At 64.3% G+C, this 55,198-nt stretch carries 58 protein-coding genes (2 of these 58 cut by a window edge); 30 read left to right on the top strand and 28 right to left on the bottom strand.

Annotated elements, in window-relative coordinates:
• On the top strand, window positions 1-542 hold the end of the coding sequence (locus tag I6F24_RS09635) for an autotransporter outer membrane beta-barrel domain-containing protein (protein ID WP_225149511.1). The gene continues 625 nt to the left of window position 1, outside the view; only the last 542 of its 1,167 coding nucleotides appear in the window; the start codon falls outside the window, past its left edge; it ends in the stop codon at window positions 540-542.
• 17 nt (window positions 543-559) lie between these two features.
• Here I6F24_RS09635 and I6F24_RS09630 read toward each other — a convergent pair whose 3' ends face one another.
• Window positions 560-1,600: a LysR family transcriptional regulator gene (locus I6F24_RS09630; RefSeq protein WP_036000552.1), complete on the bottom strand. Its 1,041-nt coding sequence runs from the start codon at window positions 1,598-1,600 to the stop codon at window positions 560-562.
• A 68-nt stretch (window positions 1,601-1,668) separates the two neighbouring features.
• Here I6F24_RS09630 and I6F24_RS09625 point away from each other — a divergent pair, with 68 nt between their 5' ends.
• The 5 genes from I6F24_RS09625 to I6F24_RS09605 all read left to right on the top strand — a co-directional run bounded on the left by I6F24_RS09625 (window position 1,669) and on the right by I6F24_RS09605 (window position 5,262).
• On the top strand, window positions 1,669-2,286 hold the full coding sequence (locus I6F24_RS09625; protein ID WP_036022739.1) for a hypothetical protein: 618 nt from the start codon (window positions 1,669-1,671) through the stop codon (window positions 2,284-2,286).
• Window positions 2,273-2,893 (top strand): GNAT family N-acetyltransferase, encoded by a 621-nt coding sequence (locus I6F24_RS09620; RefSeq protein WP_036000546.1) that lies wholly within the window; start codon window positions 2,273-2,275, stop codon window positions 2,891-2,893. The genes I6F24_RS09625 and I6F24_RS09620 overlap by 14 nt, the downstream gene beginning before the upstream one ends.
• A gap of 25 nt (window positions 2,894-2,918) precedes the next feature.
• The gene (locus tag I6F24_RS09615) at window positions 2,919-3,482 is read left to right on the top strand and encodes an isochorismatase family protein (RefSeq protein ID WP_109143983.1); all 564 of its coding nucleotides are present in this window, start codon (window positions 2,919-2,921) and stop codon (window positions 3,480-3,482) included.
• Window positions 3,483-3,512: 30 nt separating this feature from the next.
• Complete coding sequence (locus tag I6F24_RS09610; protein WP_167361657.1) at window positions 3,513-3,683, top strand: hypothetical protein; 171 nt, start codon at window positions 3,513-3,515, stop codon at window positions 3,681-3,683.
• 196 nt (window positions 3,684-3,879) lie between these two features.
• On the top strand, window positions 3,880-5,262 hold the full coding sequence (locus tag I6F24_RS09605; RefSeq protein WP_036022740.1) for an aspartate aminotransferase family protein: 1,383 nt from the start codon (window positions 3,880-3,882) through the stop codon (window positions 5,260-5,262).
• 168 nt (window positions 5,263-5,430) lie between these two features.
• On the opposite strand, the gene rnd is transcribed toward I6F24_RS09605, so the two are convergent.
• Entirely contained in the window at window positions 5,431-6,579 is a 1,149-nt protein-coding gene (rnd, locus tag I6F24_RS09600) for a ribonuclease D (RefSeq protein WP_036000537.1), read from the bottom strand.
• 351 nt (window positions 6,580-6,930) lie between these two features.
• Window positions 6,931-7,830, bottom strand: coding sequence for a LysR family transcriptional regulator (locus tag I6F24_RS09595; protein WP_225149512.1), 900 nt, complete (start codon window positions 7,828-7,830; stop codon window positions 6,931-6,933).
• Window positions 7,831-7,933: 103 nt separating this feature from the next.
• Here I6F24_RS09595 and I6F24_RS09590 point away from each other — a divergent pair, with 103 nt between their 5' ends.
• Entirely contained in the window at window positions 7,934-8,923 is a 990-nt protein-coding gene (locus tag I6F24_RS09590) for a zinc-dependent alcohol dehydrogenase family protein (protein WP_036022743.1), read from the top strand.
• A gap of 76 nt (window positions 8,924-8,999) precedes the next feature.
• Here the strand turns inward: I6F24_RS09590 and I6F24_RS09585 are convergent, their stop codons facing one another.
• Genes I6F24_RS09585 through I6F24_RS09570 form a run of 4 tightly spaced genes read right to left on the bottom strand, consistent with a single transcriptional unit; the run spans window position 9,000 to window position 13,012 of the window.
• Entirely contained in the window at window positions 9,000-10,331 is a 1,332-nt protein-coding gene (locus tag I6F24_RS09585; RefSeq protein WP_225149513.1) for an ABC transporter substrate-binding protein, read from the bottom strand.
• Window positions 10,332-10,342: 11 nt separating this feature from the next.
• Window positions 10,343-11,212, bottom strand: coding sequence for a carbohydrate ABC transporter permease (locus tag I6F24_RS09580; protein WP_036022745.1), 870 nt, complete (start codon window positions 11,210-11,212; stop codon window positions 10,343-10,345).
• Window positions 11,209-12,159 (bottom strand): sugar ABC transporter permease, encoded by a 951-nt coding sequence (locus I6F24_RS09575; RefSeq protein ID WP_074447895.1) that lies wholly within the window; start codon window positions 12,157-12,159, stop codon window positions 11,209-11,211. The genes I6F24_RS09580 and I6F24_RS09575 overlap by 4 nt, the downstream gene beginning before the upstream one ends.
• A gap of 1 nt (window position 12,160) precedes the next feature.
• Window positions 12,161-13,012 (bottom strand): phosphodiesterase, encoded by an 852-nt coding sequence (locus I6F24_RS09570; protein WP_036022751.1) that lies wholly within the window; start codon window positions 13,010-13,012, stop codon window positions 12,161-12,163.
• Between the two features lie 251 nt (window positions 13,013-13,263).
• On the opposite strand from I6F24_RS09570, the gene I6F24_RS09565 reads away from it, so the two are divergent.
• Window positions 13,264-14,274, top strand: a complete 1,011-nt coding sequence (locus tag I6F24_RS09565; protein WP_225149514.1) for a M23 family metallopeptidase — start codon at window positions 13,264-13,266, stop codon at window positions 14,272-14,274.
• Window positions 14,275-14,278: 4 nt separating this feature from the next.
• Here the strand turns inward: I6F24_RS09565 and I6F24_RS09560 are convergent, their stop codons facing one another.
• The 4 genes from I6F24_RS09560 to I6F24_RS09545 form a co-directional block, all read right to left on the bottom strand.
• On the bottom strand, window positions 14,279-14,530 hold the full coding sequence (locus I6F24_RS09560) for a hypothetical protein (RefSeq protein ID WP_225114145.1): 252 nt from the start codon (window positions 14,528-14,530) through the stop codon (window positions 14,279-14,281).
• Complete coding sequence (locus I6F24_RS09555) at window positions 14,527-14,961, bottom strand: hypothetical protein (RefSeq protein WP_225114144.1); 435 nt, start codon at window positions 14,959-14,961, stop codon at window positions 14,527-14,529. Before I6F24_RS09555 ends, I6F24_RS09560 begins: the two co-directional genes overlap by 4 nt.
• A complete protein-coding gene (locus tag I6F24_RS09550; protein ID WP_225149515.1) occupies window positions 14,958-15,404 on the bottom strand; it encodes a hypothetical protein in 447 nt (148 codons plus the stop codon). The genes I6F24_RS09555 and I6F24_RS09550 overlap by 4 nt, the downstream gene beginning before the upstream one ends.
• 137 nt (window positions 15,405-15,541) lie before the next feature.
• Window positions 15,542-17,014: a protein adenylyltransferase SelO gene (locus I6F24_RS09545; protein ID WP_225149516.1), complete on the bottom strand. Its 1,473-nt coding sequence runs from the start codon at window positions 17,012-17,014 to the stop codon at window positions 15,542-15,544.
• 197 nt (window positions 17,015-17,211) lie between these two features.
• Here I6F24_RS09545 and aspS point away from each other — a divergent pair, with 197 nt between their 5' ends.
• Window positions 17,212-18,984: an aspartate--tRNA ligase gene (gene aspS / locus I6F24_RS09540; RefSeq protein ID WP_225149517.1), complete on the top strand. Its 1,773-nt coding sequence runs from the start codon at window positions 17,212-17,214 to the stop codon at window positions 18,982-18,984.
• A gap of 169 nt (window positions 18,985-19,153) precedes the next feature.
• Window positions 19,154-19,309, top strand: coding sequence for a hypothetical protein (locus I6F24_RS09535; RefSeq protein ID WP_158284410.1), 156 nt, complete (start codon window positions 19,154-19,156; stop codon window positions 19,307-19,309).
• Window positions 19,310-19,353: 44 nt separating this feature from the next.
• On the opposite strand, the gene I6F24_RS09530 is transcribed toward I6F24_RS09535, so the two are convergent.
• Window positions 19,354-21,318: a hypothetical protein gene (locus tag I6F24_RS09530; protein ID WP_225149518.1), complete on the bottom strand. Its 1,965-nt coding sequence runs from the start codon at window positions 21,316-21,318 to the stop codon at window positions 19,354-19,356.
• 241 nt (window positions 21,319-21,559) lie between these two features.
• On the opposite strand from I6F24_RS09530, the gene I6F24_RS09525 reads away from it, so the two are divergent.
• Complete coding sequence (locus tag I6F24_RS09525) at window positions 21,560-23,869, top strand: NADP-dependent malic enzyme (protein WP_036022760.1); 2,310 nt, start codon at window positions 21,560-21,562, stop codon at window positions 23,867-23,869.
• Window positions 23,870-24,229: 360 nt separating this feature from the next.
• Window positions 24,230-24,682, top strand: a complete 453-nt coding sequence (locus tag I6F24_RS09520; RefSeq protein WP_036000486.1) for a DoxX family membrane protein — start codon at window positions 24,230-24,232, stop codon at window positions 24,680-24,682.
• Window positions 24,683-24,685: 3 nt separating this feature from the next.
• Here I6F24_RS09520 and I6F24_RS09515 read toward each other — a convergent pair whose 3' ends face one another.
• The 5 genes from I6F24_RS09515 to I6F24_RS09495 form a co-directional block, all read right to left on the bottom strand.
• Window positions 24,686-25,801, bottom strand: coding sequence for a helix-turn-helix domain-containing protein (locus I6F24_RS09515; RefSeq protein WP_050995865.1), 1,116 nt, complete (start codon window positions 25,799-25,801; stop codon window positions 24,686-24,688).
• A 298-nt stretch (window positions 25,802-26,099) separates the two neighbouring features.
• Complete coding sequence (locus tag I6F24_RS09510) at window positions 26,100-26,651, bottom strand: dihydrofolate reductase (RefSeq protein ID WP_036000481.1); 552 nt, start codon at window positions 26,649-26,651, stop codon at window positions 26,100-26,102.
• A gap of 9 nt (window positions 26,652-26,660) precedes the next feature.
• Window positions 26,661-27,683, bottom strand: a complete 1,023-nt coding sequence (locus I6F24_RS09505; RefSeq protein ID WP_036000479.1) for a polysaccharide deacetylase family protein — start codon at window positions 27,681-27,683, stop codon at window positions 26,661-26,663.
• Window positions 27,684-27,862: 179 nt separating this feature from the next.
• Window positions 27,863-28,432, bottom strand: a complete 570-nt coding sequence (locus I6F24_RS09500; RefSeq protein WP_036022762.1) for a glutathione peroxidase — start codon at window positions 28,430-28,432, stop codon at window positions 27,863-27,865.
• An 89-nt stretch (window positions 28,433-28,521) separates the two neighbouring features.
• The gene (locus tag I6F24_RS09495) at window positions 28,522-30,045 is read right to left on the bottom strand and encodes a L,D-transpeptidase (protein WP_074447896.1); all 1,524 of its coding nucleotides are present in this window, start codon (window positions 30,043-30,045) and stop codon (window positions 28,522-28,524) included.
• A gap of 208 nt (window positions 30,046-30,253) precedes the next feature.
• Between I6F24_RS09495 and I6F24_RS09490 the strand changes: the two genes are divergently transcribed.
• Complete coding sequence (locus tag I6F24_RS09490; RefSeq protein ID WP_036000425.1) at window positions 30,254-30,802, top strand: CreA family protein; 549 nt, start codon at window positions 30,254-30,256, stop codon at window positions 30,800-30,802.
• 12 nt (window positions 30,803-30,814) lie between these two features.
• Here I6F24_RS09490 and I6F24_RS09485 read toward each other — a convergent pair whose 3' ends face one another.
• On the bottom strand, window positions 30,815-31,027 hold the full coding sequence (locus tag I6F24_RS09485; protein WP_036000463.1) for a hypothetical protein: 213 nt from the start codon (window positions 31,025-31,027) through the stop codon (window positions 30,815-30,817).
• A 412-nt stretch (window positions 31,028-31,439) separates the two neighbouring features.
• On the opposite strand from I6F24_RS09485, the gene I6F24_RS09480 reads away from it, so the two are divergent.
• Window positions 31,440-31,604, top strand: a complete 165-nt coding sequence (locus tag I6F24_RS09480; RefSeq protein ID WP_167361658.1) for a hypothetical protein — start codon at window positions 31,440-31,442, stop codon at window positions 31,602-31,604.
• 32 nt (window positions 31,605-31,636) lie between these two features.
• Window positions 31,637-31,999, top strand: coding sequence for a hypothetical protein (locus I6F24_RS09475; protein WP_036022768.1), 363 nt, complete (start codon window positions 31,637-31,639; stop codon window positions 31,997-31,999).
• 10 nt (window positions 32,000-32,009) lie between these two features.
• Here the strand turns inward: I6F24_RS09475 and I6F24_RS09470 are convergent, their stop codons facing one another.
• Both I6F24_RS09470 and I6F24_RS09465 read right to left on the bottom strand, forming a co-directional pair.
• The gene (locus I6F24_RS09470) at window positions 32,010-32,255 is read right to left on the bottom strand and encodes a DUF6719 family protein (RefSeq protein ID WP_036022769.1); all 246 of its coding nucleotides are present in this window, start codon (window positions 32,253-32,255) and stop codon (window positions 32,010-32,012) included.
• A gap of 67 nt (window positions 32,256-32,322) precedes the next feature.
• Window positions 32,323-33,792 (bottom strand): PLP-dependent aminotransferase family protein, encoded by a 1,470-nt coding sequence (locus tag I6F24_RS09465; protein ID WP_036022770.1) that lies wholly within the window; start codon window positions 33,790-33,792, stop codon window positions 32,323-32,325.
• A 74-nt stretch (window positions 33,793-33,866) separates the two neighbouring features.
• Here I6F24_RS09465 and I6F24_RS09460 point away from each other — a divergent pair, with 74 nt between their 5' ends.
• The 7 genes from I6F24_RS09460 to I6F24_RS09430 all read left to right on the top strand — a co-directional run bounded on the left by I6F24_RS09460 (window position 33,867) and on the right by I6F24_RS09430 (window position 40,359).
• A complete protein-coding gene (locus tag I6F24_RS09460; protein WP_225141668.1) occupies window positions 33,867-34,592 on the top strand; it encodes a pyridoxamine 5'-phosphate oxidase family protein in 726 nt (241 codons plus the stop codon).
• Between the two features lie 54 nt (window positions 34,593-34,646).
• The gene (locus I6F24_RS09455) at window positions 34,647-35,924 is read left to right on the top strand and encodes an ArgE/DapE family deacylase (RefSeq protein ID WP_036000410.1); all 1,278 of its coding nucleotides are present in this window, start codon (window positions 34,647-34,649) and stop codon (window positions 35,922-35,924) included.
• Between the two features lie 243 nt (window positions 35,925-36,167).
• Complete coding sequence (locus I6F24_RS09450; protein ID WP_225149519.1) at window positions 36,168-36,980, top strand: alpha/beta hydrolase; 813 nt, start codon at window positions 36,168-36,170, stop codon at window positions 36,978-36,980.
• A 31-nt stretch (window positions 36,981-37,011) separates the two neighbouring features.
• On the top strand, window positions 37,012-37,851 hold the full coding sequence (kynA, locus tag I6F24_RS09445; RefSeq protein WP_036022774.1) for a tryptophan 2,3-dioxygenase: 840 nt from the start codon (window positions 37,012-37,014) through the stop codon (window positions 37,849-37,851).
• Between the two features lie 8 nt (window positions 37,852-37,859).
• Window positions 37,860-39,062: a kynureninase gene (gene kynU, locus I6F24_RS09440; protein ID WP_225114131.1), complete on the top strand. Its 1,203-nt coding sequence runs from the start codon at window positions 37,860-37,862 to the stop codon at window positions 39,060-39,062.
• Between the two features lie 140 nt (window positions 39,063-39,202).
• Window positions 39,203-39,601 carry a PaaI family thioesterase gene (locus I6F24_RS09435; protein WP_036000401.1) on the top strand — a complete coding sequence of 133 codons (399 nt, stop codon included), beginning with the start codon at window positions 39,203-39,205 and terminating at the stop codon, window positions 39,599-39,601.
• A 152-nt stretch (window positions 39,602-39,753) separates the two neighbouring features.
• Complete coding sequence (locus I6F24_RS09430) at window positions 39,754-40,359, top strand: GNAT family N-acetyltransferase (protein WP_109143965.1); 606 nt, start codon at window positions 39,754-39,756, stop codon at window positions 40,357-40,359.
• A gap of 80 nt (window positions 40,360-40,439) precedes the next feature.
• Here the strand turns inward: I6F24_RS09430 and I6F24_RS09425 are convergent, their stop codons facing one another.
• From I6F24_RS09425 to I6F24_RS09410, 4 genes are all read right to left on the bottom strand, one after another.
• Window positions 40,440-40,739, bottom strand: a complete 300-nt coding sequence (locus I6F24_RS09425) for a hypothetical protein (RefSeq protein WP_036000395.1) — start codon at window positions 40,737-40,739, stop codon at window positions 40,440-40,442.
• Window positions 40,740-40,834: 95 nt separating this feature from the next.
• Window positions 40,835-41,521: a DUF2161 family putative PD-(D/E)XK-type phosphodiesterase gene (locus tag I6F24_RS09420; protein WP_057029000.1), complete on the bottom strand. Its 687-nt coding sequence runs from the start codon at window positions 41,519-41,521 to the stop codon at window positions 40,835-40,837.
• Window positions 41,522-41,619: 98 nt separating this feature from the next.
• Window positions 41,620-42,300, bottom strand: coding sequence for an SDR family oxidoreductase (locus I6F24_RS09415; RefSeq protein ID WP_225149520.1), 681 nt, complete (start codon window positions 42,298-42,300; stop codon window positions 41,620-41,622).
• A gap of 24 nt (window positions 42,301-42,324) precedes the next feature.
• Window positions 42,325-43,068, bottom strand: a complete 744-nt coding sequence (locus I6F24_RS09410; RefSeq protein ID WP_036022792.1) for a tyrosine-protein phosphatase — start codon at window positions 43,066-43,068, stop codon at window positions 42,325-42,327.
• An 87-nt stretch (window positions 43,069-43,155) separates the two neighbouring features.
• On the opposite strand from I6F24_RS09410, the gene I6F24_RS09405 reads away from it, so the two are divergent.
• On the top strand, window positions 43,156-43,482 hold the full coding sequence (locus tag I6F24_RS09405) for an MliC family protein (RefSeq protein WP_036022779.1): 327 nt from the start codon (window positions 43,156-43,158) through the stop codon (window positions 43,480-43,482).
• 111 nt (window positions 43,483-43,593) lie between these two features.
• On the opposite strand, the gene I6F24_RS09400 is transcribed toward I6F24_RS09405, so the two are convergent.
• Window positions 43,594-43,797, bottom strand: coding sequence for a DUF2735 domain-containing protein (locus I6F24_RS09400; RefSeq protein WP_036022780.1), 204 nt, complete (start codon window positions 43,795-43,797; stop codon window positions 43,594-43,596).
• A 539-nt stretch (window positions 43,798-44,336) separates the two neighbouring features.
• Between I6F24_RS09400 and I6F24_RS09395 the strand changes: the two genes are divergently transcribed.
• The 3 genes from I6F24_RS09395 (at window position 44,337) to I6F24_RS09385 (ending at window position 47,150) form a co-directional block, all read left to right on the top strand.
• On the top strand, window positions 44,337-45,371 hold the full coding sequence (locus tag I6F24_RS09395; protein ID WP_036000382.1) for a glutamine synthetase beta-grasp domain-containing protein: 1,035 nt from the start codon (window positions 44,337-44,339) through the stop codon (window positions 45,369-45,371).
• A 186-nt stretch (window positions 45,372-45,557) separates the two neighbouring features.
• On the top strand, window positions 45,558-46,259 hold the full coding sequence (locus I6F24_RS09390) for a GrlR family regulatory protein (protein ID WP_036022782.1): 702 nt from the start codon (window positions 45,558-45,560) through the stop codon (window positions 46,257-46,259).
• 69 nt (window positions 46,260-46,328) lie between these two features.
• Window positions 46,329-47,150 carry a tetratricopeptide repeat protein gene (locus tag I6F24_RS09385; RefSeq protein ID WP_036022793.1) on the top strand — a complete coding sequence of 274 codons (822 nt, stop codon included), beginning with the start codon at window positions 46,329-46,331 and terminating at the stop codon, window positions 47,148-47,150.
• A 102-nt stretch (window positions 47,151-47,252) separates the two neighbouring features.
• Here the strand turns inward: I6F24_RS09385 and I6F24_RS09380 are convergent, their stop codons facing one another.
• On the bottom strand, window positions 47,253-47,705 hold the full coding sequence (locus tag I6F24_RS09380; RefSeq protein WP_036022783.1) for a hypothetical protein: 453 nt from the start codon (window positions 47,703-47,705) through the stop codon (window positions 47,253-47,255).
• A gap of 303 nt (window positions 47,706-48,008) precedes the next feature.
• Here I6F24_RS09380 and I6F24_RS09375 point away from each other — a divergent pair, with 303 nt between their 5' ends.
• Entirely contained in the window at window positions 48,009-48,713 is a 705-nt protein-coding gene (locus I6F24_RS09375) for a hypothetical protein (RefSeq protein WP_036022785.1), read from the top strand.
• A 97-nt stretch (window positions 48,714-48,810) separates the two neighbouring features.
• On the opposite strand, the gene I6F24_RS09370 is transcribed toward I6F24_RS09375, so the two are convergent.
• Together I6F24_RS09370 and I6F24_RS09365 are read right to left on the bottom strand one after the other, a co-directional pair.
• Complete coding sequence (locus I6F24_RS09370) at window positions 48,811-49,707, bottom strand: alpha/beta hydrolase (RefSeq protein WP_036022786.1); 897 nt, start codon at window positions 49,705-49,707, stop codon at window positions 48,811-48,813.
• Window positions 49,708-49,833: 126 nt separating this feature from the next.
• The gene (locus I6F24_RS09365; RefSeq protein WP_036022787.1) at window positions 49,834-50,922 is read right to left on the bottom strand and encodes an alpha/beta hydrolase; all 1,089 of its coding nucleotides are present in this window, start codon (window positions 50,920-50,922) and stop codon (window positions 49,834-49,836) included.
• Between the two features lie 245 nt (window positions 50,923-51,167).
• Between I6F24_RS09365 and I6F24_RS09360 the strand changes: the two genes are divergently transcribed.
• From I6F24_RS09360 to I6F24_RS09350, 3 genes are all read left to right on the top strand, one after another.
• Complete coding sequence (locus tag I6F24_RS09360) at window positions 51,168-51,911, top strand: hypothetical protein (RefSeq protein WP_036022789.1); 744 nt, start codon at window positions 51,168-51,170, stop codon at window positions 51,909-51,911.
• Between the two features lie 305 nt (window positions 51,912-52,216).
• Window positions 52,217-54,961 carry a winged helix-turn-helix domain-containing protein gene (locus tag I6F24_RS09355; protein WP_225149521.1) on the top strand — a complete coding sequence of 915 codons (2,745 nt, stop codon included), beginning with the start codon at window positions 52,217-52,219 and terminating at the stop codon, window positions 54,959-54,961.
• Window positions 54,962-55,134: 173 nt separating this feature from the next.
• A protein-coding gene (locus I6F24_RS09350; RefSeq protein WP_225149522.1) for an epoxide hydrolase family protein crosses the window boundary here: on the top strand, window positions 55,135-55,198 show its 5' end (the start). It continues 1,250 nt past the right edge of the window; 64 of the gene's 1,314 nt are visible here — the first part of the coding sequence; the start codon lies at window positions 55,135-55,137; the stop codon falls past the right edge of the window.

Genomic DNA, 55,198 nt, shown 5'->3' with positions numbered 1-55,198 from the left:
TGGTGCACGGCTTCGGCAAGGTCCATTCCAGCCGCGATACCGGCCTTGGCCTTGCGACCGCGCGCTATCGCGCCGCCGTGGACGGCGCGCTGACCGAGATCAGCTATTACTGGACCAAGGACGAGATGCGCATCGTGCCCAAGGGCGCGCTGGAATATGTGCGTGCCACCAGCGCCGCGTTCCAGGAGACCGGCGGGCTCGATCCGCTCAACGTCGGCTCGTCGGCGCTCTCGCGCGCGCGCATCATGCTCGGGGCCGAGGTCGGCCGCTATTTCATCATCGACCAGAAGATCCTGGACCTCTCGGCCTACGGCAAGTTCGTCGACAATTTCCACCAGGACCTCGGATCCATCCAGGTCAGTCTGGGCGCCCAGAACGTCATCGTCCCCGGCATCGGCGAGAGCCGTTACGGCGCGGATGCCGGCGCCTCGGCTTCGCTCAGCCTGACCAACGTGGCGAGGCTCTACGTCAATTACGACGGCAAATTTCGCAACGAGCTCACCTCGCACCAGGGCACGCTCGGCTTCGAATACAAATGGTGAGCTGACGCTCGCCTGCGTTAAGTCGGCGCCGTCGCCACGTATCCCGCCAGGCCAAAGCCCTCGCGCGCCGCCGTCATCATCGGCACCAGCGCGTTCGGATGGATGAACTCGTCGCGGAAGCACGGATAGGTCCTGGCATCGAAGATCTTCTTCAGCCAGTCGACCACGATCTTGTGCCGCTCGGAGCTGCGGAACTCCTTGTGATAGGTGAGCCAGAGATCGGCGTGATGGCTGACGCCGAGATCGACCGCAACGAGCGGCGCACCGAGCGCGATCGATACCGTCGGCAGGAAGCCGATGCCGGCGCCGCGCTCCACCGCGTAGAGCACGCCCACCGACGAATTGGTCTTGATCCCGACGATGCCTTCGAGCGACTTCAGCCCGAGCACGCGGGCATAGGCGCCGTCGTCGACCTGCGGCGCGCTCTGCTTGATGATGCGGTGATTGTTCAGTTCGGCGAGCGTTGCCGGCACGCCGTAGAGGCTTTCATACTCCTTGGAGACGAAGGGATAGATGTGGAGGCGGCCGAGCTTGGCGACGATCAGATCGGGATTGGTCGGCGGCTCGAGCTGGATCGCGATATCGGATTCGAGCCGCGCGACGTCGGCCTGCTCCATCGCGCAGCGCAGATCGACCGTGATCTTGCGGTACGTCTTCTGGAAGTCGATCAGCCGCGGCAGGATCCAGAAATTGCCGGGGCCTTCCGTCACCGCGACGCGAACGGTGCCCGAGGTGTCGTTCGAGGACCGCGCCGCGCGGCGGAAGACGTTGAAGGCATGACGCTCCATATGCGTGACGTCGGCGATCATCGCGGCGCCTTCATCGCTGAGCGTCAGCCCGCTCTGGTCGCGCAGGAACAGCTTGCACCCAATGCTCTCCTCGAGCCGGTCGATGCGGCGCATCAGCGTGGTGGAGGTGAGGCCGAGCTCTTCGGCGGCATTCCGAAAACTTTTAAATTTTGCGCACGCTAAAAACAGCTTCAAATCATCCCAGGACGCGCCCAGGGCTTCTTCACGGTGCTGCATCATCGCAGCACCCCGGTGCAATAACTGCTGCATACTCCTGATCCCCAACCGCTAAGCTCGTCGTAGCGGGGCATGAAAGCCTCGAACGATAGAGGCGCGACATGAGTATGGAAAGGGGCACGTTTGCCGCAAGGCATGATTTCGATGCCTTGCCGTTGAGCCCGGACGTCGACGTCCGCTGTGCGCAATTTTCCGAAATTGGAGCGCTTTCGGAGATGGCGCACCGGCTGGTGCCGGGCGTGCAGATCGGGACGGCGGAGCTTGCCAAATATTACGTCTTCGATCCCCAGAGCATCCTGACATTCAGCCGCAAAGGCAAGCTCGTCGGCGGCATGGCCTTCCTGTTTCTCAATGACCGCGGACATGACGCGCTGCTGCTCGACGAGATTTGCCTCACCGCGCCCGAGACGCGTTATCTCGCATCGGCAGACGAAGACGTCGCTGCCATCTACATCTGGGCGATCGCGGCGACGGGCCGCGGCATCGCCGGTCTCGGTAAGGCCGCGGCTCATCTGCGGCAGATAAGGTTTCGCGATGCGGATTGCTATGCGCAGCCGTCAACGGTGGCCGGACGCGACATCATGAAGGCGACAGGCTTTGCGCCCGTCCCGAGCTTCCAACCCGACCTTTGGTGCTACGAGCGGCCCTGGCATCGACAGCCGATACGCATGCCGGGAGCGATCATCCAATCAAGGAGCTTTGCAGATGCACGGTACTAGGATTCCAGTCGCCAAGCCCTGTTCCCGCGCCATCACCATCCGCCTCGCGCGCGACCCAAGCGATCTCATGCTGGTGACCGCCATCCGCTCGGCGGTCTACCTCGCCGAGCAGGATTGTCCGTTCGAGGAGGAGTTCGACGGCAACGACATGGTCGCGGCGCATTTCATCGGCTTCGTCGGCAACGAGCCTGCGGGCTGCCTGCGGGTGCGCTTCTTCGGCGATTTCGCCAAGGTGGAGCGGCTTGCGGTGCGTCACCAATATCGGCGCTCGCGCGTCTCGTTCAAGCTGGTGCAGGCCAGTGTCGATTATGTGAAGCGCAAGGGCTTTCGCAAGATCTACGGCCAGGCGCAGGACCGGCTGGTCGATTTCTGGGCCCATTTCGGCGCCAAGCCGCTCGGTCACAACCGCAAGATCACGTTCTCGGATTTCTCCTACACGGAGATGCTGCTGGAGATCGAGCCGGGCCCGGACGCCATCACGCTGGATAGCGATCCCTATGTGATTATTCGTCCCGAGGGCGATTGGGACCGTCCTGGCGTGCTCGATGCCTCGGCCGGGCGGGCGGTGACCTCGCCGCTGCGGGACCTCGCGCTCGCCGACCGCTGAAACAGGTGCAGCTGCGCGCAACTCGATGCTGGTTTCAATGCACGATGATCCGCCGATCCTGGTCTGTGCGGATCTTCAGGTCGAGTACCTGACTCCCGGCCGCCGTCACGTTATCCGCGACGGCGATGCGACGGCGGCGCGCTGCCTGGAACTCCTGACGCTGTGGCGCAGCAATCTATGGCCGGTGATGCATCTGAAGCGCATCGCGCAGGCGGCCTGGTTCAATCCGTCATCCAGGCTGACCGATTGGATCGCGGAGACCAGGCCACAACCGGGCGAGATGACGTTCGAGCACCCGCTGCCGTCCGCCTACAGCTCGTCGCGGTTTGGCGGCCACATGTCCGCTATCCGCACCACACGCTGCATCCTGATCGGCTTTTCCCTGGACGAGACCATCCTGGCCACTGCCGTCGAGGGGTTTCACCGCAGTCATCGCTACCATGTGATCACCGACGCGGTGGCTTGCCGGCAGCCGGGCACGGACGATGCCGCGGCCTACCGGCATGCGGTAGTGGATGTCATTGCGAATTTTGCTACAATCCAGTCCAGCGCCGAACTGATCAGAACCAGCGGCGCCGTTGCGGTGTAGGCGGCCGCGGCCGGTCGATGGGGTTGAGAATTGTCGCGGGGAGACGAGCTCAAGGAGCTGGCGAGCGATCTGTCGCATGCCGCCGAGAAGGCGCGCAGGCTTGGGCTGCCTACCACGGTCTACTTGCTCTCGATGGCGCTGATGGAGGTGAGGGAAGCCGTTTCCGCCACCGACGAAGTGGACGACGACGGCGCGGCGTGAGAGCTGCCCAGCCCGATTCTGCGATCCGCGGTCCTGTCATGTGCGGCTTTGTGCATCGCTGCTGAGCGCTTGCCGCCGACGAATTGGCATTGCAAGTTTTGCGTCGTGGCAATAGCCAAGTACTTGAGACAAGTACTCGCCATCGAGTGATGACGCCGGCCCGCCGGCGGCGTGACGCTTTTAGGGATCATCGCAAATGTCCATGCTGCCCAATTCGCAAGAGGCCCGGGATGTGGCCTATCAGCTCCATCCCTACACCAATGCGCGCACGCATCAGCAGGCCGGTCCGCTGGTGATCGAGCGCGGCGAGGGGCCTTACGTCTTCGACGCGTCGGGCAAGCGCTATTTCGAAGCCATGGCGGGCCTGTGGAGCGTCGGGCTCGGCTTCAACGAGAAGCGACTGGTCGAGGCGGCGCACAAGCAGATGCAGGCGCTGCCGTTCTACCATACGTTCTCCGCCAAATCGCACGGTCCGTCGATCGACCTCGCCGAGAAGCTGGTCGCGCTCGCGCCGGTGCCCATGAGCAAGGTGTTCTTCACCAATTCCGGCTCGGAAGCGAACGACACCGTGTTGAAGCTGATCGCCTATCGCTCCAACGCGCTGGGCCAACCGCAGCGCAAGAAGGTGATCAGCCGCCTGCGTGCCTATCACGGCGTCACCATCGCATCCGCCAGCCTCACGGGCCTGCCGAACAACCATCGCTCGTTCGACCTGCCGCTGCCGAACATCCTGCATACGGGCTCGCCGCACTTCTACAAGGACGGCGCCCCCGGCGAGAGCGAGGAAGCCTTCGCCACGCGCCGGGCCGAGGAGCTCGACGCCCTGATCCAGAAGGAAGGGCCGGATACGATCGCGGCGTTCTTCGGCGAGCCGGTGATGGGGGCGGGCGGTGTCGTGGTGCCGCCGGCGACCTATTGGGACAAGATCCAGAAGGTCCTGAAGAAGTACGACATTCTCCTGGTCGCCGACGAGGTGATCTGCGGTTTCGGCCGCACTGGCAAGATGTTCGGCTGCGAGACCTACGGCATCAAGCCCGATGCGATCGTCGTCTCCAAGCAGATCACATCGAGCTATTTCCCGCTCTCGGCGATCATCCTGAACGACCGCATGTTCGAGCCGATCGCGGACGAGAGCAACAAGATCGGCGTGCTCGGCCACGGCTTCACCGCGGGCGGCCATCCGGTCGGCTCGGCGATTGCGCTGGAGAACCTCAAGATCATCGAGGAGCGCGGCCTCGTCGCACACGCGGCCGAGCTCGGTGGCTACATGCAGGGCCGCTTGCGTGAACTCGCCAGCCACCCGCTGGTCGGCGAGGTCCGCGGCGTCGGCATGATCGCCGCGCTCGAGCTCGTGCTCGACAAGGCGCGCAAGACCGCCGCCACTACGCCGGGCGCCGTCGGCGGCATCGCCAGCCGCATGCTCCAGGAGCGCGGCGTGATCTCGCGCAACATGCTCGATGCCATCGCGATCTGCCCGCCGCTGATCACGACCAAGGCCCAGATCGACGAACTGGTGGACGCGATCTCCGGCGTGCTGAACGACATGAAGAGCGAAGTGGCGAAGCTGACGCCGGCGTAAGGCTTCGTCGCTCTCTCCGTCGTCATTGCGAGGAGCTCTTGCGACGAAGCAATCCAGACTGTTTCCGACGAGGAATTCTGGATTGCTTCCCTGAACCTGTCATCGGGCCCGCGCTTCGCGCGGAGCCGTTGGCTCGCAATGACGGGAAATCGGCGCGACAGCGTGCCCCTACGCCCGCTGCACCCCGATCACGCGGCCTTTCTCGATCGCGAGCGCGAGCTCGCCGCGCTTGAGCTTCAGCGCGGCGTCGCCGAACAGCTCGCGGCGCCAACCGCGCAAGGCGGGCACGTCGGCCTCATCGTCCGCCGCGATCTCCTCTAAGTCGTCGACGGTCGCGATCACCTTGCTTGCGACTGCGTGGCGCTCGGCGGTCATCCGCAACAGCACCTTCAACAGCTCGACGATGGCGGCGCCGTTGGAATTGTTGCGCGGTTTCTCCAGCTTGGGCAGCTTCGAGAAGTCCCGCGCCAGCCCCCGCTCGACCGCGGCGATGATGTCCGCGCCCCATTTGGATTTCTCGAACCCCTTCGGCACCGAGCGAAGGTGGGCGAGCTTCTCCAGCGTGGTCGGCGCGTGGGTCGCGATGTCGGTGACGGCTTCGTCGCGCAGCACGCGGCCGCGCGGCACGTCGCGGCTCTGCGCCTCCTGTTCGCGCCAGGCCGCGACCTCCATCAGCACCGCGAGGTCTTTGGGCTTGCGGACCCGCGTCTTCAGGCGCTCCCAGGCGCGCTCGGGATGGAAATCATAGGTGCGGGGGGAGGTCAGGACCTCCATCTCGATGGAGACCCATTCGCTGCGGCGGCGTTTCTTCAGGTCGGCGTCGAGCGCGGCGAACACGTCGCGCAGATGGGTGACGTCGGAGACCGCGTAATGCATCTGCTCCTTGGTCAGCGGCCGGCGCGACCAGTCGGTGAAGCGGTGGGTCTTGTCCGGGCGGTGGCCGGTGACCTTCTCGACCAGGGCGTCATAGGCGATGCTGTCGCCGTAACCGAGCACCATCGCAGCGACCTGGGTGTCGAACACCGGGTGCGGGATGATGCCCGCCTGGTGCCAGATGATCTCAATGTCCTGGCGGGCGGCGTGAAACACCTTGAGCACGCCCTCGTTGCCCATCAGCTCGAAGAACGGCTTGAGATCGATCCCCTCGGCCAGGGTGTCGATGACCACGGCTTCCTCGGCGCTGGCCATCTGCACCACGCACAGCAGCGGGTAGTAAGTGGTCTCGCGCAGGAATTCGGTATCGACTGTTATGACGGGGTGCTTGGCCAGCCGGCTGCAGGCAGCCGCGAGGTCAGCGGTGGTGGTAATTAAATCCATGAACGGCCCATGACACTTGGTATCAGCCGTTCCGCCGAAAGTGCTGTGATGTCAAGGGGCTCTAAGCGAATTCGAGCCTTGCATCGGGCCGGAATCGTCCCTTTCCGACGAAATTCCTATTCGTAACGGATCCGGTGCGAGGATTTGCGGGCGCAGGGCAGCGCCACCACGATCACGCACATGGCGACCAAGGCCAATCCCAGGAACTCGAAAACCAACAGATCCACGGCGAAATCTCCAGAAACATTGATAGATTTGTCGGGGCGGCGTTGAGGGTCTGTTAATTCTCGTGGTTACCGGCGCCAGGCCGGGCCGGATGGTGGACGAGAAGTTAATTGGGCGCAGCCATGGTCACGCCATCAGCTTCGGCAAGCCGGTCGCGAGGATGTCCACGGCAGCGCGCACCTTCGGCGGCAGCCGGGGTGAGCGCGGCCAGAGAGCGTGGCACTCGTAGAGGAATTGGGGCTGACTGCTGAAGAGATTGACCAGCGCACCCGTGTCGAGGCGCTCGCGGACCAGCCAATAGGGTAGCCAGGCGAGACCCATGCCTTGTGCCGCGGCATCGGCAATCGCCTCCAGGTCGTCAAGTCGGAGCCGGCCCGATGGCATGATCTCGCGCGGAGGCGCGCCCTCCTGCGGAAAGAGCCACGGCCGGACACGCCCTGAGCCGCGATAGATGATCGCTTGATGGGCGGCGAGATCTTCGAGCGATTTCGGCCTGCCGCTCGTGCGCAAATACGACCGCGCGCCACATACCACCATGCGCTGGCTTGCGATGCGCCGTGCGATCAGGCCGGACTGGTCGTCGAGATCGCCGGTTCGGATTGCCAGATCGTAGCCGGCCTCGACGATGTCGGCAATCGGATCGCCGAACGAGAGGTCGAGTTCGAGATGCGGATATTTCCGCGCGAGCTTCATCAGCAACGGCGCAATGCAGTGCCGTCCCAGCAGGGCCGGCATGGTGACGCGCAGCCTGCCGCGCGGCTCCGACAGCTGGTCGGCAACGACGCTATCTGCGGCTTCGGCCTCGCTCAGCACCGCGCGGCAGCGTTCGTAGTAGGCCTGGCCGGCGTCGGTCAGGCTCTGGCGCCGCGTGGTGCGGTTGAGGAGCCGCGCCCCGAGGCGCTCTTCGAGGAAACGGACGTGCTTGCCAACCATCGGCCCCGACATCTCCAGGGCATCGGCCGCAGCCGCGAACGAGCCGAGATCGACGGCTCTGACGAAGACGGCCATGCTGGTCAGGCGGTCCATGATTGAAAACTCCTGGTTTCGACTTTTGGCTTGCTTGGGCGATTTATTCTCTTCGCACGGATCGGCATAGCTCTATTCAGTTCAACTGTTTTGGAGTGCATCCATGGCCCGCGCCGTTCGCTTTTATCGCCATGGTGGTCCCGACGTGCTGCGCATCGAAACCATCGATGTTCCGCCACCGGCGACGGGCGAGGTGCAGATCCGGGTCAAGGCACTCGGCCTCAATCGCGCCGAGGCCTTGTTGCGAGCGGGGACCTATATCGAGCGCGCGACATTTCCATCTGGGCTGGGTCTCGAGGCGGCCGGCATCGTCGAAGCGGTCGGGGACGATGTGACGAGCTTTGTGCCGGGCGATATCGTGAGCATCGTGCCGCCGCTGTCGATGGTGCGACGGCCGGCCTATGCCGAGCTCGCGACGTTTCCGGCCGAACTCATCGTGAAACATCCGCCGGAGCTCGGCTTCAAGAAGGCGGCGGCCGTGTGGATGCAGTATCTGACGGCCTACGGCGCTTTGGTCGACATCGCCCGACTTGGTCGAGGGGACATCGTCGCCATCACCGCTGCATCCAGCAGCGTCGGGATTGCGGCGATTCAGATTGCGAACCGGGTCGGCGCGACCGCGGTCGCGCTGACGCGGACCTCGGCCAAGCTTGGGGCCTTGCGCGATGCCGGCGCGGCCCATGTCGTCGCCTCGGACGAAGACGACATTCGGGCGCGGCTGGAGGCGATCGCCGGATCTAACGGGGTCCGCGTCGTCTTCGACGCCGTCGGTGGTCCCGCGTTCGAGCCGCTGACCGCGGCCATGTCGCCGGGCGGAATCCTGATCGAATATGGTGGATTGAGTCCTGAGCCGACGCCGTTTCCGCTCTTCAACGTGTTGACGAAGAGCCTGGTGTTGCGCGGCTACCTCGTGCACGAGATCATCCGCAATCCCGCGCGCCTCGCGCAGGCCAAGGCGTTCATTCTCGACGGGCTGTCGGATCGCACGTTGCAGCCTGTCATCGCCCGAACGTTCCGCTTCGAGGACATCGTCGAAGCGCATCGGTTTCTGGAGTCGAACGATCAGTTCGGCAAGATCGTGGTGACGATCTGATCGAGCACATTCCCAACGCATTCGGCGCCCCGCATGACGGGGCGCCGAAGCTTGTTCGTGCGATGGACTACCGATTTTACGGCAGCTTCAGCGACGTCTCAGCGTTGTACGGCTTGAGCGTCTCGTCGGCGGCTTTCTGGGCAGCGGCGAGGGCTTCCTTCGGCTGCTTCTTGCCGTTGAGGACCAGCATCACCTCGTCCTCGAGGTTCTTGCGCACCGGCACGGTCTTGTAGGTCGCAAACCACGGCTTTGCGACGTCGAGCTGCTCGACGGCGGTCTTGGCGTCCGGGTTCTTGCCCAGGAATTCGACCATCTCCGGCGTCGTGTAGGCGGCCATGTTCGGCGCGAAATAGCCGGTGGCGCGGCTCCACCAGCCGCTCTTCTCGGGCGAGGTCATCCACTTGATCAGCGTCCAGGCGGCCTTCTGCTTGTCGGCCTCAAGCCCGGCCGGCATGATCAGGGAGGCGCCCCCGATCGGCACCGCGTTGCGGACGTTGCGCGGGATGAAGGCGACCTTGTAGGCGAACTTGGCGTTGTCGCGCACGTAAGTGAGCGAGCCCGTCGACAGCATCATCATCGCGGCATTGCCCGAGATGAAGGAGGTGCTGACGGCGGGACCAGGCGTGGCGCCGGGCGTGTGGACCTTGTGCTTGTAAATGAGGTCATTCCACCAGGTCAGTGCACCCAGCATCGAGGGCGTGTCGTAATAGACCTCGCCGCCGAACTCCTCGTTGTAGAAGCGGCCGCCATTGCTCATGGTGAGCGTTTCCATCATCCAGCCGCAATAATCGTAGGCGCAGGGGATTGCGATGCCCCATTGGGTCACCTTGTCGCCCTCGCGCTTGGTCAGCTTCTTGGCCCAGTCGGTGAGCTCGGCCCAGGTCTGCGGCGGCTTGCTCGGATCAAGGCCCGCTTCCTTGGCCTTGTCGGCGTTGATGTAGAGCAGCGGCGTCGAATTGTGGAACGGCACGCCGTAGACCGAGCGGTTGATCACGGCATTGCCGTGCAGCGCCGGGAAGAACTGGCCGAGGAACTGGTCCTTGGTGGTGCCGTCGGCCTTGATCAGCGCATCGAGATTGGTGAGCTCGTTCTCGATCTGCATGTCGAGCAGGAAGTTCGCCGACATGATCACGGCGGCCGGCGGCTTGCCGGCCTTGATCGCGGCGCGCGTCTTGATCAGCGTGTCGTCATAGGAGCCGGTGTAGACGGCAGTCGCCTTGACGTTGGGATGAGTCTCGTTGAACTCCTTGATCAGGGTGCCCATGTCGCGGGCGAGCTTGCCGTCGACGGGGACGGGAAAGAACAGGTCGACCTCGGTCGGACCTTCGGCCTTGGCCGGAACGGCGAGGGCGCCTGCCATGGTGCCTACCATGGCCAGGCCGAGCATGAGCCTGCGGGAGAACAGCATCGGAAAATCTCCTATTTGATGCCTGAGGTGACGAAAGAGCTGATGAAGCGTTTCTGGAAGATCAGGAAGGCGACGAGCAGAGGCGCGATCACCATGAGCGTGCCGGCGGCGATGGTGCCCCAGGCCTGCGTGCCTTCGGCGGTCTTGGTGAAGACGGAGAGGCCGATCGTGAGCGGGCGCTTGTCCGGCGAATTGATCACCATCAGCGGCCACAGGAAGTCGTTCCAGTGGCTGGTCACGGAGATGATGGCGAAGGCCGAGAAGCTCGGCATCGACAGCGGCACGTAGATGTGGCGGATGCGCTGGAACAGACCGGCGCCATCGATCAGCGCGGCGTCTTCCAGCTCGGTCGGAATGGCCTCGAACGCCTGGCGCATCAGGAAGGTGCCGAAGGCCGAGGCGAAGAACGGCATCATCACCCCGGTGAGCGTGTCGTAGAGACCGAGCTGCGCCACCAGTGACAGGTTCGGCACGATCAGCAGCACCGGCACCAGCATCAGCTGCATCAGGAACAGGTGGAAGATCGGCGTCTTGCCGGCGAAATCGAGGCGCGCAAAGGCAAAGCCGGCCAGCGTGATCGTGACGAACTGCACCAGGAGGATGCCGGTGCAGATGATCGTGGTGTTGAGCGTGTAGCGCGGAAAGTCGCCGATCTCCCAGGCGTCCCTGACATTGTCGAGCGTGGGCTTGAGGCTCGGCATCAGCTCGGCCATGGCGTTGATGCCGTCGGAGGCCGGGCGCAGCGTCGCGACGACCATCCACAGGAAGGGGATCAGCCAGACCATCGCGAGCAGCACGGTCAGGGCGAAGCCGAGCTTGGGCGTGATCTCGCCGCGGGTGGCGAGCGGGGCGTCCTTCCACAGCGTATCAAACAGCTTCATGGCCCGCCCTCGCGGCTCGCCATGGTGCGGAAGGACAGCGCGGTGAGGGCCATCAGCGCGGCGAGCGTCAGCAGCGTCGCCGCCGAAGCTTTGCCGATGTCGTAGTGCTCGACCGCCTGCTGGTAGATGTAGAACAGCACGAGGTTGGTCGAATTGGACGGTCCGCCCTGAGTCATGACGAAGACGTGGTCGACCTGCGTCACCGCATTCAGCGTGGCGATGACGGTGACGAACAGGAAGGTGGGCTTGAGCTCCGGCAGGATGATATGGCGCAGCCGCCGATACGGTCCGGCGCCGTCGAGATGCGCCGCCTCCATCACGTCCTCGGGCACGGCCTGGAGGCCGGCGAGGAAGAACAGCATGTAATAGCCGGCGTTCTTCCAGATCGTGATGACCATGATCGCATAGAGCGCGATGTCGGGATCGCCGAGCCAGTTCGGCAGCACCGGCAGCAGCCGGCCGATGTAATAGTCGAGCAGGCCGACATTCGGCAGGAAGATGAACAGGAACAGCGCCGAGGCCGCGACCATCGGGATCAGCACCGGCAGGAACAGCGCGGCGCGCAGCGCGCTGTTCACGGCATGAGTGCGCGCCAGCGCCAGCGCGAACAACAGCGCAAGCGCGATGCTCGGCACTGCCGTGCCGACGGCGTAGATCAAATTGTTGACGACGGCTCCTGCGAAAGCGGGGTCGGCAAGCACCGCGCTGATGTTCTCAAAGCCGACGAAACGCACCGGCGCCTTCGGCGTCGCGCGCTGATAGAGCGCATCGATCAGCACGCGCCCCATCGCGCCATAGGTGAACAGCGCGAGGAAGACCAGCGAGGGCAGGAGCAGCAGATAGGCCGGCAGCGAGGCCTTGAAGCGGCTCGTGAACCGCTTCAGGAGGTGCAGACGCGGTGCCGCCGACGTCGCGACCGGGAGAGCCGCGGGTTCAGCGAGGCTCATCTCATCGCGCCCGGAAATTGAGCGCGTAGTCGCGGCCGTCCACTCCCGCCGGTGGCTCGAAGGGGAAGCGCAGACTCTGGTCGAGGAAATCGTGGCTGTGCACGACGAGGTTCTCGTCGTCGATCAGCACGACGCCGTAGGCCGGCGGCTCGTGGCTGGCGAGATGCTCGCTGGCCGCAACGTCGAGCTCGAACCAGACCTGGTGGTTGGTGCCGCGCAGCGTCGAGAACGGGATCTTGCCGTAGCTGCCGAAGATCGGCCGGTGCACATGGCCGAAGAAAAGGTGGCGGATCCGCGCGCGATAGGGCGCGATGACTTCCGCGAATTCGGCGCTCTGCTTCAGCGCGATCTCGTCCATGGCGTGGACGCCGACCGGGAAGGGCGGATGGTGCATGAACACGACGAATTCCTGGTCGGCGGACGCGGCGGCGAGCGTGCTCGCCAGCCAGCCGAGGCGCTTTGCGCACATCTCGCCGGCATGGCTGGTCTCGTCCAGCGTGTCGAGGAAGACGAACAGGCCGTGCTCGGTGGTGCGCGTGCCCTGCACGAAGCCGTTGGCATCGCGCGGCGCCGCCTTCAGCGCGTCCAGGCAGGTGACGCGCTTGTCGTGATTGCCGACCATCGCGATGTAGGGAATCTTCAACGCCGTCATCGCCTCGGCGAAGTTGGCGTAGGACTCAGGCTCGCCCCAATGGGTGAGATCGCCGGTCACGACCGCAAACGCAGCGTCGGACTGGTGCTTGTTGATGTCGGCGATCGCCGCATCCAGCCGGGCGCGCGGATCGAGGCCGTAGAGCATCGAGCCGGGATTCGCGAGATGCGTGTCGGTGAGGTGGATGAATTTGAAGGGCATGGCGCGCCTAAATCGGGACGGTTGGAGGATCGGCGCCTCCGGCAAGACGGCGCTGTCAGCCCGTTAGAGCGCGTGTGTTTCAGTTTGATGACAGCGGTTCCCCTGGCCTGCTGAACATGTGGACACGCTTCGGCGGGCAGATGCGACGGGGACGGCGCCTCACGATTGCGCTGCAGTGGAGAAGCTACCTTGCCGTGAAGATGCGGTCATGGTTTGCTGGTCCAAGCCTCATTGCATCACGAGTTTCCCCAATGCCGCCGCGAGTCTTCCGCAAGCTGGGATTGCTTGCTTCTCTCTCCGTCCTGCTTGCCGTGTTGAGCACCGGTCCGCGTGCGACCGCGGCCGAGTTCAACTTCGCCCGCTACAAGGAGACCGATCTCGACGAATTCCTGGCGCGCCGGCGGCCCGCCACCGGCATGGACGTCTACCCAATGTCGCCGCTGAAGCTCGATGTCACGCTGGCCTCTCACGGCGAGCCGTGTGCCAACGGAGCGCTCAAGCGGTCTCTGATCATGAGCGGCATGCCCAAGCAGGATGCCGACAGCCTGCAGGCGACCAACTGCATCACGGTGCGCTCCGCCAAGGGGCGCGAGCTCAAGGTCTTCATGCAGGACGTGGTTTACGGGTTTCTCCCGAACGAGGTGCCGGTCGGCGGCAAGCTCTCGCTTTATGCGATCCATGCCTTCACCTCGCCCGACGGGCCGGGACTGCTGGTCAGCGAATTCCTGACCCCGCGCAGCTTTCCACGTGCCGACAAGCCGGCGGACACGACGATGACATCCTGCGGATGCTGGACCCACGACGAGCATCCCGGTGTCGATTTCACCGCCGACAAGCCGGGCGCTCCGGTGGCAGCGATGGCGGACGGCGTTATCGTCAAGATCGAGGCCGGCGAGCAGGCCCCGGCCGATTTTCCCGGGATCGGCGGCTGCGGCCGATACGTCGTGCTCAAGCACACCTATCCCAATGGCGGCATCGTCTACACGCGCTACGTCCAGCTCGGCCGCGTGGTCGGTCCGAAAGGCGAGACACTTAGGGTGGGAGCGACCGTTAAAGCGAAGGACACGATCGGCGAGATCGGCCCGAGCAAGGTGCTGCATTTCGAGCTTCGCCCCGTCGCTCCCGGCAACACGACGACGGACAAGGCCTGGAGCGAACGCTACGGCAAGATGCCGGACATGGAGTGGTCACGCTACGAGACCGTCGATCCTCAGAAATTCGACGTGGCATCGTTCGGCGGCGTCAGGAAGGCGACGAAGTAGGGGGTTAACGATCGATCGTGCGCAAACGCTCGATTTCGGCGATCAGTCTTGGAATGTCCTGCCGCGCGTGAGCGATGAAGTCCTGATCGGCTTCCGTTGCGCCGGTGAGGTAAATATCCTCGCCTTCGGTCTGGATGAAGTCAGATCCGCTGATATTCTCGCGCGTCTCGATGAACGATTTCCACGGACCGGCGGTAGCCTGTTCGCATCGCGCTTTGATCGCCTCGATCTCGTCGGCAGTGAGTGGATCATTCATGTCGGCGACTCTCCGTTGCCCGCTCGATCTCGCTTCGCAACATGGTCGGCCCACCAGCGGATCCAATCGCGCGCATAGGCCCTGTCGACCGGCGTGATCCAGTCGGCATCCTGGAGTGACAGCTGGAAAGCCTCCAACACTTCGCCGACAAATGGTTTGACATCGATCTCCGCGATATCTTGCGCATCAACCTCGACCACAGGGCCCTTTGCGCCGAGGTGCTCGACTGCATGCGCGTGCTCGGTCAGAAAGAGGGGCCGCCCGGATTCCAGCCTCACGAACATCGAGGCGGCCCAGCCGAGGCCGTCGTCCTGATAATGGATCAACGTGAAGCCGAAGCGTTTTGCGAGGTCTGCGATCCGAATTGCGAGGGAGCAGAGCGGCATTTCGGGTCCGGAGAACCGAAAGTCGTCCGGGAGTTGCGTGATCACGACCGATCGCTCTCAGTTCGCTGGACCAGAGTGACCGAGTGGGCGGACGCATTGCTGCCGGAGATCTCGCGTTTGCGCCGCGTTTGCTCGATGTGTCGATAGAGCCTCTGCAATTGATCGGCGGCTTCAACGCTACCTTGCTGGATTGCATGTTTGAGCCAGCGGACGGCCTCGTCCTGATTGGCCTCAACGGACAGCGTGCCCATCCCGTATTTGATGGCCAGCGCGGTCGTGTAAACCGGTCCGGCTCCGAGTTCGACCGCTTTCAGCAGGTGATCGAAGCACCGCCTGTCCTTCTCGAGATAGGGGAGGTTGCCGAGCCTTCGGTCATACGCGCTACTCAATTCGAGATGCGTTTCGACGTCTGCGGGGGCCATGGTAGTTTCGACCTCATCGATCAGACGATCGACCTCATCACGCACGAGGCCTGCATTCTCGCCCATCTTCGCGAGAATCAGCGTGCGGACATGTTGCCTTCCTCGATCGCTTGGCGAACCAGCGTGAGCGCTTCCGAATAGCGTCGGGCAACAAGTAGTTCCGCCACTTCGAGGCGCCATTCGGGATGCATATTCCGCTTGCCTCACGTCCCGCAGAACGTCTGCAACACGCGCTGATCCGGCAGCGGCGGATCGGCGTAGGCTGCATACTCCGGCTGGTCCTCGAACGGCTTCGCCAGCACCTTCACCAGCTCCTCGAACGGCGCGTAATTTTCGTCGTTCACCGCGGCCTGGATCACGGCCTCGACGCGGTGGTTGCGCGGGATGAAGATCGGGTTGACCGCGTGCATGGCGGCCTGCCGCTCGGCTGCGCTCTGTGGCTCCAGCGCGATGCGCGCGCGCCAGCGGCCGGCCCATTCGTCGAAGGCTGCGGGCTCCATGAACTGCGCGCGCACGTCGGCGCCCTCATCGGCCGCGGCGTCGCCCAGCTTGCGGAAGGTGAGGGTGAAATCGGCCTGGTTCTTGGCCATGGCATCCAGCAGGTCCTGGATCAGCGCATCGTCGCCGTCGCGCTCGGTGAACAGGCCGACCTTCCGCCGCAGGCCGGCCTGATAGGCGGCGCTGAACTGATCGGAGAACGCGCCGAGAATGTCCTGCGCCTCGGCCACCGCCTTCTCCTGCTCGTCCGAAAACAGTGGCAGCAGGCATTCGGCGAGGCGCGTCAGATTCCACAAGCCGATGCGCGGCTGGTTAGCATAGGCGTAGCGGCCCATCTCGTCAATCGAGGAGAACACCTGGGCAGGATTGTAGGAATCCATGAAGGCGCACGGACCATAATCGATGGTCTCGCCCGAGATCGAGCTGTTGTCGGTGTTCATCACGCCGTGAATGAAGCCGACCAGCAGCCAGCGCGCGATCAGCTCGGCCTGGCGCGCGACCACGGCGGCGAGCAGCGCGTGATACGGCCGCTCCGCCTGAAGCAGCTCCGGATAGTGACGCGCGATGACGTGGTCGGCGAGCCGGCGGATCGCCTCGGTGTCGCGCCGGACGGCGAAGAACTGGAAGGTGCCGACGCGAATGTGGCTGGAGGCGACGCGGGTCAGCACCGCGCCGGGCAGCGCGGTCTCGCGGATGACATGCTCGCCGGTAACGACCGCGGCGAGCGAGCGCGTGGTCGGGATGCCCAGCGCGTACATGGCCTCGCTGACAATGTATTCGCGCAAGACCGGACCGAGCGCCGCGCGGCCGTCGCCGCGGCGGGAGAATGGGGTGGGGCCGCTTCCCTTGAGCTGGATGTCGCGGCGGACGCCGTCTTTGTCGATGACCTCGCCGAGCAGGATGGCACGGCCGTCGCCGAGCTGCGGCACGAAATGCCCGAACTGGTGCCCGGCATAGGCCATGGCGATGGGATCAGCTCCGGCGGGAACCGTCTTGCCGGCCAGGATCTCGGCGCCATCAGGGGTCTCCAGCACATCAGGATCAAGCCCGAGCTGGACCGCCAGCGGCCGGTTCAGCTTGATCAGCCGGGGGGCGGCGACGGGGGTCGGCGCGACGCGAGCGAAGAAGTTGTCCGGCAGCGCCGAATAGGAGTTCTGGAAGGGGAAATGCACCGTCATGACCTCAAGATAGGGCTGGAACGTCAATCGGCAAAGGTTCGTCCCCGGATAAGCCAAAAATGGGCATCTGAGGTCCAAATCCGGCCGTTCCCTTGGTTGCCGCCCCCGTCCTGCCGGGGTAAACCCTGCCGCAACTTCGGACCGGCCATCACGGGCCGTTCGATTCGCTTCCTTCCGACATTGATTTTGGGACGACCATGCATCGCTACCGGTCACATACATGCGGCGCGCTCCGCGAGAGCAACATCGGCGAGACCATCCGCCTCTCCGGCTGGGTCCATCGCGTCCGCGACCATGGCGGCGTGCTGTTCATCGACCTGCGCGACCATTACGGCCTGACCCAGTGCGTGGTCGACCCGGACTCGCCGGCATTCTCGCTGGCCGAAAAGCTGCGCTCGGAATTCGTGGTCAAGATGGACGGCAAGGTCCGCCGCCGCCCCGATGGCACCGACAATGACGACCTGCCGACCGGCAAGGTCGAGGTCTACATCAGCGAGATCGAGGTGCTGGGACCGGCCGGCGACCTGCCGCTGCCGGTGTTCGGCGACCAGGAATATCCCGAAGACATCCGCCTCAAGTATCGCTTCCTGGATCTGCGTCGCGAGAAGCTGCACCAGAACATCATGACGCGCGTCGAGATCATCAAGTCGATGCGCCGGCGCATGGAGGGGCAGGGCTTCTTCGAGTTCAACACGCCGATCCTGACCGCGTCCTCGCCGGAAGGTGCGCGCGACTTCCTCGTCCCGTCGCGCATCCATCCCGGCAAGTTCTACGCGCTGCCGCAAGCGCCGCAGCAGTACAAGCAGCTGCTGATGATGTCGGGCTTCGACCGCTACTTCCAGATCGCGCCCTGCTTCCGCGACGAGGACCCGCGCGCCGACCGTCTGCCCGGTGAGTTCTACCAGCTCGACGTCGAGATGAGCTTTGTGACGCAGGAAGACGTCTTCGCGGCGATGGAGCCTGTGATCACGGGCGTCTTTGAAGAGTTTGCCAAGGGGAAGCCGGTGACCAAGGGCTGGCGCCGGATTCCGTTCGCCGAGGCGTTGCGCAAGTACGGCAGCGACAAGCCGGACCTGCGCAATCCCATCGAGATGCAGGACATCTCCGAGCATTTCCGCGGCTCCGGCTTCAAGGTGTTCGCGCGCATGCTCGAAGATCCCAAGAACCAGGTCTGGGCGATCCCGGCACCGGGCGGCGGCAGCCGCGCCTTCTGTGACCGCATGAACTCGTGGGCGCAAGGCGAGGGCCAGCCCGGCCTTGGCTACATCATGTGGCGCGAGGGCGGCGAGGGCGCAGGTCCTCTCGCGAACAACATCGGGCCCGAGCGCACCGCCGCGATCCGCGCGCAGCTCGGCGTCAAGGAAGGCGATGCCGCCTTCTTCGTCGCCGGCGATCCCGACAAGTTCTGGAAGTTCTCAGGTCTCGCCCGCAACAAGGTCGGCGAGGATTTGAACCTCACCGACAAGGAGCGGTTCGAGCTCGCCTGGATCGTCGACTTCCCGATGTACGAGTACAACGAGGACGACAAGAAGGTCGACTTCTCGCACAACCCGTTCTCGATGCCGCAGGGCGGCCTGGAGGCGCTGAAGTCGCAGGATCCGCTGACGATCAAGGCGTTCCAGTACGACATCACCTGTAACGGCTACGAGATCGCCTCGGGCGGCATCCGCAACCACGTGCCGGAAGCCATGGTGAAGGCGTTCGAGATTGCAGGTTACGGCGAGCAGGAAGTGGTCGACCGCTTCGGCGGCATGTACCGCGCCTTCCAGTACGGCGCGCCGCCGCATGGCGGTATGGCCGCCGGCGTCGACCGCATCGTGATGCTGCTCTGTGGCACCACGAATCTGCGCGAGATCTCGCTGTTCCCGATGAACCAGCAGGCCATGGACCTCCTGATGGGCGCTCCGTCGGAAGCCACCACAAAACAGCTCCGCGAGCTGCATGTGCGGGTCAACCTGCCGCAGAAGTGAATTTGACGGTTTCTAGTCTGGTGCCCCGGACGCAGCGCGGCACGCGAGTGATGCGCTGCTGAGCTGGGGCCCAAGAATTCCGGTGAACTTGCTCTTTTCGTCTTCGTCGTGTTCAAGTTGACGTTAATCGTGACATCGATCTAAGGTCGCGTCGTGGACGGAGAGCTCAATGAGCAACAGTCGCGTCGCCGCCCTAGTCTTGGCAGTGATTGCGCTGCTTATCGCCGGCATGATGCTCGACTTTTACTGGGACTGCCGCCTCCTGAAGGGGGGAACGATGAAAGACTGCATGCCCGGTCGCCCCGGACCGACGGGACTTCACTGACGACACGAGTTGAAGCCCTCCCGAGCCGCATCCGGGAGATCGAACTACAGCCCCGTCGAGGCCTCGATCCTGAACTGCGCCAGCGCGCTCTGCGGGTCGGTTTGCGAGAGCTGCATCAATTGCATCAACGGCACCTTGGCGCGGGGCGTCAGCTTAATGGTCAGCGTCTGCCCCGGCGCTTCCACGAATCCGGCGAGCGCGTCGACCGCGCCCCTGGCATCGCTATTGGTCCCTGCGATCTTCTCGCCTTGCGCCCTGATCATCGCGACGATGGCGCTGCGGGCAGCATCGCGGCTGACATTCTGCATGCGTGCGAACTGCGCCACGACGAGATCGACCACGCCGCCGTCACGCAGCGAGGCCTCAAGCGCGCCGGTTTCGACCAGCGCTGCCTGACCCATCGCCTGCGCCGGGTCGGTCGTGAACAGGCCGCGCGGCACATTGACGAGCGCGACGCGGGTCTGCAGCCTGGCGAGGTTGCCGAGATCGAGCGTAGCGGGGGCGAGCGCGAACGCGCCCGACGATTCCGTCCAGGCCGCGCCGAGATCCAGATCGATCGCCAGCTTGTCCACGCCTGCCACGATCAGCGGCTGCAGCGCCGGATTGGCGGGATCGGTCGGCGCGACCATCTTCACGACCAGATTGACCTTGCTCGGGATCGGCCCGACGAACTCCCCCCAGTTCAGGCTGATCGTATCGATGGTGAAGAGCTGCCGCGTCGTCTTGTACGGCGAGACCACGCCCTTGATCTCGGCACCTTGGAGCACGCGGAATAGGCCGACCATCTGATCGGGCGAGGGCGGCCGTCCCGGCGTTTGGAGACTCGCCGCCCAGCGCATCAGATTTGCCACGCTGAAGGACTTCAACGCGAAGCGGTCCATCTTGAACTGGCCCTGCGGCATCGGGATGTCGAGGCCCTCCAGCGTTATTCTGTCCTGATCGTATTTGACCGCGTCGAGCCGTCCCGTCCCTTGCGGCGTCTCGGCCGTTTGCCGGCCAATTTCGGCCTTGCCGATCTGGAAGCCGTCGAAGAGGTCGGCCACCTTCTCGATCATGTCACGCGACTGTGCCGGCGTTGGGATCGAGCCGTCGGCCGGCACCAGCGCGATGATCTCGGCCGGCCGGAATTTCGAGGGCCGGATGGCAATGTCGTCGAAGGTGAACCCGTCCACCTGCATGCGCATGCCGGGAGCCGCCGTCACGACATAGGAGTTGACCGAGATGCGCCGATAGATCCTGTGAAAATTGTCGTCGTTCGATCCTTGCGGATCGAGCGCAGCCCTCACGGCGGTTGGGTCGAATTCGTAGATGGCCAGGCCGGACAATTCGCCGGTCATCTTCGCGGGCCTGCCCGGCTGGGTCAGGTCGACCGTAAGGGCGACGCGGTCCATCTTCGCCGTTTCGATCTTGCCCCGGTTGACGTTCTGGATGGACACGCCCGAATAGACATAATCACCGCCGCCGGCATTGCCGCCCGCATCGACGTTGACCTCGAGGGTCGGCACCGCGATCTCCGACGCCGAGATGTTCGCGTATTGCGCGAGGATGAAGCGGTACATGTCCATAATCGAGCCGGTCACCGGCGTGCCCTCTGCGCGGGTCGGGCCGGAAAAATCGCGCGCGGTGATCTGCGGGAGCTTGTAGTTCGCCTTCACGGTGATCCGCTCGGTGGATGTAAAGCCGACCTCGACGCCCGACGCCTCGATGCTGTCGGCCGAGAAACGAGCCTCGTCCGGCTGGCGCACACCGACGGCCGTGATCTTGGCGACCTTCAAGGTGGCGAGCTGCGCCTGGGCAGGCTCGACTTTGATGTCCTCCACCGTCAGCGTCCGGGTCGCGAGCTCGAACCCGATCTTGCCATGGCTCGCCTTGCCCCCACCCGAGCGGATCTGCGCGAACACCGCCTCGACCTCGGCGGTCGCCCGGTTCTGCACATACAGATTGAAGCCGAACCATCCGCCCGCGGCGAGCACCGCTCCCACGACGAGGCCGATCAGGATTCGCTTCATTCCCAGCTCCGATTGCCGATTTTGGATCGCGCAACCTGCCATATTCGCGAAACGCCGCGCGGTCCAGAGAAAGCTATGGTTTCAAATATTTGACGGCGCGCCCTGTTGACGGGGATGCAATCGGATGTTGCCACCGGGCCTTCGGCCGTGCTTCATCCCGTTTCCATGACCCGGAAATACGGTCCGCTTGGGCCGTCGAATCGTGCATTTTCGGGGCCGGTAACGCGAGGCGAGACACCGCATGTCGTCCTATTCTGATGATCTCCACCAGGCGGCGCTCGCCTACCACCGTCTGCCGCGCCCTGGAAAGCTCGAGATCCAGGCAAGCAAGCCGCTTGCCAATCAACGCGACCTCGCGCTGGCCTATTCGCCGGGCGTCGCCGCGGCCTGCACCGAGATCGCCAAGAATCCGGCCGAGGCGGCCACGCTCACCACGCGCGCCAACCTGGTTGCCGTGGTCTCCAACGGCACCGCGGTGCTCGGCCTCGGCAATATCGGTCCGCTGGCCTCCAAGCCGGTGATGGAAGGCAAGGCGGTCCTGTTCAAGAAATTCGCCGGCATCGACGTGTTCGACATCGAGATCGCCGCCGACACCATCGACCGCGTGGTCGAGACCGTGGCCGCGCTGGAGCCGACCTTCGGAGGCATCAATCTGGAGGACATCCGCGGGCCGGAATGCTTCGAGATCGAAGCGCGCTTGAAGGAGCGCATGAAGATTCCGGTCTTCCACGACGACCAGCACGGCACTGCGATCATCGTCGCCGCCGCCATCACCAATGGTTTGAGGCTGAACGGCAAGAAGCTGTCCGAGGTCAAGATCGTCGCGTCGGGGGCAGGGGCCGCGGCGATCGCGACACTCAATCTCCTGGTCTCGATGGGCGCGCAGCGCAAGAACATCTGGGTCTGCGACATCGACGGCCTCGTGCACGAGGGCCGCAACACCTCGATGGACCGCTGGAAGGCGGTCTATGCGCAGAAGACCGACAAGCGCACGCTCGCCGACGTGATCGGCGGCGCCGACATCTTCATCGGACTCTCGGCACCCGGCGTGCTCAAGCCGGAGATGGCCAAGGCGATGGGCGACAAGCCCCTGATCATGGCGCTCGCCAATCCGGTGCCGGAAATCATGCCGGAAGAGGCGCGCAAGGCGCGCCCCGACGCCATGATCTGCACCGGCCGTTCCGACTACCCGAACCAGGTCAACAACGTCCTCTGCTTTCCCTTCATCTTCCGAGGGGCGCTCGATGTCGGCGCCACCGCGATCAACGAGGAGATGAAGCAGGCCGCCGTCGAGGCCATCGCGCAGCTCGCGCGCGAGGCGCCGTCGGATGCCGTCGCGCAGGGTTTCGACACCGGCGAGACGCAGGGCTTCGGTCCGGGCTCGCTGATCCCAAGCCCCTTTGATCCCAGGTTGATCTTGCGCATCGCGCCGGCCGTGGCGAAGGCGGCGATGGAATCGGGCGTCGCAACGCGCCCCATCACCAATTTCGACGAATACACCGCGCTGCTCGAGCGCTTCGCCTTCCGCTCCGGCCTCGTCATGAAGCCGATGTTCGCCAAGGCCAAGACCCAGCCGGTGCGCGTGATCTATGCCGAAGGCGAGGACGAGCGCGTGCTGCGCGCCACGCAAGTCGTGCTGGAGGAAAAGCTGGCGCGGCCGATCCTGGTCGGCCGTCCGTCGGTCGTGGAGGCGCGCATCAAGCGCTTCGGCCTCTCGATCCGGGCCGGCAAGGATTTCGACCTCGTCAATCCCGAGGACGATCCACGCTACCGCTCCTACGTGCAGTCCTATGTCGAGGTCGCCGGTCGCCGCGGCGTGACGCCGGATGCAGCCCGCACCGTGGTGCGCACCAACAATACGGTGATCGCCGCGCTTGCGGTGACGCGCGGGGAAGCAGACGCCATGCTCTGCGGCGTCGAGGGCCGCTACATGAGCCATCTGCGCCACGTCCGCGAGATCGTCGGCTTCTCGCCTGGAATCAGCGACTATGCGGCGCTGGCGCTATTGATCACCAGCAAAGGCGCCTTCTTTATCGCCGACACGCAAGTTCGCCCCAATCCGAGCGCGGAGGAGCTTGCCGAGATCGCATCGCTCGCCGCGGTCCACGTCCAGCGCTTCAACATCAAGCCGAAGATCGCCTTCGTCTCGCATTCGGATTTCGGCAGCTACGACACCGATTCCTCGCGCAAGATGCGGCTGGCGACCCAGCTTCTGAAGGACAAGCATCCGGAGATCGAGGCCGACGGCGAAATGCAGGGCGACACCGCGCTCTCCGCAGCTGCGCGAAGGATGGTGCTGCCGCATTCCAAGCTGGAGGGCGAGGCCAACATCCTGATCATGCCGACCCTGGATACCGCCAACGTCGCCTATCAGATGATCAAGTCGCTCGCGGACGCGCTGCCCGTCGGCCCGATCCTGGTCGGCCCGGCGCGCCCCGCGCATATCCTCACCCCCTCGGTGACGGCACGCGGCATCCTCAACATGACGGCCGTGGCCGTGGTGGAAGCGCAGGAACGCGCCTCGCGGCAGCAGCCGACGTTGTTTACGTAAGGCACCGCTGTCGCGCCGCTGGAGGTGCAATCCTTCTCCCCTTGTGGGAGAAGGTGGCATAGGCGGCCTTCGGCCGCCGTTCTTAGCGACGCCGAAGCGAAGCTTCGGCCGTGGCGCCGGATGAGGGGTTGTTTCCGCGAGTCGGGATCTCGCGAGTTGCCCGTGCCGATAGATACCCCTCATCCGTCTCGCCGCTTCGCGGCGAGCCACCTTCTCCCACAAGGGGGAGAAGGAAAGAGACCGGCAATTTTGAATTCCTATCAGTTCGCCATTTCCCCGTTTGTAAACCGGCGCACGACTCTCCATAATCCCCTTCAAGCGTTCTGCGTTCTGCGCTCTGAGCTTGCCAAGAGGCCGATCATGCCAGCGTTCGTGACTTTCGGGCGAATCCTGTTCGCCGTGCTGTTCATCTACACGGGCGCGACCAAGCTGTTTGCCATCCAGGCCACCGCCGACGTCATCGCAACCAAGCTCGTGGTGCCCGATGTCGTCGCGCCTTATGCCCAGCAGGTCGAGACGGCGACCGCCATGACCACGCCGCAGCTGTTGGCGATCGCGATCGGCGGGCTCGAGATCATTGCAGGGCTGATGATCGCGTTGAATTTCGGCGCGCGTTTCTTCGCGATGCTGCTGATCGTCTACGTCGCCGTCGCGACCGTCCTGTTCTACGATTTTTGGAACATGGCGGCGCCCGACAACGCCAAGATGCTGGTCGACGCGCTCAAGAACCTCTCGATCATCGGCGCGCTCTGCATGATCATCGGCTATGGCCGCACCACGCGTCCGGCCGAGGCGGCCTACGGCGACGTCTAGCGGTCACTCCGCTCTCGGCGGCGCGATCTCGCGCATCCAGCGGGAAATCGTCGCGCTGTTCGCTCCATCGCTGCCGCGCTGTCGGCCGAGCAGGGCGGCCTCCCGTGCGGCGCGGGGCGTGATGCCGTAGGCGGCCTTGAACGAGCGCGTGAAATGCGCGTCGGTGCCAAGCTGCCAGCGCCGTGCCACCTCGCTGATCCGGGGGCCCCGCGCGCCCGAATTGGCGAGGTCGAAGAAGGCGCGGTGCAGTCGGCGGCTGCGGATGTAGTCGGCGATGCCGCCGACCGGGGCGAACAGCCGGTACAGCGAGGCCCGGGACAGGCCGAAATGGGCGGCGATCGAATTGGCCGACAGATCCTCGCTGGCAAGGCCAGCCTCGATATATTGGCGGATCCGCATCAAGGACGGGCTTGCCGCGACGCCATGGTCGGCATCGGCCTCGCCCCGTTCGATTTCGTTGCGAAGGCACGCGGCCAGCAGCGACACCGTGCCCTCGACCACGGATTGGCATTCGTCGAGGCTCATGCGCGGGGCAAATTCGAACAGGGCGGTGAGATGCCCCGCCAGCAATCGCGCGATCACGCTGCTGCCCGGCAGCACCAGGCCATGCAAATCATCGACCCGCAAGAGATGGGCGGCGAACATCGGGCGCGGCACGACCAGCGTGACATTCTCGAACGCCGTCGCCTTGGTCTCCAGCGCCTGGGCGAGATCGAACAGGCAGATGTCGCCGGCGCGTACGCGCATCGGCCGTGTTCCGGCAACGCCGTCATAGCCGCCCTTCAGATAGAGCTGGAGGATGATGTGGTCGACGCCGCTGCGCGCGATCGTTTCGGCCGTCCGGCGGAAACGCTGGCCGCTGGCACGGCTCAGCCCGATCAGCACCGGTCCCATGGCGTAGGAGCTGAGGTCGGCGCGAAACGGGCCCGGTTCGCCGGCGGCGAGCTCGTCCACCTCGAACAGCGTGGCGACGGCTTCCCGCCACGCTGCGATGTTCGCCTCCGTCTCCATCTGATCGGCGCTGAAGCCGAATGCCGGCAGCAGGGACGATATCGGGGCGACATCGTCATTCAATCCGGAAGCGTCCGTCGGACTAGTCGGCGTGCAGTCGTCGCTCATTCTGGCCGTGGGTTAGTTTTTGCTCTTTTGTCTCAGTCTATTGATGCGGTGTGTCGCAGCCGTTGGCCCGTATTGACGCCGCGCCTCGGACGTTGGCTATAGCGCCACGACCGCCGTCGGGGCCGATTTTCGGGTCTCGGCAAATATGCTAGCCGGCTTTGCGCTGGCCGGCGGCGGGACCAATTTTAGCACGGCACATCAGCAATATGCGGAACGGTATGATGTTGCAGGTACTGTGCATGGGGTTGTTTTTCCAGTTTGGGTCGGAGCCGGCGTAAGCGCCGCCACTGCCGGCAGGCTACCCCCGCCGCCACGGGGTCACGGTCACTTCATGCGCCGCGTCGAGGAGGTAGGGCGCACCCGGCCTCATCCCGTGCGCAGCCAGCACCTCGTGAGGCGTCCGCTGGGGCACGCCGACGAAGCAGCCCTCGCCGCCGGGCAGCCGCACATGCGGAGCCTCCGACAGCCAGAACGTGTCGTAGCGGTCCATGAACAGGTCGAACACGACCGGTCCGCCGATGACGGCGACCATGCCGGATGCGACGTCGGCGAAGGCGCAGGCCTGCTCGAAGTTCGCATGCTCAGGATTCCACAGCGTCGCGTTCGGCATCTCCGGATCGACGGTGAGGTCCCTGATCTTGCGGGTCAGGATCAGCCGCTTGCGGCTGGCCGAATTCGGCTGCTGCTCGTGCGAGTTGCGGCCGTGCACGATCAGCGCGGCGCGATCGAGTGCCTGCTCGAAGAACCGCTTGTCACCTTCGAATTTCAACGTCTCAGGCATGATGTGCGACGGATCGGCGAGCATGCCGTCCGCGGAGACGATGACGTAGCCTTCGATACGGAAAGACAAGTGCGACGGCTATTCGGAAACGGTGGTCACCACCGAATTGACCGGGCGCTGACTCACCGTCGGCAGCTTGAGGTCCTTGAGCAGCTCCTGGTCGTATTCCGGCAGCGTCGAGGCCGGGAACTTGGCGCGCATCGCGACCACCTTGTAGCCGCCGGCCTTCAGCCGCTTGAGCAGCTCGGGCAGGGCCTCCGCGGTGTGCTTCTGGAAGTCGTGCATCAGGATGATGCCCTTGCCCTTGGTATCGAGCTTCTTCATCACGGTCTCGACGATCTTCTCGGGCTTGGAAGCCTTGAAGTCGAACGAGTCGATGTCGCAGGAGAAGCTCGCGACATTGCGGTTGCCGAGATAGGTGACCATCTCGGGCGGATGCTGCAGCGCCGGGAAGCGGAAGAACGGCGCGGGCGAGATGCCGCCGAGCGCCCACTTCACCGCCGCAAAGCCCTTCTCGATCTCGTCCTTGCGCTGCGCTTCGTTGAGCTTCTTGTTGTTGAGGTTGGCGTGCGACCAAGTGTGGGCGCCGACGGTGTGGCCGGCTGCGTAGACCTGCTTGAGGACCTCCGGCTCGTAGGTCGCGTGCTTGCCGATGATGAAGAAGATTCCGGTGGTGCATTCGTCCGCGAGCGCCTTCAGCACCGCGGGCGTGTTGCGCGGCCAGGGGCCGTCGTCGAAGGTCAGCACGACCTCCTTGTCGCGCAGGAAGTCGAGCTCCTTGAAATGCTCGAAGCCGAAGCCGGGACCGCCCGTGGTGTCGATCTCGACGGTGCGGGCGACGCCGAGTGCGCCCGGTGTGTTGCAGGCCGCGCGGGCCGGCTGCGGCGGCTGTTTCGGCGGGGGCGGATTGACGAAGCCCGCTGGCGCCGCAGCCGCTGCTGCGGGCGCTGGAGCTGCAGGGGATGTTGCAGCCGCTGGTGTTGCCGCCGGCGCGGCTTGCGGTGCGGCCGCGGGCTTCGCGGCCGGCGTCTGCGACCATGCGGCGCCGGAGAGCGCCACCGACATCGCACCTGCTAAAATCAGTCCTGCCGCCACGCGCATGGTGATGTCCCTCGAGATTGATCCCGTTGTTCCGCCGTGGCTTTTCGCCTGCGGCAAAAACCGTCCTGCCCAAAACAATCCTAGCCTAGATGGTGGGCCATCGCCATTGCAACGGCTGTTTGATGCCGCGTCGCAATTGTGCCCAGCCGGATGGCGTGCACTTGAGTCGTGCACGTGAGTCAAGTGTCGGCCAGGGCCCTTGCAATGGCGGTCTTGATCCGCGTGTCGGCCGGCTCGACGGCGGATGGAAATACCTCGGCGATATAGCCGTCGCGGCCGATCAGGTATTTGTGGAAGTTCCAGCGCGGAACTTCCTTCGGTCGGGCTTCCGCGGCCCATTTGTAGAAGGGATGCGCCCGCGCACCGACCACCGCAGCCTTGGCCGTAATCGGGAAGGTAACGCCATATTGGTGGTGTGCGGTCTGCGTGATCTCGCTGCTGCCACCGGGCTCCTGGCCGCCGAAATCGTTGGACGGCACGCCGATCACGGTGAGCCCGCGCCCGCGAAACTCGTTCCAGATTTCCTGCAGGCCGGCATATTGCGGCGTGTAGCCACAGAGCGAGGCCGTGTTCACCACCAGCAGCGGTTTGCCGGTGAACGTGGCGAGGCGGATGTCGTCGCCTGACAATGCGGGGAAGGAGAAGGCGTAGGCCGAGATCCGGCTCATGGCGCCATCGGCGAGGGCGCGCGTGACAGGCGCGAACGCGCCCGCAAGCGTGACGCTCAGCACGGTTCTGCGATTCATCATGACGGCGTCCCCCGAGATGATCCGAGGGCAGATTACTCCGCCACTGCGGCCTCGCGCGTCAACACCGCGTTATCGGTCCTGCGAGAGAGCTAGTACAGGCGGACGATGAAGTCGGTACCTTCGCCGGTCTCGCCCTGGTTGATGCCCTGGTCGGAGACGATGATCGAGCCGCCTGACGTCAGCATCTCGTTGATTTTCGCCATGGTCTCAGTGGGGACCGAGATGCGGTTGAGGGCTTCGGCTGGGCTGTCCGGCGTCACCACCGGTTTTGCGGCGACGGGGATCACGGCGGCACCGCGCTGGCGGCGCGCCACGCGGTTGTCGTCCTCGCGCGCCACGGAACGGGCGGACACGGGCAGCGACACCACCGACCAGTGCAGCGTGTTGGCATCGGCCTTGTCGAGCTCGGCGGTGAAGACATGCGTGCCGAGCGGCCGGTCGCTCGCGGCGATCGTGACAGGCACCTCGAACAGCGGCGCAAAATTCTGCCGCACATAGAGCTTGGAATCCTTGCGGCTGATGAAGACGGCAATCTGGCCGGCCCGCTTGGGTGTGTCCGGCTTTGCCGCCGGCGCAGGATCGGTGAGGCGGCCCTCGTCCTTCTTTGCATCGGGTGCGGTGGCGAGCGCCGGCGCATCGGGTGCCTTCGCGGCTTCCGTTTTGACCGGGTCGACCTTGTCGGCAGGCTTGTTCTCGGTCGCCGGCTTGGCGGCGTCTTCGGACGCAGGCTTGGCCGCTTCGGCCGTCTTGACCTCGTTGGCCGTCGCCGCGGCTTCCTCGCGCGCAGCCGCATGGCCGGTGGTCACGTCCGACAACACGGTGTGGCCGACCGAGGTGCGCAGCTCGACCACGCTGTCGGCGCTGGCCGTCTTGGTCTCGACCGGCTTGGCTTCGGTCGTGCCCTTATCGGCCTTGTCAGCGACATTGGTCTGCGGCGCGAGGCTCGCGGCGGGCTGCGGCGGCACGCGCATGGAGGCGAGCACGGGATGGGAGAAGCTTTGCGGCGATACCTGGCCGGGCGCCACGATCACGCGCGCGCCCATCCTGGTCCAGTTCCACATCTTCATCGCGAACGCCATGGGCATGCGGATGCAGCCATGCGAGGCCGGATAGCCCGGCAGCGCGCCAGCATGCATCGCGACGCCGGACCAGGTGATCCGCTGCATGTACGGCATCGGCGCGCCGCTATAGAGGTTGGAACGGTGGAATTTGTGCTTCTGGATGATGCTGAACACGCCCATCGGCGTCGAGTGGCCCTTCATGCCCGTCGACACCGGTGATTCCGCGAACACGCCGGCTTTGTCGTAGACCGTCATCTTCTGCCGGTCGATCGAGACGACAATGACGAGTGGCCCTTGCGGCTTGGTGCCGGCTTCCTTCTCGACAACGACGTCCTTCTTGCTTGCGGCGCCGCGCTTTTGCGGCTTCTGGCGCGGTATTTCGGGAAGCCGGTTCGGCCGGGCGTAGTAGGGCCGGTCGGAATAGTCCGTCCAGTAATAAAATGCTGCGTTTGCTTCGCTGGTTGCGCCGATCGCACCCGCCGCCGTCAACATGGCGACCTGCCACAGCCGTGCCGGCTTGGCAGGCGAACCCCACCCGTTCACGCTGTTCATCCTCGAATCCATTATCCAAATCAGACGTTAGTCTCGCAAAGGGAATACGCGTTCACCAGCAGCGCGGTTCTGCCATCAGCTACTTTTGTCCAAGGCGTAGCAAAAAAGCCTCACGGAGCGGTAAACGGCGGCCGGGTCCGCTCCTCTGCCGCCTTCCTGACCGCCGCTTGCGTTCCTACATTGCGGGGACTTGTTAGCGGAGAACTTCATGTCATCTCGTTTCCCCGGTCTTTCGAGCATCCGTCTGAAAGGCCTCGCTTTATTCCTCCTGGCTCTGACCGCGCCAATGGCGTCGGCATCTGCGGCCGACGAACCTGATCTGATCTTCCGCCGCTCTACCGTGTTCAAATGGATGAGCCCGAACGACAAGCTCGCGACCTATGGTCTCGACGATCCCGAAGTCGAAGGCGTCGCCTGTCATTTCACGGTGCCGGAGAAGGGCGGCTTCAAAGGCTGGCTCGGCCTTGCCGAGGAGGTCTCGGATATCTCGCTGGCCTGCCGCCAGGTCGGTCCGGTCAAGTTCAAGCACAAAATGGAGCAGGGCGACGACATGTTCCGCCAGCGCCGGTCGCTGTTCTTCAAGAAGATGCAGATCGTGCGCGGCTGCGACGCCAAGCGCAACGTGCTGGTCTACATGGTCTATTCAGACAAGCTGATCGAAGGCTCGCCCAAGAACTCGACCTCGACCGTGCCGATCATGCCGTGGGGACCTGCGGACGCAAACGTCCAGAAGTGCGGCGAGTTCTTCACGCAATGAGGCGCTCCGCGTTCACTCCTGCAACGCGCTCGCGTTCACCCGGCGGCGATCGCGCGGCGTCGCAAGGCGCGATCCGGTCAGTCGCACGAACGTCTGCGGCGCCGCCTCGAGGCCGCGGCTCGATTGCAGCGCCATTGCGCCGGTGCTGCCGCGAATGATCGGTTGATCTGCGCGCTCCGTCGGTGGATTTTCATCGCGCGGCGTTGCGCGATTTCCCGCCATCATGGCCATCCCTCACGTGAATGCGCCCGATGATCCGGGCGTCTCGGTTTCGATGGCTTGGGTCGTTGCTGAACCAATTCCGGTTCGACAGGATCCAGCCTTCTTTTGCCGCCCTTTCAGCAGAAAAACGTAAAATGCATGTGAAGCGCGCGCGGCGGCCGCGTGACAACGCTTGGGCGGGGTGCACGTCCGTGCCGGCGCCGGAACTTGGCAGGCGACTTTGGCCTGCCGCCAGACCTATCTGAAATAACTGGCATTTTCCGAGAATTGTTTCGTCGCCGTGGCCGGGACGAAACAATTCTCACGAAGACGAAACCATTTTCAGTTTTTCGCGCATCACGCGCGAAACCGCCCATGGTTATCAGGCTGATAAGGACGACGGCGCACCGCCGGCCACAGAATTGGGACACAGATCATGCGCGCGCTCAGCTTCATCCTTGCTTTCGGTTTCGTGCTCGCCGGCTCCTCGTTGGCGGGTGCGCCCGACGGCAATCTCCCCGGTGTCGGTACCTTCCAGTACAGCGGCTCGCCCGTTGCGGTTCCGGCCGCTCAGCCGATCATGGTCGCCGCGCGCTTCTGACTGCACACAACGAAACAGCCGGCAAAACTATCATGTTGCTTCGTCTCTGCGCCGCAGCGTTCGTGTCCCTTCTGACGATCAACTCCGTTCAGGCGCAGGTCCGCTCACCTTCCAGGCTACCCGATCCGCGTGGCGAATTCGTGCGCCAGTGTGCGCCGCACATGCTCGGGCGCTGGCAGCATCCGGAAGCGGTCTGCGGCTGCCTGCACGATCACGCCGCCGCGGCCGTCGAGGATCGCGATCTGCGCGAAGCGCTGCTGCGCGGCATCAGCGAGACCGGCGTGCCCACCATCGAGACAGATTGGGTACCGGCCTCCAAGCACAGCGAGATCGGCCCGACCTTCACCAAGATCGCCAAACCGACCCTGCAGTGCATGTTCGATCCGGCGAAATAGTCCTGGATCCTTACTTCGTTTTCGGTCCGTGCCGGGGCACGCAGGAACTCGTGCGCGAGACTCCCTTGTCGGTCATCTTCGCGCCGCGCACTTCCCTGAGCTGACCGGCGGGGCAGGTTCCGTCATCCACGAGCACGCGCTGGCCGAGCTTCAGATCGCCGATGTCCTGCTCACGTCCGACTGTGGCAGCGCGTGCCGTCGAGACAAGCGCGATGGAGATCAGCAGCGAGAGGCAGGTCGCGTGGCGCAGCAGCATGATGTGAGGTCCCGGAATCGATGCCGCAATCTAGGGAGCGGCGGGCGATTCTGATAGTGAAGCTTCGTCAGGCCCGGCGGGCCGGTTTTCCTTTTGCGGCCAAGGCTGCGCGCGATTCCCTCGCGAGACGTTCCGCGGACGCCACGAGCTGCGGCACGGGATGTCCGGAAAATCCCAGCACGAAGCCGGGCAGGGGACGCCCGCGCGAATAGGTGTCGGCCAATAGCCAGCCTTCGGCGCCAGCCGCCTGCTTGGCCAGCGCCGCCACCGCCGGATCGACGGCAGGATCGAACCGGGCGACAAGATGCAGGCCTTGTGAGGGCACCGGCACCGAAAGCGCGCCACCGGATGCGACTTCCAGCCTCTCGGCGAGCACGTCGCGCGCCTCGCGATAGAGTTTCCGCACGCGCTTCAGATTCGCGGCGAAGGCGCCGGAATTGAGCATGTCCGCCACCGCGCCCTCCATCAGCGTGCCGGGAAAGCGGTCGAGCGCCGCCCGCGCCGTCGTCACGTCCGCGATCAGGCGTTCGGGCAGCGCGCAATAGCCGATGCGCAGGCCCGGAAACAGCGTCTTGGCAAAGGTGCCGAGGTAGATCACGCGCTGGAGCCGATCGATGCCGGCGAGCGACATCAGCGGCGCGCCGTCATAACGGAACTCGCTGTCGTAATCGTCCTCGAGCACGAATGCGCCGGCCTGTTTGGCCCAGTCCAGAAGCTCGAGCCGTCGCGGCATCGACATCTGCACGCCAAGTGGAAACTGGTGCGACGGCGTGACGTAGGCCGCGCGCGCGGACGGCGCCGCGATGCGGCCTTTGGCGACGCGCATCCCGTGTTCGTCCACCGGGACGGGCACGGCGCGATAACCGCAATGGGCGATGGTTTTTCGCGCGGCGGGATAGCCCGGATCCTCGCACCAGACCTGGTCGCTGGATTTCAGGATCGCGCTCAGCACGATGCGCAGCGCGTGCAGCGTGCCCGAGGTCAGCATGATCTGGTCGGGATCGCAACGCAGCCCCCGCGCCGACAACAGATGGTCGGCGATCGCCACGCGCAGCTCGCGGCTGCCGCGAGGGTCGCCATAATGCAGGTGCTCGGTTCCGAATGCGCGCATGCGGCGGCCGACGAAAGCGCGAAAACGCTGCACGGCGCGTTCGTCGATATGGGTGCAGCCAAGCGCAAACGCGCCTTGCTTTGGCGCTTCGAGAACGACCTTCGGCTTGTTCGGCTCGGCGGCGCGCTGGGGTATACGCGCCGCGACGAACGTTCCGGAGCCGACCGTCGCGTCGGCAAAGCCGTCGGCGATCAGGCGCTCATAGGCGGTGACGACGGCGTTGCGGCGGAAGCCGGTCTGCCTGGCCAGCGTCCGCGATGGCGGCAGCGGCTCGCCCGGCCGGACCAGGCCGGAGACGATCATCTCGCACAGTGCCTGATACAGCCGGTGCGCGGCAGAAGCGCCGGCCGTGACGTGAGGGCCGGTGAGGTCGAGCGGAAGCTCGGGCTTGGTTCGGGACGACGAATTGGTCGGAATTTTTTGCATGGAATTGGAACTATCGCAGACCAAATGCGCCGCTACAACTGCTCCGGATTTCTTCCATCCGAGCAGGAGCGGCTGTGAGCCAGACCGAGACCTCGAATTCCTATCCGACATCGGCACGCAACCAGGTGAAGCGCCGGCACGACCGCGGCTTCTATGATCACGACACGGTTCATCGCATCCTGGATTCTTCGATGCTGTGCCACGTCTCCTACGCAATCGACGGCCAGCCCTATTGCACGCCGACCTTCTTCTGGCGCGAGGGCACCAGGCTGTACTGGCACGGATCGAGCGCCAGCCGCATGCTACGCAACCAGAGCAAGGGCGAGCGCGTCTGCCTGACGGTCGCCCATCTCGACAGCCTCGTGCTGGCACGCTGCGGCTTCAACCATTCCGCCGACTACCGCGCCGTGATGGCGTTCGGCACAGCCTATCTCGTCACCGATCCTGATGAGAAGGAGCGCGCGGTGATCGCCATGGTCGATCGCTTCTTCCCGGATCGCACCGCCGGCCTGCGACAGAGCACCATGCAGGAAATCAAGGCGACGTCCTTCATCGCAATGGAAATCGAGGAAGCCTCGGCCAAGATCCGCGCCAAGGGCGTCGCCGACGATGACGAGGACTATGCGCTGCCGATCTATGCGGAGCGCATTCCGGTCCGCACCGTGCTCGGCGCCCCCGAACCGTGCCCGCGCCTGCTCGATGGTGTCAGCCGGCCTGCGACTCTGAACGGCTATTCCGAAGGCCGGCTGCTCGAAGATGCATTGCGGGATGCATATTTTCTGGAGTACCCGAACGGCTGAAATCGGCTAGTTTGCGCGCTCCCTGGGACCATTGGAATGTCTGGAGTCGCCCGAATGAATGCCGAAACGCAGCAGAGGATTCTTGACGCCGTCGACAGCGGCTTCGAGGCTCAGCTCGCAACCACCCGCGATTTCGTCGCGATCCCTTCGACCCGCGGGGCGGAGGGACCATGCCAGGACATGATCGGCGATCTCCTGCGCGAACGTGGCTACGAGGTCGACGACTGGCATATCGACGTCGAGGATTTGAAGGATCTGCGCGGCTTCGGTCCGATCGAGCACGACTTCTCGAAGGCGCGATCCGTGGTGGGAACTTACCGTCCGAGAACCAATGGCGGCAAGTCGCTGATCCTGCAAGGGCACTGCGATGTGGTGCCGGCCGGTCCGCTGGAATTGTGGGAAACGCCGCCATTCGCGCCGGTCATCAAGGACGGCAAGATGTTCGGCCGCGGTGCCTGCGACATGAAGTCCGGGACGATCGGTGCGCTCTATGCGCTGGACGCGATCAAGGCCGCGGGCTTCAGGCCGACGGCGCGGATCCATTTCCAATCGGTGATCGAGGAGGAGAGCACCGGTGTCGGCGCACTCTCGACGCTGCAACGCGGCTATCGCGCGGACGCCTGCTTCATTCCGGAGCCGACCGGCGGCAAGATGGTGCGCTCCCAGGTCGGCGTGATCTGGTTCCGCCTCCGCGTGAAGGGGCATCCGACCCACGTTGCCTTCGCAGGCTCCGGCGCGAACGCGATCATGGCGGCATATCACCTGATCCAGGCGCTGCAAAAGCTCGAGATCGAATGGAACGAGCGGGCCAAGGCCGACCGTCACTTCAAGACGCTCGACCATCCCGTCAACTTCAACGCCGGCATCATCAAGGGCGGCGACTGGGCGTCGAGCGTGCCGGCCTGGTGCGATGTCGACTGCCGGATTGCGGTGTTGCCGGGCTGGTCGATCGCCGATCACCAGAAGGAGATCATGGCTTGCGTCGCCGCCGCTTCGCGCAACCACCGCTTCCTCGCCAACAATCCGCCGCAGGTCGAATGGTCCGGCTTCCTGTCGGAAGGCTATGAGCTGACCAACGCCGCGGAGCCCGAGGCTGCGTTCGGTAAGGCCTTCAACAGGGTCTATGGCGGTACGCCAGAGGACCTCGTCTTCACGGCGCTGACCGACACGCGCTTCTACGGCCTCAACCACGGCATCCCGAGTCTGTGTTTTGGTGCCAGCGGAGGCGAGATGCACGGCTTCAACGAGTTCGTCGACCTGGAGTCATTGAAGAAGGCGACCAAGGCGATGGCGCTGTTCATCGCGGAATGGTGCGGCGTGGAGAAGGCGTAGCGGTCTCCCCATCGCCACTGCGGTAGGGTGGGCAAAGGCGCACTTGCGCCATGCCCACCACCTTTCTCTCCGATGAACCAAGATGGTGGGCACGCTCCGCTTTGCCCACCCTGTACCCTCGTAGCAGTCGCTGCCCAATCCACCGGCTCCCTCAATCCTTTAAGCTTAAAAGAAAGACTAGGATGCCGCCCTGACCGGTGGCAGACTGGCTTCGGTTCGTCGGACGAGTCCTCGGGAGCAACGATGCGCGATTGGGATGACGCTTACGCCAATTCGGCCCACATCCCGGGCTCGGACAAGATGCCGGCGCTGTGGGCGGAGCGGGCGGCGGCCTACCGCGCCGGGCTGAAGGAATTTCGCCCCGACATCGCCTACGGCGCCGGCGAGCGCCAGAGGCTCGATCTGATCCTGCCTGACGGCGACAGCAAGGGTCTCGTCGTCTTCGTCCATGGCGGTTACTGGATGCGCTTCGACAAATCGACCTGGACCGATCTCGCCGAAGGCGCGCGGCACCATGGCTGGACGGTGGCGCTGCCGAGCTACACACTGGCACCAGCTGCCCGCATCTCCGATATCACTGCGGAGATCACCGCCGCGATCGCCAAAGCGGCATCGCTCGTCTCGGGGCCGATCCGGCTCGCCGGCCATTCCGCCGGCGGCCATCTCGTCACACGCATGCTGTGCGGCGACAGCCGGCTCGAGTCCGCCGTCTACAACCGCATCGCCGGTACGCTCTCGATCAGCGGCCTGCACGACTTGCGTCCGCTCCTGAAGACGGGGATGAACGAGACGCTGCGCATGACGATGGAGGAGGCGACGCTGGAAAGCGCGGCGCTGCATCTGCCACGAGGGCGTTCGCCAGTGACGGCCTGGGTCGGCGGCAGCGAGCGGCCCGAATTCATCCGCCAGTCCGATCTGATGGCGAACATCTGGACCGGCTTCGACGTGCCGACGCACCTCGTCGTCGAGCCCGGCCTCAACCATTTCACGGTGATCGACGGGCTCAAGGATCCGTCGTCACAGATCACCGCGCGCCTGATCGGCCTCGATGAATGAGACCAGGGACGATCGATCGAGAGGGCCAGCCATGACGTCCAGCGATTACGATCCCACAAGCGAAGGCGCCGAGACCGATTTCACCCGGCGCATGTCCTACGGTGATTATCTCGCGCTGGACGCGATCCTCGGTGCGCAGCATCCGCTGTCGGAGGCGCATGACGAGATGCTGTTCATCATCCAGCATCAGACCACGGAACTGTGGATGCGGCTCGCCATCCACGAGCTCGCGGCTGCGCGCCGTGCGATCTCACGGGATGAGGTGCAACCCGCGATGAAGATGCTGGCCCGGATGTCGCGTATCTTCGAGCAGCTGAACGGGGCCTGGGACGTGCTGCGCACAATGACGCCCAGCGAGTATACCCGCTTCCGCTCGCAGCTTGGACAATCCTCGGGCTTCCAGTCGCGGCAATACCGGCTGATCGAATTTCTGCTCGGCAACCGCAACCACGCCATGCTGAAGCCGCACGCGCACGATGCGGAGACGATCAAGCTGCTCGAAGCCGAGCTCGGGACGCCGAGCCTCTATGACGAGGTGCTGCGGCTTGCCGACCGCAACGGGCTCAAGATGCCTGCTGCGGTGCTGGCGCGCGACGTTCGCGAAACCCACAGCTTCAACGAAGGCGTGCTGCAGGCCTGGCGTATCGTCTACGAGGCGCCGGAAACCCACTGGATGCTCTACGAACTGGCCGAGAAGCTGGTCGATTTCGAGGATTATTTCCGGCGCTGGCGCTTCAACCACGTCACCACGGTCGAGCGCGTCATCGGCTTCAAGCGTGGTACCGGCGGCACTGGCGGCGTCAGTTATCTCAAGCGCATGCTCGAGGTCGAACTGTTTCCCGAACTCTGGCGCGTGCGTACGATTCTGTAGGGATGTCCATGACCCGGCTTCGCGTCTACGACGATACTAGAGCCTTGTTCCATTTGCCTGACGGCGTGATCTATCTCGACGGCAACTCGCTGGGTGCGCTGCCGCTGGGCGTTGCCGAGCGTGTCAACCGCGTGATCACCGAGGAATGGGGCAACGAGCTGATCCGCGCCTGGAATAGTGCAGGCTGGTATGTGCAGCCGCGCCATGTCGGCGACCGCATCGCGCGGTTGATCGGCGCGGAGGCCGGCTCGGTCATGGTCGGCGACACGCTGTCGCTCAAGGTCTATCAGGCGCTAGCTGCCGCGCTCGACATGAGCGTCTCGCGCAAGGTGATCCTGTCGGATACCGGTAACTTCCCGACTGACCTATACATGGCCGAAGGCCTGATCGCGACGCTCGGACGGGGCCATCAATTGCGCCTGGTAGCACCGGAGGAGATCGAGGACGCATTGTCTGAGGAGATCGCCGTTCTGTACATCACCGAGGTCGACTACCGCACCGGCCGCCGCCACGACATGGCGAAGTTGACAGCGAAAGCGCATGCGCTCGGCATCGTCACGGTCTGGGATCTCGCCCATTCCGCCGGCGCGCTGCCGGTCGATCTCGCCGGGAGCGGCGCCGATTTCGCCGCGGGGTGCACCTACAAATATCTCAACGCCGGCCCCGGCGCACCGGCCTTCCTCTATGTCGCACCGCGCCATGCCGACGGCGCGCGCGCCGCGCTGTCGGGGTGGATGGGCCACGCAAAACCGTTTGCTTTCGAGCTTGCCTATGCGTCCGCGGGCGGCGTCGAGCGCATGCGCGTCGGCACCCCGCCGGTGCTCGCCATGGCGGCGTTGGAGGCCTCGCTCGATATCTGGGACAAGGTCGATATCAAGGAGGTTCGTGCGCGTTCGCTGGCGCTGGGCGATCTCCTGATCGGTGAAGTCGAGCGCCGTTGTCCGCAACTCAAGCTCGTGACGCCGCGCGACCATGAGCGGCGCGGCTCGCAAGTCTCCTTCGCCTTCGCCGGCGGCTACGCCGCGATGCAGGCCCTGATCGCCCGCGGTGTCGTCGGCGACTTTCGCGCGCCCGACATCATGCGCTTCGGCCTCACGCCGCTGTACATCGGCGAGAGTGAGATCGTGCGGGCCGCGGAGATCGTCGAAGAGGTGATTTCAGGGGAGGTGTGGCGACGGCCGGAATATCAGGTCGTGCATGCAGTGACGTGAGGGTGGTCTCGTGCCCCGGACGCAGTGCAGCGCTTCCCGGCTCTGCGCGCCGATGTCAGCATCGCCATTACCTCGGACGTCATTGCTTTGCGGCTTGAAGCAATTCACGTTGAGCCAACAAGAAGTTGGGAGGAGATCCGATGACGCCGCTCGAGAAACTTAAAGCGATGAAGATGCCGTTCGCCGAACTCAAGGGCGTCGAATTTGTCGAGGCGGAGAAGGACCGCGTGGTGGCGCGGATGACGGTCCGGCCCGAACTCTGCACGCTTCACCACACCATCCACGGCGGGGCCGTGATGGCGCTGGCCGATTCCGTCGGCGCGGCAGCGACCGTGATCAATCTGCCCGAGGACGCCAAGGGTACGACCACGCTGGAGAGCAAGACCAATTTCATCGGTGGGGCCAAGGAGGGGGCCACGGTCATCGCCACCGCCACCCCGGTGCACAGGGGTCGGCGGACCCAGGTCTGGACCACCAGATTGGAAACCGAGGACGGCAAATTGGTTGCGGTGGTGACCCAGACCCAGCTGGTCCTGTGAAACTACGGGACTTTGATTTTATTAACGAATTGGTCGCTTCGGTGCCCGAAACTTGGGCAGGTCTCCGTCTTGAAAATCATGGTGCGATGCACAATATAGGAGGCCTAGGGATTCGAACGCCTCCTCGAGGGAACACCAAGAGGAGTTCTGACGTGGTACTTGAAGACGCCGTCCGTACCGTTCCCGGCTATGTGCGGACCCTGATCCAGCAGGAAGAATTGCCGCTCCTGCGCGATCACCTGCTGAGGCTTGATGCCGGCAGCCGGCACGACCGTTTCAACGGCTTTCTCGACGACAGCTTCATCGAGCGCTACGCCGCCCGCTGTGCCGAGGACGGCACCGTCATCGTTGCCTATATCGTCGAAGGCGTGGTGCGCGGCGCGGCCGAGCTGCACCCGCCGGAGGACGGTTCCTTGCCGGAGGTCGCCTTCAGCGTGGAAGCCTCCGCGCGCCGCCAGGGCGTCGGCACCGTGCTGTTCCGCCGCCTGATCGCAGAGGCCCGCTGGAAGGGCTACAAGCAGCTGCGCATCACGACGGGCGCGGACAATCATGCGATGCGGGCGCTCGCCAGGAAGTTCGGGGCCCATCTGGCTTTCCGCCATGGTGAATCGACCGGCACGATCGACCTCGCCAAGACGCCCGAGGCCGAGCTTGCCGATCTCGCGGCCTCGCCGTTCACGGCCGGGCGCGCGCTTCTCAGCTTCAACAGCACGTGCTGGAAGCTGATCTCGAGCATGTACGGCAATCGCGCCGCATAACCGGGAAATTGCGGACAGGAATCAAAAAGCGGACCGGCCAAGCCGGTCCGCTTTCGTGTTCGGTGCGATGAAAGGAATGCTCAGCTGCGCGTGCCGGCGCCGAAGCGGCGGACGACGCGGCGTTCGACCACGACGGAGCGCTGCGCGCCCTGTTCGCCGGCGATCACGCGGGTGGCGGTGATGCGGCTGTTGGAGCGGGCCTGCTTCTTCACCTCGGCCTGGACGACGTCGAGCGGCATCCCCATCAAGGCTGCGGCGATCTCGGCCTGCTGCGCCTGGTCGTCTGTGATGCCGACAGCGGCGAAGATCGCCTCGTCCAGGGTCGGGGGATCGTGGCGGACGCGCCGCGTGCCATATTTGGTATTCCAGTCTGCGCTCATAACGGCCTCATCTTGATGCCGGGATACCTAGTGCCGCCAATGTTGCATTGCAATATGAAATCGGTGCGGCATCTCAGCTATGCACCGGTCTGGTGTCACAGCGGTGACGCAGCACCTGCGCCGACCTCCACCCGTTGCTGAGGCCAACGTTTCAGGGCGGCGTGTCCAGCTTCGGTGAGCCGGTAGATTCCCCGCTCCGTGCGTTCGAACCAGCCATACACATTGTTAAGCAAGATCTTGCCGGCATCGGGGCAGCGTTCGCGCAGCTCGCGCACCGGCTTCGGCCCTTCGGCAAGAGCCGACGCGCAGGCCAGCGCCTGCTGGCGATAGGCCGTCATGATCGGTGCGCGGGTGCTGCCGCCGAGCACGGGGTCGCCCTGGCGGCGCTGATGCTCGGCGACGAGACGCGAGCGCACCTTCGGCTCGCGGCGCGGCGCCGCGGTCGGCGGCTTCACCAGCACTTCGACCTGGCCGCGATCGGTCACGCCGAGCATGCCGAAGCCGAGGCGGCGGCAGAGATTGCGATAGCGTGCGTCGCTCTCGCGTCCCTTGCCGCGCGCGGACATCTTCGCTGCGATCCAAACCTCGTCACCGGCCGGCGCGCGATCGACCGCCTGCAGGATCAGCTCGAGATTAAAGGCAAGCTTGAGCTCGCCGATCACCACCACTGGCGGATCGCCGGCGCTGAGCCCGACGAGATCGCAGCCGCCGATCTCGCCCTTGACCGTGAAGCCGAGCTCTTCGAGGAAGCGTTTGACGGGCAGGTAAAGCGCGGTTTCCAAGGGACGTCCGATCGGAGAATCAGTTGCAGCCAGTCTAGAGCGTTCTCGGCCCCGATTGAATCGGAGCCGGTGCCTCTAACGTTTTGATCGGAACGCGACTACACCCGGCCACCGACCGGGATCAGGGCGCCCGTGACGCCGCTCGCGGCATCGCTGGCGAGGAACAGGATGACTTCGGCGAGCTCCTGCGGCGTCACCCATTTGGAAAAGTCGGCTTTCGGCATCTCGGCGCGGTTGGCCGCGGTGTCGATGATCGAGGGCAGCACCGCGTTGACGGTAACCTTGCCCTTCCACTCGTTTGCGAGGGCCTCGGTCAGGCGATGCACGCCGGCTTTCGACGCGGCATAGGGGCCCATCCCGTTGCCGGCCTGCAGTGCGCCCATGGCGCCGATATTGACGATGCGGCCGGCCTTGGACTTGGCAAGGTGCGGCAACGCCGCACGCGAGGCGTTGAGCGCGGTCAGCACGTTCAGCGCATGCATGCGCTGCCACGTCGCGATATCGCCGTCGCCGACGGTCTCGAAGGCAAAGCCGCCGGCGATGTTGATCAATGCGTCGAGCCGGCCGAAATGCTTTGCCGCCGCATCGACGGCCGTTCTCGCCTGCGCTGGGTCGGACAGGTCAACGCCCCCGATGTCGATGTGGTCAGCGCTTGCGGCGGTTTGCGAAGGTGCGTGATCGATGCCGGCCACGCGCGCGCCGCGTACCAGCGCCGTTTCTGCGACCACCTTGCCGAGCGCGCCGCGTGCGCCCGTCACGATCAAGATCTTGCCTTGCATGATCGTTCTCCCGGCACAGCCGCCCTATGCTTGCAGATAGCGCGCCTTCAGCGCGTCTCGCTCTGCCGTGCCGAGCTTGAGCCCGTCGCGCAAATAGGTTTCGAGATCGCCATATTCGCTGCCGACCGCTTCGAAAGCGGCCGCAAGGTACGAGGCCTCGACGCTGCCGATCGCGTCGAGGACGTCGGCGGGCAGATCGAAGACGTTCGACGGGTCGCGCTTGTAGTGCCGGTTGGTCAAGAGATAATCCTCGGCGATGACCTCGTCCGCCACGCCGAGCGCATGCAGGATCAGCGCGCTGGCGAAGCCGGTGCGGTCCTTGCCGGCGGTGCAGTGAATCACGAGCGGCGCGCGATCTTCCAGCAAATGACCGAACAGCGCGCGGAAGCTGTGCGTGTTGTGGCGCACATAATTGCGATAGGACTCGCGCATGAGCTCGAGCGCCACGGCCGCGGTCAGCGTGCCCTTCGCGAGCTCGGCGCGCAGCCCGGCCACGACGGTCGGTTCGATCGGCAGCGAATGCACCGTGATCTCGTCCACGACGCAGATGCCGGCCGCGCGCTCCTCCAAGCCACGGAAATCGAACGCGCTGCGCACGCCCAACGCGCGGACGACCTCGATGTCGGCAGCGGTAAGCTGGCCGAGATGGTTGGAGCGGAAGATGTGTCGCCAGCGTGTGGTGCGGCCATCAATGGTCGGGTAGCCGCCGAGGTCGCGGAAATTGCTCGCACCTTGCAGGGCGAGATGGCGGGCAGGGGAGTCCTTCAGGGAGGAGTCTTGCATGGGATCAGCTTGGGTTATGGTTCCACCGGATGCACGTTTGGCGTCCTTGCGGTCTATTACAGGGGGGCGATCATGGGCCGGCACAAGGCCATTGTTTTGACGGTCAGCATGCTGGCGGGCGCAATGCTCGGTGCGCGGCAGGCCGATGCGCAGACCTTCCAGACCTACCGCTGCGCCGATGGTACGCAGTTCATCCTGGGCTTTTATGACTACGACAAACGGGCCTTCGTCCAGATCGATGGCCAGCCGGTGACGCTCGCCAAGCGGCTGGCGGTTTCGGGGACGCGCTATTCGGGGGCGGGAGTCACGCTGAGGATTCCCAAGACCGGGCCCGCTACGGTCAAGCACCTGAAGCGGCCGGTTACGGCCTGCGCGGTGGTCGAAAAGCCCGGGATCTAGGCGCGGGCGCGCCTGGAATTAAAAAGGGCCGAAACGCCGTTGTTTCGACCCTTTTTCAAACTGCCGCCGGCCGCTTGCGAAAGCCCGGCACTGTCAGACCAGCAGCTGGCATCAGCGTTCCCATTTGGGCTTGGCTTCGTCGACCGCATCCTGGTGATACCAGCTGTCGCTGCAGATCGAGACGTTCGCGGGCAGCGAAGCCTGATCGGCGGGAAGGCGGGTCTCGCCATAGCGGCGTCCGGCGAGGGCCGCACGGCCGCCGACGGGGAATTGGTAGATCTTTGCAGATCCGTGACTCAGACCATTGTTCATCATTGCGATTCTCCTTGGTCGAAGCGCCTTGGCCTCCATGGTGCGCCCGACTCGTTCGATTGTGGTTACTGGAATCCCCATATCGGCCGCTCATCCCCGATTGGAAAGTGCTGAAAAGGAAATCAGTTTCCGCTCAATTTGTAGGCAGGAAGCCTTCTGCATCCTCCAAGGCACGCTACCGCTGACCAACGCGTGGGCCATTCCGAAGGTTGCTGAGGAGGGGTGGGGGAGTTTGCGAAAGTTACCGGACGTTGATGCGCGTTTCATCGGCAATGCGCGGTCGGCGTCCGCTGCTTCTAAATCAGGCGTTTTCCGCCGGATTTTTGCAGCGCAGCTTCGGGCCAAGGTGCGCGGCTATGACGCACGGTGCCGTGGAGGGCCCGTCTGTGGCGAAGAGGAGGCGGAAGCGGTGGAAAACCGCCCGTACTGCGGCCTTTTGGCACGCGAAATGCTTGGGAAAGGCTGGCCGATGATGGCCGGGTACAAACGTGCGGGGGCCCTCCCGGGCCCCCAACCTTTCGCATCATCTACAGAGAGGCTCAATGACCAAGTACAAGCTCGAGTACATCTGGCTCGACGGATATACGCCGACTCCGAACTTGCGCGGCAAAACTCAGATCAAGGAATTCGCGTCGTTCCCGACGCTCGAGCAGCTTCCGCTCTGGGGCTTCGACGGCTCCTCCACCCAGCAGGCCGAAGGCCACAGCTCCGATTGCGTGCTGAAGCCGGTCGCGGTGTTTCCGGACGGTGCGCGCACCAACGGCGTGCTGGTGATGTGCGAAGTCATGATGCCCGATGGCAAGACCCCGCATCCGTCCAACAAGCGCGCCACCATCCTGGACGATTCCGGCGCCTGGTTCGGCTTCGAGCAGGAATACTTCTTCTACAAGGACGGCCGTCCGCTCGGCTTCCCGACCGCCGGCTATCCCGCGCCGCAAGGCCCGTACTACACCGGCGTCGGCTACTCGAACGTCGGCGACGTCGCCCGCAAGATCGTCGAAGAGCATCTCGACCTGTGCTTGGCTGCCGGCATCAACCATGAAGGCATCAACGCGGAAGTCGCCAAGGGCCAGTGGGAATTCCAGATCTTCGGCAAGGGCTCCAAGACCGCTGCCGACCAGATGTGGATGGCCCGCTACCTGATGCTGCGCCTCACCGAGAAGTACGGCATCGACATCGAATTCCACTGCAAGCCGCTCGGCGACACCGACTGGAACGGCTCGGGCATGCACGCCAACTTCTCGACCGCCTATATGCGCGAAGTCGGCGGCAAGGAGTATTTCGAGGCGCTGATGGCCGCCTTCGAGAAGAACCTGATGGACCACATCGCCGTCTACGGCCCGGACAACGACAAGCGTCTGACCGGCAAGCACGAGACCGCGCCGTGGAACAAGTTCAGCTACGGCGTTGCCGATCGCGGCGCCTCGATCCGCGTTCCGCACTCCTTCGTCAACAACGGCTACAAGGGCTATCTGGAAGACCGCCGTCCGAACTCGCAAGGCGACCCCTACCAGATCGCTTCGCAGATCCTGAAGACGATCTCGTCCGTGCCGACCGACAAGAAGGCCGCGGCCTAAGATCCTCCCGGCCCGGGCTGGGGGCTGGCCCGGGTTGGCTTGCAATCCGCCGGAGCGAAGGCTCCGGCGGATTTTTTGCATTTTGATGATCCCAAGACACCCGGCGCTGCGCCGCGAAACTTGTCCATCGCCGCCGAAAGCGGGATAGAGTGCATCTGGATGCGCGCAGGGCCGGGGACACGGCTGGTGATTGAAGGCTTCTACAAAGTGAGATTTCAGCTCGGCGATACCGTCGGCCGAAGCGTGATGCATGCCGGCGAAGGCAAGATGCTCGGCGGCAATTCGGCCTTCGCCCATATCGGCAGCTACGAGAAGACGGGCAGCGGCGTCGACATCGTGATCAAGACCGTCCGCCATAATCCCGATCCGAGCTACCGCGCCATGGCCGGCACCGACGATGCAACCCTGATCGCGAAGGGCTGGGCCGACGGCGATCTCTATCGCTTCAAAGGCGAGCTCAAGGAGCTGCCGGGCGTTCCGTTTCAGTCGCTGATGACGCCGATCACGGACGAGGAGGTGCCGATCGCCGGCGGCGTCGGCGAAGCCGGCATCAGCGACGGTCTCTACTCCATCCATTTGCGCATGCTCGACGGCCTCGACGGCGGACTGACCGGAGTGATGCTGCTCAACCAGGGCCGCATCCTCGGCGGCGATGCGGCTTTCTACTACCTTGGCAGCTACACCGCCGCGAAGGGACGCTGGAAGGGCCAGATCCTCAACCAGGAGCACACGCCGGCCAAGGACGATCCGATCTTCGGCGGCCACGAGGTCGGCATCGGCTTCTCCGGCAGCTATGACGCGGAGCAGGCGGTGCTGGAGGCAACCGCGCTGGCCGGCAAGCGGAGCTTGCGCCTGACCGCAGCGCTCAAGCTGATGCATCGCGCCTGAGCCACCCATCGCAGACGCGAACCGACTTGAGCCTTGAATTTGCCGGGCCACAGACGCAACGTGACGATCATGCGGACTTTCCTCCTTGCCATGCTCTTTGCGCTCGCCGCGCCCCTGACGGCGCAGGCGCAATCAGCCGATCTCGTGTTGTGCGACCGTCTTGCCGCCGATCCCAGCGATCCCGACAAGCCGGGCGACGTGAAGGGCGTCGCGGAGATCGCTTCCGCCGACATCGCGACCGCGGTCAAGTTCTGCAAGCAGGCGGCAAACGCCTCGCGCCGCGCGATGTTCGAGCTCGGGCGCGCTTACGCGGCGAACCGGCAGACCGCTGAGGCGATCGCTGCCTGGCGCAAGGCGGCCGACAAGGGATCGAGTGCGGCGATGGTCGAGCTCGGTGTTACCTACGCCACCGGCTCGGGCGTCGCCAAGGACGAGGCGCAGGCGCGTAAGCTTTTCGAGAAGGCGGCGCAGGCCGGCAACCCGCGCGGCGTCAGCAATCTCGCAGCGCTCGGTAGCGCAGGTGGCGCCGCGCCGGCCGATCCCGCCCAAGCCCGTGCGCTGCTCGGCAAGGCCGCCGAGACCAATGCGGAAGCGCAGTACCAGCTCGGCCTGATGTTGTCTGAAGGCGATGGCGGCGCAAAGGACGATGTCGCGGCGCGCGCGCTGTTCGAGAAGGCGGCGGCGCAAAACCATCCAGGCGCGCTGGAGCGGATGGGCGCCTTCGCGCAGGAGGGGCGCGGCGGTGCGAAGGACAAGGACGCCGCAAAGGCCTACTACGAGCGCGCCGCCGCGCTCGGCGACGAGGATGCCAAGAAGGCGCTGGAGCGCATTCGCTGTCCCTATGCGATCAAGGACAAGCAGGGCAGGCTGGTCACCACGCTGTGCTTCTAAAGCGCGATGCGATCAGGATGAATCGTCATCGCGCTTTAGCCTATTGTTTGAGCATGATCTTTTCGGAAAACCGCTTCACACTTTTCCGGATCATGCTCTAGTTCACTTCATGTAGTAGGCGAGATCGTTGCGGGCATCGCGGTAGGTGGTCTCGAGATAATGCGGATATTTCCGCGCGGCCTGTTTCACCGCGCGCGCCACGCAATCCTCGAAATCGCCGTTCCAGTCGAAGTGCTTGTTGTAGGCGTCTTCGAATTTGACCGCCGTGATGATGGCTTGCCGGATCGCCTGATCGTCGGCGCGCGGATGAGCGCGCTTCACATAGCCGAACATCGGCCCTTCATGGGCGTGGGCGCGTTCATGGCGGTACTGGATGATGAATTCCTCCGGCGAGAAGGTGCGATTGACCCGCACCTCTTCGGCGGTGGGGCGGCCCGCGATGGCCTCCAGGCGGTAGCGTTGGCGCCAGAGCGCGTAGGCGGCATCGAGCAGCGGCTGCTTCGCGGCGCCGGCGATGATCGCGCTGAGCTCGTCCTCGGCTGATTGCGTGTCCATGCGCGATTGGTCGTGCGTCCGTGGGGGCAGGTTCGAGCCTGGCACCGGTCGGCCGAGGAGCTTTTTTCGGAGGCCGGCAAACAAACCTCCAAAACGACCCCATGCACAGTAGCCAAGTCCCTGAAATCATTGACTGCGGGTTTTACGAAGTGAAGTTTTGACCCGTCGGGCAAAACAGGGGCATAATGGCATCACGGCGGGCGGAGGTCCCCGGGGTGGCGATGCGCGCAAAAGCCGATGGCTTCGCTGTGGCGTCGGTGCTAGGTAGCCCGCAATTCATTTTCGATTTGCAGGTTCAAGACGTTGCTGGACGGGCTCTACAAGGTTGAATACGGCGTCAACGATGGGTTCGGCTGCAGCATCATGTGCCTGCACGACGGAAGGATGCTGGGCGGCAATTCTGGCTTCGCGCATCTCGGTACCTATGTCGAGCGCGACGGCGAGATCATCGCCCAGGTCATCACCGAGCGGCACAACCTCGACCCCAGCTACAAGCCGCTGATGGGCGCCGACGTCGCCTCGATCGGAGCGCGTGGCCGGCTCTACGGCAACCAGATCCGTCTCGAGGGCGGCGCGGACACCATGCCCGGCGCCAGGTTCTGGGCCAATCTCACGCGCCTCGACGACGAAGGCTTGCCGCCGAGCGGAACGGTCGGACCGGGCGGCATCGCCAACGGGCTCTATGGGATGGGCTTGCGCGCTCTCGACGGCGTCGATGCTGGACTGTCCGGCGTGATGCTGCTGATCGACGGGCGCATCCTCGGCGGCGATGCGTTCTTCTACTATCTCGGCGCCTATTCCTCGGCGGACGGCCGCTGGAAGGGCGAGATGCTGAACCAGGAGCACACGCCGGCGAAAGGCGAGAACCCGGTGTTCGGCGGCCTCGAGGTCGGCATCGGCTTCTCCGGGACCTGCACGGAAGACAGCGGCGAGCTCGAAGGCATCGCGCTCGCGGGAAAGCGGAGCGTGCGGCTGACGGCGTCGCTCAAGCTGATGCGAAGAGCGTAGGGCGCCGATCGTTCTGTCGCGTCTGCTCCGGAGGCGACAATCAAGTCGCGCATCTGGATGTCCGCATTGGGCCATAGGCGCCATTAACCAACCACACCTAGCAATTAGCAAGAAAGCGCCGAACCAGTTCGGCGACCTTATCGGTCGCCTCGTCCAACGCGAAATGACCTGCTTCAAGCAGGTGGACCTCCGCGTCAGGCACATCGTCGACGTACGCAGTTGCCCCCGCCACGGTGAACGAAGGATCGTACTTTCCCCAGACCACTAGCATCGGTGGCTGAACTTCGCGAAGCCATTTCTGCCAGCGCGGATAGGATGCGACGTTGCTGCGATAGTCCAGGAACAATTTCGCCTGAATATCCGCCTGACCCGGACGGGAGAGAAACGCGTGCTCGTCGGTCCAGCTATCCGGATCATACCGCTCGGGATGCGGGCTGGTCCCGACATGCCGCAGCCGGGTTGCCTCCAGCGAGGTGAAATTGGCCTTGAGGTTATCGAGTTCGCCGGCCGGATCGGCCCAGTACCTGCGGCGGGCGTCCCACAGCGAACTCAAACCCTGCTCATGCGACACCGCGTTCTGGACAACGATGCTGCGCACCCGTTCGGGATGAGCGAGCGCTAGGCGGAAGCCGACGGGCCCGCCATAGTCCTGAACGAACAGGACATACTTGGCGAGGCCGAGCTTCGTCACAAACGTGTCCATGATCTGCGCGAGCCGGTCGAACGTATAGGTGAAATCGGATGTCGGCGGCGCGCTGCTGTGACCGAAGCCGGGATAATCAGGCGCAATCAGGTGATATCGATCGGCAAGGAGCGGCAGCAACGGCTCCCACATCCGCGATGAGGATGGAAAGCCGTGCAGCAGCAGCACGGTCGGCGCATCGACCGACCCTGCCTCCCTGTAGAAGATCTCGAGGCCTTCGATCTCGATGCTGCGATAGGCGATCGACTGTCGTGTCGAACGCAGATCGCGATTTGTTGCCCGCACGCTCATACCGATCTCCTAACCATAGAGAAACGGCGGGCTGAATTGGATCAGCATGAGCAACGCGATGAGGGCGAGTGCCGCCAGAACACTTGTCTTGCGCATGGTCACATTCTCCTCGTTCGCTCGACGGGATCAGGCTTCGCCATCGACATCGATGATCGCCCCTGCGAATGCGCGCGGCGCCTCCTGGGGCAGATTGTGCCCAATGCCGCCCGAGATGGTCCGATGCTCGTACTTGCCAGAGAATTTTTTGGCGTAGGCGGCCGGCTCCGGGTGCGGCGCGCCGTTGGCGTCGCCTTCCATGGTGATTGTAGGCACGGCGATGGCAGGACCCTGCGCGAGTTTCGCTTCGATGTCCTCGTATCTAGCCTCGCCATCGGCAAGCGCCTGCCGCCAGCGGTAATTGTGAATGACAATCGCGACATGATCCGGATTGTCGAAGGCGCTCGCGCTGCGCTCGAAAGTGGCATCGTCGAAATTCCACTTCGGCGACGCCAGCTGCCAGATCAGCCTGGAGAATTCCCGGCGATACTTGTCATAGCCGAGCTGGCCGCGCTCGGTGGCGAAATAGAACTGGTACCACCATTGCAGTTCCGCTTTCGGCGGCAGCGGCATCTTGCCGGCCTGCTGGCTGCCGATCAGATACCCGCTCACAGATACCATCGCCTTGCAGCGTTCCGGCCACAGCGCCGCCATGATGTTGGCGGTCCGCGCGCCCCAGTCGAAGCCGGCGACAACAGCCTTCTCAATCCTAAGCGCATCGAGTAAAGCGATCATGTCTAGCGCAATCGCCGAAGGCTGACCGTTGCGAAAGGATGTCGGGGAGAGAAACCGCGTCGATCCGTAGCCGCGAAGATACGGGATGATCACGCGATAGCCGGAGCCGGCGAGCAGCGGCGCGACATCGACGAAGCTGTAGATGTCATAGGGCCAGCCGTGCAGCAGCAGGACCGCGGGTCCATTTGTCGGGCCGGTCTCCACATAGCCGACATTGAGCAGGCCAGCATCGATCTGCTTGAGGGCAGAGAAAGCCGTATTCGTGCCCGGCTTGATCGCTGGTAGGCTGCCCGATTTCGTCCGGTTGAGATCCGCATCGGCTGCGGCGGTCAGCTTGGTAAGGCCAGCCTGCGAGGTGCCGGCCAGAGCAAATTGAGCCGTGGCGAGCGTCATCGCGGCGGTGCCGAAGAAGTTGCGGCGCTGAACGTCGATCTTGTCTGACATGGTAATTTTCCTGTCGTTGGCCCGTCCAGCTTTCGGTCGAGCTTGGTTGCGAGCTCACTGTGCAACGACACGGCGATTTCCGCCCGTTAACTGATGTTATTTAGCGCGAAACGGCGCCATTCCGGCGGTTCGCATGCCGGTCCAGCCTTCCGCGGGCGGCCATTAACATCGCTTTACATCTATGAACTCGCGCCGCGCGCGTAGGCGGCGGCACCATGGCCAGGTTGAAACGGGGAGAATTAGACATGATTCCGCTCCTGGCCGAAGCGATCGAAGCTCATGGTGGCGAAAGCCGCTGGCGGGCGCACGGCCGTCTCAGCGCATCGTTCGTCATCACGGGCGAACTCTGGGACCTGAAATGCGTGCACCAGAGTGGCCTTCCAAGGACGGTGCATGTCGATCTGCACCGGCAATGGGCGTCTGTCGACGATATCGGCAAACCTGGACAACGGAGTGACTTCACCCCCGACCGCGTCGCGATCCTGTCCGGCGGCAGCAGGACAATCGCCGAGCGCAGGAACCCGCGCGCATCGTTCGATGGCCACGACATGCGTACCGCCTGGGATCTACTGCACCGGGCCTATTTCGGCGGCTACGCGCTCTGGACTTGCCTGACCGTGCCATTCCTGCTCACGATGCGCGGCTTCACGCTGCGCGAGATCGAACCATGGCGCGAAGGCGCGGAAATCTGGCGCGGATTGCGGGCCGTGTTTCCGGAGAGACTAGCCAGCCACAGCCTCGAGCAGGACTTCTATTTCGGACCCGACATGCTGATCAGGCGCCACGACTATCACGTGCAGATCGCCGGCAATTTTCCTGCCGCCCAATACTTCTCCGAGCCGGTCGTGATCGACGGCATCACGATTCCGACCAGGCAGCGCGCCTATCTGCGCGATCGTGATTTGAAGCCGATCCCGGAAGATCTGATGGTCGGCATAGATCTATCTGTGGTTCGTTTCAGCCCGGCCGAGTCGAATGCCGGATCGTGACCCTATATTGGGCGCATCTCCCATGACCTAACTGTGTATTGATTTGAAGCTCCGCCCGCGACATGCTTCCTCATTGGCCTCGACCGCAGTACTGCTAATTTTCCCGGAATAGTTGTGAAATGCGCGAAATAAACGGCAACGAAGCAACGCGCGCGCCGCGGATTGCATCGCGACGATTGTCGAAGTAGCGGGCGATGCCTTCCAGCCTCCCAGCAAAGCACAGAGGCGCACAGCCATCTCGCGCGAGCGAGCCTGATTCCCTGGGCGTAAGATTCGGCCGGTTTTGTCTTTACGAAAAATCCCGATTGCTCGAAAAAGATCAGGGTCCCGTCAAGATCGGTAGCCGCGCGCTCGACATTCTGTGCCTGCTGGTTGGTCGTGCGGGAGACATTATTCACAAGGACGAGTTGCTGGCGCACGCCTGGCCGAACCTGACGGTGGACGAGGCCAGTCTCCGCGTCCACATCGCAGAGATCCGAAGGGTGCTCGGCGACGGCAAGGACGGTGCGCGCTTCATCACCAACGTACCCAATCGGGGATACTGCTTCGTTGCGACCATCGAACAGCGCCAGCCGGCGCAGGATGCCCCGAAGCCGGCGGCAATGGTCTCGGGCGAACCGTCGTTTCCGCTGCTGCTGACCCGCACGATCGGACGGGAAGATGTGGTTCAGCGCCTCTCGGAGCGATTACTCGCCGAGCAGTTCATTACGCTGCGGGGACCTGGCGGCATCGGGAAGACGACGGTTGCGCTTGCGGTTGCCCACGCATTGTCGGGCCGCGCGCAGGAAGTGCGCTTCGTCGATCTTGGGCCCCTGAAGGAAGGCGACCTTGTTCCAAGCACCGTCGCTTCGGCGCTCAATCTGGTCGTGCAAACCGCGGACCCGACCTCAAGTATCGTGCAATTCCTGGGCGGCCGGCGCGTCGTGCTCATTCTCGACAGCTGCGAGCACGTCATCGAACATGCCGCACGGCTCGCCGAAGCCATCTATCTGCAGGCGCCTGGCACCAGCATTCTTGCCACCAGCCGAGAATCCTTGCTGGTTCAGGGAGAGCAGATCGTCGAGTTGCCGCCGCTCGCAACCCCCCCCGCGGACCAGGCGCTCACATCGGAGGAGATGCTGGCCTATCCGGCGGTCCGACTCTTTACGGAACGAGCGACGGCGGCCGGATACAGCGTGGAGATGAGTCCCGACAATATGCGGCTCCTCGCCGGCATCTGCGAGAAACTCGACGGCATCGCGCTCGCCATCGAGCTCGCGGCCGTTCGCCTCGGCGCGCACGGCCTGCGCGAGATCGATGCGCTGCTGGACGGTCGGCTGAAACTGGAATGGCGGGGGCGTCGTACGGCACCGCCGCGCCACCAGACGCTGAGCGCAATGCTGGACTGGAGCTACAATCTCATCACCGACGCCGAACGGCTGGCGCTTCGGCGGCTTGCCGTGTTCGCCGGGGCGTTCACCCTGGAAGCTGCAATAGCGGTTGCCGGAGCTGAGCCCGACGACGAGCAGGTCATCGACATGATCGGGCAACTCGTCGCCAAGTCCCTGCTGTCAGCCAGGCCAATCAAATCGTCGATGCGGTATCGGTTGCTTGACACCACCCGGACCTACGCGCTGAAAAGGCTCAGCGAAAGCGGCGAGGCCAATACCATCGCGCGACGGCACGCGGAATACGTGATGAGCGCGCTGGTCCGTAGCGGGTCGAACGGAAATGCCCTAGGCCTGCCGGCGCGCTCCGAACTGCTCGGCGACGTGCGTGCCGCGCTGTCATGGGCCTATTCGGATGAAGGTGCGGCAGAATTGCGCGTTCCCTTGAGCGGCGCTAGTGCTCCGCTGCTCGTCGAACTGAACCTGCTCAACGAGTGCAGCCGGGTGGCGCAACGCGCCCTCGGAGCGCTCGACGACACCAACCGCGGCGGAATCTGGGAAATCGAACTGCAATCGGCGCTCGGTCACGCAGCCATGTTCACAGAGCGCAACAGCGAGCAGGCCGAGGCCGCGCTGCTACGAGGGCTCTCCGTCGCAAGGAAATTGTCGGATCGACCCAACCAATTCCGGCTGCTGTCGCGCCTCAACATGTTCTACCGGCGAACCGGCGAATGCGACCGCCTGGTACCGTCCGCGGAGGCGGCCGAGGAAGTGGCACGCGAGATCGGCGATCCCGCAGGACTTGCCGGAGCAAGCGTCCTGCTCGGCGTTTCCCATCATTTGGCCGGCAATCAGATCCTTGCGCAGCATCACCTCGAAAAGGCCATGCAAAACGACATCGCGCTGCGCGTTGCCGGTCCCAGCCACTTCGCCTTTGCGCGCACGCCACGCATTCCGCTGGCGCGAACATTGTGGTTGCGGGGATTTCCTGATCAAGCGGTGGAACTCGCCCGTGCGGTCACCAATGATGCCGCGCCAAAAGACGTTGTGATGTACAGCATCGCGCTGTGCTGGGCTGCATCAGTATTTGGCTGGGTCGGCGATTGGGCGAGCGTGGAAAAATTGACCGCGCGCCTGAGCGAACACGCCTTGATGCACGGCTTCGTTCCGTATCAGGCCGTGGCCGACGGATTCCGTGGTCAGGTGATGGTAGCCCGCGGCGACGTGAAGGACGGCGTCGATCTTCTCCACGACGTGCTGCCCCGCCTGCACGCCGACCGGTACGAACTCTACGCATCCGGGTTCAGCGCCGACCTAGCGCAAGGGCTAGGCCGGCTAGGGCGGGTTGAGGAAGCGCTTGAAGCGCTCGACAACTCGATGTCCCGTACATCCGCCGGCGGTGAGATTTTTGATATGCCGGAGTTGCTCCGGCTTCGCGGCAAGCTGAAGGCCCAGGGCGGCGACGAAGACGGCGCGAGGCAGAGCCTCAAATCATCCATTGAACTCGCCGAGACGCAAGGCGCGTTGTCCTGGCGGCTGCGCTCCGAGATTACGCTGGTCGTGCTTTCCGGCAAACAGGGCAAGAAATCCGCGCTGACGGCTTTAGCCCAGACGTTGGCTCGCTTCAGTGAGGGGCTTGAGACAGCCGATTTGCAGTCGGCTCGCGGCCTGCTCCAGTCCTGATCATTCTCGGTGGGCGACGCTTCGCGTTATCGCGAGGCAAGCAAGCGGCCCAGCGGAGCATAACGCGCTTTTACATCACCTAACGAGCAATCTCCCAGGTTCTGCGCAAGTGTGGCGGCGTCACGAACCGCCTGGCCGGCCATATCGACGGCCCGCAAACCAAGGAGATTAAAATGATCGCGCAGTCCACTTCCGAAACGATCGACCAGGATCGCCGCCAACTGCTGGGTACCGCCG

This window comes from Bradyrhizobium sp. BRP23, assembly GCF_020194135.1.
GTDB classification, from domain to species: Bacteria; Pseudomonadota; Alphaproteobacteria; order Rhizobiales; family Xanthobacteraceae; genus Bradyrhizobium; species Bradyrhizobium yuanmingense.
Note: the sequence above shows the minus strand (reverse complement) of the source record. Positions and strands in the feature narration are given on the sequence as shown.

Coding starts and splice junctions, on each gene's coding strand:
- I6F24_RS09385 (WP_036022793.1), top strand. CDS start 46,329: ATGCGGACTTTCCTCCTTGCCATGCTCTTTGCGCTCGCCGCGCCCCTG.
- I6F24_RS09490 (WP_036000425.1), top strand. CDS start 30,254: ATGTCATCTCGTTTCCCCGGTCTTTCGAGCATCCGTCTGAAAGGCCTC.
- I6F24_RS09620 (WP_036000546.1), top strand. CDS start 2,273: ATGCACGGTACTAGGATTCCAGTCGCCAAGCCCTGTTCCCGCGCCATC.
- I6F24_RS09605 (WP_036022740.1), top strand. CDS start 3,880: ATGTCCATGCTGCCCAATTCGCAAGAGGCCCGGGATGTGGCCTATCAG.
- I6F24_RS09525 (WP_036022760.1), top strand. CDS start 21,560: ATGTCGTCCTATTCTGATGATCTCCACCAGGCGGCGCTCGCCTACCAC.
- I6F24_RS09480 (WP_167361658.1), top strand. CDS start 31,440: ATGCGCGCGCTCAGCTTCATCCTTGCTTTCGGTTTCGTGCTCGCCGGC.
- I6F24_RS09535 (WP_158284410.1), top strand. CDS start 19,154: ATGAGCAACAGTCGCGTCGCCGCCCTAGTCTTGGCAGTGATTGCGCTG.
- I6F24_RS09515 (WP_050995865.1), bottom strand. CDS start 25,801: ATGAGCGACGACTGCACGCCGACTAGTCCGACGGACGCTTCCGGATTG.
- I6F24_RS09625 (WP_036022739.1), top strand. CDS start 1,669: ATGAGTATGGAAAGGGGCACGTTTGCCGCAAGGCATGATTTCGATGCC.
- I6F24_RS09580 (WP_036022745.1), bottom strand. CDS start 11,212: ATGAAGCTGTTTGATACGCTGTGGAAGGACGCCCCGCTCGCCACCCGC.
- I6F24_RS09370 (WP_036022786.1), bottom strand. CDS start 49,707: ATGAGCGTGCGGGCAACAAATCGCGATCTGCGTTCGACACGACAGTCG.
- I6F24_RS09595 (WP_225149512.1), bottom strand. CDS start 7,830: ATGGACCGCCTGACCAGCATGGCCGTCTTCGTCAGAGCCGTCGATCTC.
- I6F24_RS09485 (WP_036000463.1), bottom strand. CDS start 31,027: ATGATGGCGGGAAATCGCGCAACGCCGCGCGATGAAAATCCACCGACG.
- I6F24_RS09475 (WP_036022768.1), top strand. CDS start 31,637: ATGTTGCTTCGTCTCTGCGCCGCAGCGTTCGTGTCCCTTCTGACGATC.
- I6F24_RS09615 (WP_109143983.1), top strand. CDS start 2,919: ATGCTGGTTTCAATGCACGATGATCCGCCGATCCTGGTCTGTGCGGAT.
- I6F24_RS09495 (WP_074447896.1), bottom strand. CDS start 30,045: ATGAACAGCGTGAACGGGTGGGGTTCGCCTGCCAAGCCGGCACGGCTG.
- I6F24_RS09365 (WP_036022787.1), bottom strand. CDS start 50,922: ATGTCAGACAAGATCGACGTTCAGCGCCGCAACTTCTTCGGCACCGCC.
- I6F24_RS09465 (WP_036022770.1), bottom strand. CDS start 33,792: ATGCAAAAAATTCCGACCAATTCGTCGTCCCGAACCAAGCCCGAGCTT.
- I6F24_RS09565 (WP_225149514.1), top strand. CDS start 13,264: ATGCCGCCGCGAGTCTTCCGCAAGCTGGGATTGCTTGCTTCTCTCTCC.
- aspS (WP_225149517.1), top strand. CDS start 17,212: ATGCATCGCTACCGGTCACATACATGCGGCGCGCTCCGCGAGAGCAAC.
- I6F24_RS09590 (WP_036022743.1), top strand. CDS start 7,934: ATGGCCCGCGCCGTTCGCTTTTATCGCCATGGTGGTCCCGACGTGCTG.
- I6F24_RS09520 (WP_036000486.1), top strand. CDS start 24,230: ATGCCAGCGTTCGTGACTTTCGGGCGAATCCTGTTCGCCGTGCTGTTC.
- I6F24_RS09585 (WP_225149513.1), bottom strand. CDS start 10,331: ATGCTGTTCTCCCGCAGGCTCATGCTCGGCCTGGCCATGGTAGGCACC.
- I6F24_RS09545 (WP_225149516.1), bottom strand. CDS start 17,014: ATGACGGTGCATTTCCCCTTCCAGAACTCCTATTCGGCGCTGCCGGAC.
- I6F24_RS09570 (WP_036022751.1), bottom strand. CDS start 13,012: ATGCCCTTCAAATTCATCCACCTCACCGACACGCATCTCGCGAATCCC.
- I6F24_RS09415 (WP_225149520.1), bottom strand. CDS start 42,300: ATGCAAGGCAAGATCTTGATCGTGACGGGCGCACGCGGCGCGCTCGGC.
- I6F24_RS09505 (WP_036000479.1), bottom strand. CDS start 27,683: ATGCGCGTGGCGGCAGGACTGATTTTAGCAGGTGCGATGTCGGTGGCG.
- rnd (WP_036000537.1), bottom strand. CDS start 6,579: ATGGATTTAATTACCACCACCGCTGACCTCGCGGCTGCCTGCAGCCGG.
- I6F24_RS09435 (WP_036000401.1), top strand. CDS start 39,203: ATGACGCCGCTCGAGAAACTTAAAGCGATGAAGATGCCGTTCGCCGAA.
- kynA (WP_036022774.1), top strand. CDS start 37,012: ATGACGTCCAGCGATTACGATCCCACAAGCGAAGGCGCCGAGACCGAT.
- I6F24_RS09470 (WP_036022769.1), bottom strand. CDS start 32,255: ATGCTGCTGCGCCACGCGACCTGCCTCTCGCTGCTGATCTCCATCGCG.
- I6F24_RS09450 (WP_225149519.1), top strand. CDS start 36,168: ATGCGCGATTGGGATGACGCTTACGCCAATTCGGCCCACATCCCGGGC.
- I6F24_RS09550 (WP_225149515.1), bottom strand. CDS start 15,404: ATGGGCGAGAATGCAGGCCTCGTGCGTGATGAGGTCGATCGTCTGATC.
- I6F24_RS09575 (WP_074447895.1), bottom strand. CDS start 12,159: ATGAGCCTCGCTGAACCCGCGGCTCTCCCGGTCGCGACGTCGGCGGCA.
- I6F24_RS09530 (WP_225149518.1), bottom strand. CDS start 21,318: ATGAAGCGAATCCTGATCGGCCTCGTCGTGGGAGCGGTGCTCGCCGCG.
- I6F24_RS09405 (WP_036022779.1), top strand. CDS start 43,156: ATGGGCCGGCACAAGGCCATTGTTTTGACGGTCAGCATGCTGGCGGGC.
- I6F24_RS09380 (WP_036022783.1), bottom strand. CDS start 47,705: ATGGACACGCAATCAGCCGAGGACGAGCTCAGCGCGATCATCGCCGGC.
- I6F24_RS09500 (WP_036022762.1), bottom strand. CDS start 28,432: ATGATGAATCGCAGAACCGTGCTGAGCGTCACGCTTGCGGGCGCGTTC.
- I6F24_RS09400 (WP_036022780.1), bottom strand. CDS start 43,797: ATGATGAACAATGGTCTGAGTCACGGATCTGCAAAGATCTACCAATTC.
- I6F24_RS09360 (WP_036022789.1), top strand. CDS start 51,168: ATGATTCCGCTCCTGGCCGAAGCGATCGAAGCTCATGGTGGCGAAAGC.
- I6F24_RS09630 (WP_036000552.1), bottom strand. CDS start 1,600: ATGCAGCAGTTATTGCACCGGGGTGCTGCGATGATGCAGCACCGTGAA.
- I6F24_RS09560 (WP_225114145.1), bottom strand. CDS start 14,530: ATGAATGATCCACTCACTGCCGACGAGATCGAGGCGATCAAAGCGCGA.
- I6F24_RS09425 (WP_036000395.1), bottom strand. CDS start 40,739: ATGAGCGCAGACTGGAATACCAAATATGGCACGCGGCGCGTCCGCCAC.
- kynU (WP_225114131.1), top strand. CDS start 37,860: ATGACCCGGCTTCGCGTCTACGACGATACTAGAGCCTTGTTCCATTTG.
- I6F24_RS09455 (WP_036000410.1), top strand. CDS start 34,647: ATGAATGCCGAAACGCAGCAGAGGATTCTTGACGCCGTCGACAGCGGC.
- I6F24_RS09395 (WP_036000382.1), top strand. CDS start 44,337: ATGACCAAGTACAAGCTCGAGTACATCTGGCTCGACGGATATACGCCG.